Origin of the sequence: Gilliamella sp. B2889, from assembly GCF_026536885.1 — a bacterium.
Classification (GTDB): Bacteria; Pseudomonadota; Gammaproteobacteria; order Enterobacterales; family Orbaceae; genus Gilliamella; species Gilliamella apicola_E.
Window position 1 is genome coordinate 346029 of record NZ_JAFNNF010000001.1, and the last position, 57671, is coordinate 403699.

General features: G+C 34.3%; 60 protein-coding genes, 2 tRNA genes, 2 pseudogenes and 1 riboswitch (1 of these 65 only partly in view). Of the genes and pseudogenes, 22 read left to right on the top strand and 42 right to left on the bottom strand.

What is annotated here, in order from left to right:
* A protein-coding gene (locus tag J3U09_RS01605) for a DNA repair ATPase (RefSeq protein WP_267356849.1) crosses the window boundary here: on the top strand, window positions 1-874 show its 3' portion. Its footprint begins 4112 nt before the window's first position; only the last 874 of its 4986 coding nucleotides appear in the window; its start codon lies off the left edge, out of view; the stop codon is at window positions 872-874.
* A gap of 805 nt (window positions 875-1679) precedes the next feature.
* Here the strand turns inward: J3U09_RS01605 and J3U09_RS10945 are convergent.
* The 24 genes from J3U09_RS10945 to J3U09_RS01720 form a co-directional block, all read right to left on the bottom strand.
* Complete coding sequence (locus J3U09_RS10945) at window positions 1680-1844, bottom strand: DUF1799 domain-containing protein (protein ID WP_416380026.1); 165 nt, start codon at window positions 1842-1844, stop codon at window positions 1680-1682.
* 824 nt (window positions 1845-2668) lie between these two features.
* A complete protein-coding gene (locus tag J3U09_RS01610; protein ID WP_267356851.1) occupies window positions 2669-3013 on the bottom strand; it encodes a tail fiber assembly protein in 345 nt (114 codons plus the stop codon).
* A gap of 4 nt (window positions 3014-3017) precedes the next feature.
* Window positions 3018-4187 carry a pyocin knob domain-containing protein gene (locus J3U09_RS01615; RefSeq protein WP_267356853.1) on the bottom strand — a complete coding sequence of 390 codons (1170 nt, stop codon included), beginning with the start codon at window positions 4185-4187 and terminating at the stop codon, window positions 3018-3020.
* Window positions 4184-4840: a DUF2612 domain-containing protein gene (locus J3U09_RS01620; protein WP_267356855.1), complete on the bottom strand. Its 657-nt coding sequence runs from the start codon at window positions 4838-4840 to the stop codon at window positions 4184-4186. Before J3U09_RS01620 ends, J3U09_RS01615 begins: the two co-directional genes overlap by 4 nt.
* The gene (locus tag J3U09_RS01625) at window positions 4833-5951 is read right to left on the bottom strand and encodes a baseplate J/gp47 family protein (protein ID WP_065563031.1); all 1119 of its coding nucleotides are present in this window, start codon (window positions 5949-5951) and stop codon (window positions 4833-4835) included. Before J3U09_RS01625 ends, J3U09_RS01620 begins: the two co-directional genes overlap by 8 nt.
* Window positions 5932-6297: a hypothetical protein gene (locus J3U09_RS01630; protein ID WP_267356857.1), complete on the bottom strand. Its 366-nt coding sequence runs from the start codon at window positions 6295-6297 to the stop codon at window positions 5932-5934. Before J3U09_RS01630 ends, J3U09_RS01625 begins: the two co-directional genes overlap by 20 nt.
* Window positions 6294-6959, bottom strand: coding sequence for a Gp138 family membrane-puncturing spike protein (locus J3U09_RS01635; protein ID WP_267356859.1), 666 nt, complete (start codon window positions 6957-6959; stop codon window positions 6294-6296). Before J3U09_RS01635 ends, J3U09_RS01630 begins: the two co-directional genes overlap by 4 nt.
* Before the next feature lie 162 nt (window positions 6960-7121).
* The gene (locus J3U09_RS01640; RefSeq protein WP_267356861.1) at window positions 7122-7946 is read right to left on the bottom strand and encodes a phage protein; all 825 of its coding nucleotides are present in this window, start codon (window positions 7944-7946) and stop codon (window positions 7122-7124) included.
* Window positions 7915-8256, bottom strand: a complete 342-nt coding sequence (locus J3U09_RS01645) for a phage baseplate plug family protein (RefSeq protein ID WP_267356863.1) — start codon at window positions 8254-8256, stop codon at window positions 7915-7917. Before J3U09_RS01645 ends, J3U09_RS01640 begins: the two co-directional genes overlap by 32 nt.
* Window position 8257: 1 nt before the next feature.
* Window positions 8258-8986 (bottom strand): phage baseplate protein, encoded by a 729-nt coding sequence (locus J3U09_RS01650; protein WP_267356865.1) that lies wholly within the window; start codon window positions 8984-8986, stop codon window positions 8258-8260.
* On the bottom strand, window positions 8986-10761 hold the full coding sequence (locus J3U09_RS01655) for a phage tail protein (protein ID WP_267356867.1): 1776 nt from the start codon (window positions 10759-10761) through the stop codon (window positions 8986-8988). Before J3U09_RS01655 ends, J3U09_RS01650 begins: the two co-directional genes overlap by 1 nt.
* Complete coding sequence (locus J3U09_RS01660; RefSeq protein ID WP_176713955.1) at window positions 10761-10898, bottom strand: hypothetical protein; 138 nt, start codon at window positions 10896-10898, stop codon at window positions 10761-10763. Before J3U09_RS01660 ends, J3U09_RS01655 begins: the two co-directional genes overlap by 1 nt.
* Window positions 10899-10906: 8 nt before the next feature.
* Window positions 10907-11323, bottom strand: coding sequence for a phage tail assembly chaperone (locus tag J3U09_RS01665; protein WP_267356869.1), 417 nt, complete (start codon window positions 11321-11323; stop codon window positions 10907-10909).
* A complete protein-coding gene (locus J3U09_RS01670) occupies window positions 11323-11754 on the bottom strand; it encodes a phage protein (protein ID WP_267356871.1) in 432 nt (143 codons plus the stop codon). The genes J3U09_RS01665 and J3U09_RS01670 overlap by 1 nt, the downstream gene beginning before the upstream one ends.
* An 8-nt stretch (window positions 11755-11762) precedes the next feature.
* Window positions 11763-13274: a DUF3383 domain-containing protein gene (locus J3U09_RS01675; protein WP_267356873.1), complete on the bottom strand. Its 1512-nt coding sequence runs from the start codon at window positions 13272-13274 to the stop codon at window positions 11763-11765.
* Entirely contained in the window at window positions 13274-13954 is a 681-nt protein-coding gene (locus tag J3U09_RS01680; RefSeq protein ID WP_267356875.1) for an LIC_12616 family protein, read from the bottom strand. Before J3U09_RS01680 ends, J3U09_RS01675 begins: the two co-directional genes overlap by 1 nt.
* 102 nt (window positions 13955-14056) lie before the next feature.
* Entirely contained in the window at window positions 14057-14224 is a 168-nt protein-coding gene (locus J3U09_RS01685; protein ID WP_267356876.1) for a hypothetical protein, read from the bottom strand.
* The gene (locus tag J3U09_RS01690) at window positions 14218-14484 is read right to left on the bottom strand and encodes a terminase small subunit (protein ID WP_267356877.1); all 267 of its coding nucleotides are present in this window, start codon (window positions 14482-14484) and stop codon (window positions 14218-14220) included. Before J3U09_RS01690 ends, J3U09_RS01685 begins: the two co-directional genes overlap by 7 nt.
* Before the next feature lie 408 nt (window positions 14485-14892).
* A complete protein-coding gene (locus tag J3U09_RS01695; RefSeq protein ID WP_267356878.1) occupies window positions 14893-15246 on the bottom strand; it encodes a hypothetical protein in 354 nt (117 codons plus the stop codon).
* Window positions 15243-15683, bottom strand: coding sequence for a D-Ala-D-Ala carboxypeptidase family metallohydrolase (locus J3U09_RS01700; RefSeq protein ID WP_267356879.1), 441 nt, complete (start codon window positions 15681-15683; stop codon window positions 15243-15245). Before J3U09_RS01700 ends, J3U09_RS01695 begins: the two co-directional genes overlap by 4 nt.
* On the bottom strand, window positions 15683-15991 hold the full coding sequence (locus J3U09_RS01705) for a phage holin family protein (RefSeq protein WP_267330257.1): 309 nt from the start codon (window positions 15989-15991) through the stop codon (window positions 15683-15685). The genes J3U09_RS01700 and J3U09_RS01705 overlap by 1 nt, the downstream gene beginning before the upstream one ends.
* A gap of 362 nt (window positions 15992-16353) precedes the next feature.
* Window positions 16354-16764, bottom strand: coding sequence for an antiterminator Q family protein (locus J3U09_RS01710; protein WP_267356880.1), 411 nt, complete (start codon window positions 16762-16764; stop codon window positions 16354-16356).
* A gap of 162 nt (window positions 16765-16926) precedes the next feature.
* The gene (locus J3U09_RS01715) at window positions 16927-17580 is read right to left on the bottom strand and encodes a hypothetical protein (RefSeq protein ID WP_267331482.1); all 654 of its coding nucleotides are present in this window, start codon (window positions 17578-17580) and stop codon (window positions 16927-16929) included.
* A 2-nt stretch (window positions 17581-17582) separates the two neighbouring features.
* The gene (locus J3U09_RS01720) at window positions 17583-18332 is read right to left on the bottom strand and encodes a hypothetical protein (protein WP_267356881.1); all 750 of its coding nucleotides are present in this window, start codon (window positions 18330-18332) and stop codon (window positions 17583-17585) included.
* Window positions 18333-18755: 423 nt separating this feature from the next.
* Between J3U09_RS01720 and J3U09_RS01725 the strand changes: the two genes are divergently transcribed.
* Window positions 18756-19451, top strand: coding sequence for an XRE family transcriptional regulator (locus J3U09_RS01725; RefSeq protein ID WP_267353438.1), 696 nt, complete (start codon window positions 18756-18758; stop codon window positions 19449-19451).
* A 1181-nt stretch (window positions 19452-20632) separates the two neighbouring features.
* Window positions 20633-20905, top strand: coding sequence for a hypothetical protein (locus J3U09_RS01730; RefSeq protein WP_220226181.1), 273 nt, complete (start codon window positions 20633-20635; stop codon window positions 20903-20905).
* 210 nt (window positions 20906-21115) lie between these two features.
* On the opposite strand, the gene J3U09_RS01735 is transcribed toward J3U09_RS01730, so the two are convergent.
* From J3U09_RS01735 to dusA, 4 genes are all read right to left on the bottom strand, one after another.
* Window positions 21116-21571 (bottom strand): hypothetical protein, encoded by a 456-nt coding sequence (locus J3U09_RS01735; protein WP_267356882.1) that lies wholly within the window; start codon window positions 21569-21571, stop codon window positions 21116-21118.
* A gap of 233 nt (window positions 21572-21804) precedes the next feature.
* Window positions 21805-21881, bottom strand: a tRNA-Arg gene (locus J3U09_RS01740).
* Window positions 21882-22151: 270 nt separating this feature from the next.
* On the bottom strand, window positions 22152-24167 hold the full coding sequence (gene rep, locus J3U09_RS01745) for a DNA helicase Rep (RefSeq protein WP_267356883.1): 2016 nt from the start codon (window positions 24165-24167) through the stop codon (window positions 22152-22154).
* Between the two features lie 96 nt (window positions 24168-24263).
* Window positions 24264-25226, bottom strand: a complete 963-nt coding sequence (gene dusA, locus J3U09_RS01750; RefSeq protein WP_267356884.1) for a tRNA dihydrouridine(20/20a) synthase DusA — start codon at window positions 25224-25226, stop codon at window positions 24264-24266.
* A gap of 380 nt (window positions 25227-25606) precedes the next feature.
* On the opposite strand from dusA, the gene J3U09_RS01755 reads away from it, so the two are divergent.
* On the top strand, window positions 25607-25978 hold the full coding sequence (locus J3U09_RS01755) for a DUF5362 family protein (protein WP_065563232.1): 372 nt from the start codon (window positions 25607-25609) through the stop codon (window positions 25976-25978).
* An 86-nt stretch (window positions 25979-26064) separates the two neighbouring features.
* Here J3U09_RS01755 and bamE read toward each other — a convergent pair whose 3' ends face one another.
* A complete protein-coding gene (gene bamE / locus J3U09_RS01760; RefSeq protein WP_267356885.1) occupies window positions 26065-26508 on the bottom strand; it encodes an outer membrane protein assembly factor BamE in 444 nt (147 codons plus the stop codon).
* Window positions 26509-26715: 207 nt separating this feature from the next.
* On the opposite strand from bamE, the gene J3U09_RS01765 reads away from it, so the two are divergent.
* The 6 genes from J3U09_RS01765 (at window position 26716) to J3U09_RS01790 (ending at window position 35231) form a co-directional block, all read left to right on the top strand.
* Window positions 26716-27327, top strand: coding sequence for an FKBP-type peptidyl-prolyl cis-trans isomerase (locus tag J3U09_RS01765; RefSeq protein WP_220224823.1), 612 nt, complete (start codon window positions 26716-26718; stop codon window positions 27325-27327).
* 366 nt (window positions 27328-27693) lie between these two features.
* Window positions 27694-28515 (top strand): 4-hydroxy-tetrahydrodipicolinate reductase, encoded by an 822-nt coding sequence (gene dapB / locus J3U09_RS01770; protein ID WP_267353440.1) that lies wholly within the window; start codon window positions 27694-27696, stop codon window positions 28513-28515.
* Between the two features lie 8 nt (window positions 28516-28523).
* On the top strand, window positions 28524-29021 hold the full coding sequence (gene tadA / locus J3U09_RS01775; RefSeq protein WP_065563228.1) for a tRNA adenosine(34) deaminase TadA: 498 nt from the start codon (window positions 28524-28526) through the stop codon (window positions 29019-29021).
* Window positions 29022-29153: 132 nt separating this feature from the next.
* The gene (hpt, locus tag J3U09_RS01780) at window positions 29154-29693 is read left to right on the top strand and encodes a hypoxanthine phosphoribosyltransferase (protein WP_065563227.1); all 540 of its coding nucleotides are present in this window, start codon (window positions 29154-29156) and stop codon (window positions 29691-29693) included.
* Window positions 29694-29710: 17 nt separating this feature from the next.
* The gene (locus J3U09_RS01785) at window positions 29711-31429 is read left to right on the top strand and encodes an autotransporter assembly complex family protein (RefSeq protein WP_324170050.1); all 1719 of its coding nucleotides are present in this window, start codon (window positions 29711-29713) and stop codon (window positions 31427-31429) included.
* A gap of 1 nt (window position 31430) precedes the next feature.
* The gene (locus tag J3U09_RS01790) at window positions 31431-35231 is read left to right on the top strand and encodes a translocation/assembly module TamB domain-containing protein (protein WP_267356886.1); all 3801 of its coding nucleotides are present in this window, start codon (window positions 31431-31433) and stop codon (window positions 35229-35231) included.
* 42 nt (window positions 35232-35273) lie between these two features.
* On the opposite strand, the gene mnmD is transcribed toward J3U09_RS01790, so the two are convergent.
* A complete protein-coding gene (mnmD, locus tag J3U09_RS01795) occupies window positions 35274-35987 on the bottom strand; it encodes a tRNA (5-methylaminomethyl-2-thiouridine)(34)-methyltransferase MnmD (protein WP_065563225.1) in 714 nt (237 codons plus the stop codon).
* 86 nt (window positions 35988-36073) lie between these two features.
* Between mnmD and J3U09_RS01800 the strand changes: the two genes are divergently transcribed.
* From J3U09_RS01800 to J3U09_RS01825, 7 genes and pseudogenes are all read left to right on the top strand, one after another.
* The gene (locus tag J3U09_RS01800) at window positions 36074-36802 is read left to right on the top strand and encodes a 1-acylglycerol-3-phosphate O-acyltransferase (RefSeq protein WP_267356887.1); all 729 of its coding nucleotides are present in this window, start codon (window positions 36074-36076) and stop codon (window positions 36800-36802) included.
* A 5-nt stretch (window positions 36803-36807) separates the two neighbouring features.
* Window positions 36808-37575, top strand: coding sequence for a tRNA uridine 5-oxyacetic acid(34) methyltransferase CmoM (cmoM, locus tag J3U09_RS01805; protein ID WP_267330236.1), 768 nt, complete (start codon window positions 36808-36810; stop codon window positions 37573-37575).
* A gap of 31 nt (window positions 37576-37606) precedes the next feature.
* A pseudogene (locus J3U09_RS10950) lies at window positions 37607-37717 on the top strand (CBS domain-containing protein); the annotation flags it as partial.
* A gap of 118 nt (window positions 37718-37835) precedes the next feature.
* Window positions 37836-38762: an ADP-glyceromanno-heptose 6-epimerase gene (rfaD, locus tag J3U09_RS01810; RefSeq protein WP_267356888.1), complete on the top strand. Its 927-nt coding sequence runs from the start codon at window positions 37836-37838 to the stop codon at window positions 38760-38762.
* 11 nt (window positions 38763-38773) lie between these two features.
* Window positions 38774-39814 (top strand): ADP-heptose--LPS heptosyltransferase RfaF, encoded by a 1041-nt coding sequence (gene rfaF / locus J3U09_RS01815; protein WP_065563217.1) that lies wholly within the window; start codon window positions 38774-38776, stop codon window positions 39812-39814.
* Window positions 39815-39816: 2 nt separating this feature from the next.
* Complete coding sequence (rfaC, locus tag J3U09_RS01820; protein ID WP_267356889.1) at window positions 39817-40779, top strand: lipopolysaccharide heptosyltransferase RfaC; 963 nt, start codon at window positions 39817-39819, stop codon at window positions 40777-40779.
* 37 nt (window positions 40780-40816) lie between these two features.
* The gene (locus tag J3U09_RS01825) at window positions 40817-41017 is read left to right on the top strand and encodes a YaeP family protein (protein ID WP_065734473.1); all 201 of its coding nucleotides are present in this window, start codon (window positions 40817-40819) and stop codon (window positions 41015-41017) included.
* Here the strand turns inward: J3U09_RS01825 and J3U09_RS01830 are convergent.
* From J3U09_RS01830 to trmA, 3 genes are all read right to left on the bottom strand, one after another.
* Complete coding sequence (locus J3U09_RS01830) at window positions 41010-42422, bottom strand: heavy metal sensor histidine kinase (protein WP_081299540.1); 1413 nt, start codon at window positions 42420-42422, stop codon at window positions 41010-41012. The genes J3U09_RS01825 and J3U09_RS01830 overlap by 8 nt on opposite strands.
* Window positions 42400-43086 (bottom strand): heavy metal response regulator transcription factor, encoded by a 687-nt coding sequence (locus tag J3U09_RS01835; RefSeq protein WP_065563213.1) that lies wholly within the window; start codon window positions 43084-43086, stop codon window positions 42400-42402. Before J3U09_RS01835 ends, J3U09_RS01830 begins: the two co-directional genes overlap by 23 nt.
* A gap of 351 nt (window positions 43087-43437) precedes the next feature.
* Complete coding sequence (gene trmA, locus J3U09_RS01840) at window positions 43438-44538, bottom strand: tRNA (uridine(54)-C5)-methyltransferase TrmA (protein ID WP_267356890.1); 1101 nt, start codon at window positions 44536-44538, stop codon at window positions 43438-43440.
* Between the two features lie 243 nt (window positions 44539-44781).
* On the opposite strand from trmA, the gene srmB reads away from it, so the two are divergent.
* Both srmB and J3U09_RS01850 read left to right on the top strand, forming a co-directional pair.
* Entirely contained in the window at window positions 44782-46092 is a 1311-nt protein-coding gene (srmB, locus tag J3U09_RS01845) for an ATP-dependent RNA helicase SrmB (protein ID WP_267356891.1), read from the top strand.
* Window positions 46093-46217: 125 nt separating this feature from the next.
* Entirely contained in the window at window positions 46218-46820 is a 603-nt protein-coding gene (locus J3U09_RS01850; protein ID WP_065563210.1) for a peroxiredoxin C, read from the top strand.
* A 148-nt stretch (window positions 46821-46968) separates the two neighbouring features.
* Here the strand turns inward: J3U09_RS01850 and J3U09_RS01855 are convergent, their stop codons facing one another.
* The 4 genes from J3U09_RS01855 to J3U09_RS01870 all read right to left on the bottom strand — a co-directional run bounded on the left by J3U09_RS01855 (window position 46969) and on the right by J3U09_RS01870 (window position 49066).
* The gene (locus J3U09_RS01855; protein ID WP_065563209.1) at window positions 46969-47301 is read right to left on the bottom strand and encodes a DMT family transporter; all 333 of its coding nucleotides are present in this window, start codon (window positions 47299-47301) and stop codon (window positions 46969-46971) included.
* Window positions 47302-48231: 930 nt separating this feature from the next.
* Window positions 48232-48307, bottom strand: a tRNA-Lys gene (locus J3U09_RS01860).
* A gap of 97 nt (window positions 48308-48404) precedes the next feature.
* Complete coding sequence (locus tag J3U09_RS01865) at window positions 48405-48719, bottom strand: DMT family transporter (RefSeq protein WP_065563283.1); 315 nt, start codon at window positions 48717-48719, stop codon at window positions 48405-48407.
* Between the two features lie 23 nt (window positions 48720-48742).
* A complete protein-coding gene (locus J3U09_RS01870; RefSeq protein ID WP_065734479.1) occupies window positions 48743-49066 on the bottom strand; it encodes a DMT family transporter in 324 nt (107 codons plus the stop codon).
* 599 nt (window positions 49067-49665) lie between these two features.
* Here J3U09_RS01870 and J3U09_RS01875 point away from each other — a divergent pair.
* The 3 genes from J3U09_RS01875 to J3U09_RS01885 are packed head-to-tail and all read left to right on the top strand — an operon-like array spanning window position 49666 to window position 51903.
* Window positions 49666-50322, top strand: a complete 657-nt coding sequence (locus J3U09_RS01875) for a nucleoside recognition domain-containing protein (RefSeq protein ID WP_065734480.1) — start codon at window positions 49666-49668, stop codon at window positions 50320-50322.
* On the top strand, window positions 50315-50788 hold the full coding sequence (locus J3U09_RS01880) for a YjiG family protein (RefSeq protein WP_065563280.1): 474 nt from the start codon (window positions 50315-50317) through the stop codon (window positions 50786-50788). The genes J3U09_RS01875 and J3U09_RS01880 overlap by 8 nt, the downstream gene beginning before the upstream one ends.
* Window positions 50789-50802: 14 nt before the next feature.
* Window positions 50803-51903 carry a M20 peptidase aminoacylase family protein gene (locus J3U09_RS01885; protein ID WP_267356892.1) on the top strand — a complete coding sequence of 367 codons (1101 nt, stop codon included), beginning with the start codon at window positions 50803-50805 and terminating at the stop codon, window positions 51901-51903.
* Window positions 51904-51945: 42 nt separating this feature from the next.
* Here J3U09_RS01885 and ribB read toward each other — a convergent pair whose 3' ends face one another.
* From ribB to J3U09_RS01910, 5 genes and pseudogenes are all read right to left on the bottom strand, one after another.
* Window positions 51946-52584, bottom strand: a complete 639-nt coding sequence (ribB, locus tag J3U09_RS01890) for a 3,4-dihydroxy-2-butanone-4-phosphate synthase (RefSeq protein WP_267352628.1) — start codon at window positions 52582-52584, stop codon at window positions 51946-51948.
* Window positions 52585-52730: 146 nt separating this feature from the next.
* A riboswitch (FMN riboswitch) is annotated at window positions 52731-52869 on the bottom strand.
* A 109-nt stretch (window positions 52870-52978) separates the two neighbouring features.
* Complete coding sequence (locus tag J3U09_RS01895) at window positions 52979-53737, bottom strand: ABC transporter permease subunit (protein ID WP_370632617.1); 759 nt, start codon at window positions 53735-53737, stop codon at window positions 52979-52981.
* 243 nt (window positions 53738-53980) lie between these two features.
* Window positions 53981-54853 (bottom strand): annotated as a pseudogene (potH, locus tag J3U09_RS01900) (putrescine ABC transporter permease PotH); the annotation flags it as partial.
* A gap of 324 nt (window positions 54854-55177) precedes the next feature.
* Window positions 55178-56314, bottom strand: coding sequence for a putrescine ABC transporter ATP-binding subunit PotG (potG, locus tag J3U09_RS01905; RefSeq protein WP_081299544.1), 1137 nt, complete (start codon window positions 56312-56314; stop codon window positions 55178-55180).
* Between the two features lie 100 nt (window positions 56315-56414).
* The gene (locus tag J3U09_RS01910; protein WP_220226203.1) at window positions 56415-57524 is read right to left on the bottom strand and encodes an extracellular solute-binding protein; all 1110 of its coding nucleotides are present in this window, start codon (window positions 57522-57524) and stop codon (window positions 56415-56417) included.
* Window positions 57525-57671 lie beyond the last annotated feature (147 nt).

The window sequence follows — 57671 nt, forward strand, 5'->3', positions numbered from 1 at the left end:
GGAATTCTTACAAAAATTCATCTCCCTTTGTGATGGTTCACGCCGAATAGAAGGTGTTTGGAAAGAGAAAACTAAGACCTATGATCTCCGAGGTAAAAAATTCTGCGTTATTATGTCAGGTAACCCATATACTGAATCAGGAGAAGTATTCAAAATACCAGATATGTTGGCTAACCGTGCAGATATTTATAATTTAGGTGAAGTTCTTGGTGGTATGGATGAAGTTTTTGCTTCAAGTTATATTGAAAACTGCTTAACTTCAAATCCAATTTTAGCACCACTTGCGCTACGTGACTTAAATGATCTTTATCAACTCATTGACCATGCACAAGGTAAGCCACTTAATAGCAATGAATTAAGTTATGCTTACAGCCAAGCAGAAATCAGCGAAATTATTGCAGTACTTACTCACCTATTGAAAATTAGAGAAGTGGTATTCAAAGTTAACCAACAATACATCGTTAGTGCTGCTCAATCAGATAAATACCGTACAGAACCACCTTTCAAACTTCAAGGTAGTTATCGAAACATGAATAAACTTGCTGAGAAGGTTTCTTCTGTTATGAATGATGATGAACTAAATCAAATCATCAACGATCACTATTTGGGTGAAGCTCAACTATTAACTAATGGTGCTGAAGAAAATCTTCTTAAACTCGCTGAAATTCGTGGCGTATTAACTGATACACAAACTAAACGTTGGCAACAAATCAAAGCTGATTTTATACGCAATAAAACACTAGGTGGTGATGAAAGTGATACCGGAAACCAAATTGTTACGCAATTGGCTGACTTAGTGCAAAGTGTACAGGCTTTGCAGTTATCATCAAATAAAAAACCGAAAAAAGAGAAAAGGAATACAAAAGGTAAATAGCGAATTTTATTTATATTTTATTGTTAATAAAAAAGGCGGAAATAGACTTCCGCTTTTTTATTATTTAGGTAAAAAGGTAATTGAAATAGGTCAAATCCACATTAATGATAAAAAAACGTATAATAAATAGGCAAAAATATAACAACCTATTGGTGTGATTATCAACAAAATACCTAATCTTCGCATAATTTTGGTTTTAGCTAAGCATAAAATTATTAGACCAATTACGAAAACTAATAAATAAGCCCACCAAAAGATAAATAGTGACAATATAAAAAAACCTATTCCATTTAAATAAATCATTTAATTAACTCCATTAATTATTGTTTTTTCTATTTTATCCTTTTCTAGTTATTTATCATAATTGACTAATCCGACTTTTATTTCAGAAGCTAAAGAAGACAAAACGATACTGGGTATTAATTCATCAAGCCCAGACAAATTAAATCAGAATATCCTTTTTCATTTTAACACCCCCAACATTGCATAACTGGTTTATTGGGGAAGTTATTTGCCCAATCTGGGATAAAATATGGGGTAGTTTCTAATTGGGAAAGATTATGAACAATAAGTTCATCGGCATTATCACTCATAGTAATTTGTAATTAATATTCAGATGGTTACATTACTATTTCAAAATAACCTGTAGTATTGAAGTCAAATTTTTTACATTAAAATTCAATTATCGATAATCCTATTAAATTTTCGATTTTTATCATAATAATTTTTTCAAAAAATTCATTCCAGTGTATATGGAGAACACGAAAATGAGTTAATTTTACCAAATTGTATTAAAGAATATAATTCATATATTAAAAATGCGTTCATTTTCACAGATATCCTTGAGTTTCACTACCAACGAAAAGCAATTGTAATCAAGCCCTATTATGCTGCCCATGCTTGCATCCCATTGAGTAGAAATCACCTTGAATAATCTAAAAGCTTTTAAATTATCTTGCCATATTTCTATATACTTATCTTAATAATCAGCTTCTGTTAAACCGAAAACCGTTAATTCACCCTTTGACGGCTCTGGAGTATATAAAGCAATAGCAAGCTCAATTCTTTTTTCGCTTTGACCTAACATCGCTTTATGAAATGTAAATAAAAAAGCTTGATCTGCTACAGTACAACTTAAAAGAATTTGGTGGGTAAGAAACGTTAAAATGGTTGAAATAACATAATAACTTGAATGCTATCCATTTGCGCAAATTTTAGGTGTGATCACAATCTGCGTCGCAAAATGTAAATAAAGAAAATATTTAACATTAAACCTTTAGTTATATTTAATTTTAATGGCGTGCCCTACAGGATTCGAACCGGTGACCTGCGGCTTAGAAGTGTCTTGGCTTACTAAAATACATTAATTGAAAAACCTTAACAAACCTATAAATAACAAGAGTTAATCAAAATTTCAATTAGTAAATTTTGATAGATTTTAGTATATATTAATAGATTTTTTTGTCACAAATTGGTCACACTTATTTTCGCGATCTACTTCCCACAATTTCACTTCAATTCACGCTCCAGAAAAATATTAGTTTATGATGAATAAAACTAACTAATCTTTCATAACATTATCACAATAAACTACACAAAAACAATTTACATACTAACCGACCATGATAACGATTCAATTTTCGATTGAGACAATGATTCGTATTTAATTTTTCCGTCATACGATATACACAATGACTGGTGGTGCCTTTATCGGAACAACGGATTAAACAAAGTCGGAATATTTGAATCGTATCAAGATGCGGTAGAGTATGTGAAGTTGAAGATTGATAGCGTTTAGTTATTCGGCTTTTCAGGAAACAAGGCATTAACATCTGACGTATCAACACGAGTTAATGATACACGATATTTTTTCCATTGTTTTAGCTGCTCGTTCTCGTTTGATTCGCACATATCTAAATCTATAACATCCTGAAGCACCGCTATTTTTTCATTGGCTTCATTAATTAACGCTGTTTTTATTGATTGATTTTGGTATTGAATATCCGCTGGTTTTGGCTTAATTAATTTTAGAGCCTCTTTTTCTGTTATCGCAATTTGATCCCGAGAAATAAACTCGTCTTGAGAGCCGTCGTCGCAGTACGCATAAACTTGATTATTTGCATCCTTATAATATTTCATGATTTCACCTCAACTCATACCATGCTGTTAAATTGCCACCCCCGGTTACTCTATATGTACACCCCGCCGGGATCGGCATATACATTGTTACATTTTTTGTGCTACCGCTTCCAGAGCCCCCCGTTGTTGCATAAAATTCCATGCCATTGATGAATAGGCGCATGTCTATTGCAGTCCCGGACCAGCCGTGTTGAAACGAGATCATTACGAAAATAGTCTGTCCTGTTGTATTCGTATAAACTACATTTGCGGCACGTTGCGATATTTCGTTATGCCATACTTGAGGCGGTGGCGGAGGAGGTAAATAAGTGTTTAGATTTGCAGATGTAATCTGCTCAACCCACGGCGACCATATGTTTGGTGCGTCTCTGTAAGTTCTTACAAATTGCCGTACTGAGTAATAATCAGTGTAAATTTGCAAGCAACCTTTAATACCGTCGCCGCCTGTTTGAGTCACAATTAACGACCCTGCTGCGTTTATCGGATAATTATTCGATATCGTCGCAAATTCATTCATGTTTTGCAAATAAACCCCGTGCTGAGATGCAGTGATACTATTGAGATTGGTTTTATTCAAATAGCCATTGAAACGAAATGCATCGCCATCGACCAACACTCGTTTATTTTTAATCAACAACTCGCCAGCCATGTTGTCACCAGATCGTTTAACTGCTGCGTTTGCTGTATTGTTTGCCGTGGTTGCTGTTGTATTGGCAATAGTTGCTAGATCATACGTTTTTTTTACTGCACGCGGTGTAGCAGCGTCGGTTTCTGATTCGCTATTAATTTCTGAATTTAGTTTGACGAGACCTTTTTGATCAAGTCTGGCAATTGGTATTTCAGCCTGTGTTTTTTTCCATTTTGTTGTATTCGTGGAGGGTTTAGCATTATCATTTTCAACTATAGCGGTATACAACACCCCGTTATATTTGATAATTGCATTTACTGGGTAAGTAACCAACTCACTCCATTCTGGCACGCCCTGCTGGAGCAAATAAATCATATTTTTATCAATGCGGTTAAATGCACCATTCATCCATTCAAGAGGTGGTTTTGATGCGGTTTGATCGATGGTGATTCCCCAGCCCCTACTCACATCAGGAAAATCTATATTTTCACCTTTTTTTGCTGAGTCAGCGAAAATTAAATAATCTGGTTTATTCTGTACTTTCATTGAGAAGTTCCTATTTCTTGTAGTCGAACAAATTTACCTAAATTAAAACCGAATGAGACATTGTCATGCGAGAATCCAAACGGCTCGTTATTAATTAGAACAATAAATTGGTACATAACACCAACAGGTCGGGCTAAAATATCCATTTTACTAATTGCATAAAAAGTAAGTGAACTTAGTTGATCACTGTTAACTAATACGTTCATTGTCATATTTTGTGAATCAATAATATTTCCATGTTTGCCAATCACGAATTTAATTGAATTAACAATATTTGATATTTCGCCAGTTTGATAGTTTTTTGTTATGCGAGCCTTAATAAAAAAACGATAGTCATTGTCATTTAAAACGACTGATGCATGCAATGCATCACCATTTCTATAAAACTCACCAACATTGAATGAAAGCGCGGTGTCGTCTTCTAACCAACCAAAATACTTTTTGGCAATAGCTGTTGGTAAAACTCTTGACACGCCAACATGTTTACCGACTAAGTCAAGCGCATAACCTTTTGCATCGTCAATATTGAGAATATCTGCTAATTGAACAACATTTTTAAACGTGTTATCGGTTTCTGCGTAGATAGCTCTAATCGTGCCCAAAGCCTTTGGCTTTGTTCGATATTGCCAAATAATAAATTTTTCTCTATTCAATTATCACCTCAACATTGTTTATCTGTGCATATTCTCGATGATCAATATTTGCTATATTTGAGCCATTAACCGTGAGTTCTTTAATATAAAACCCGTCAACTAGGTTAATGCTTGAGATAATGCGTGATGAATAAACATTTTCGCCGATGTCAAAATCAAGATTTTTAAGGTTGCTTTTGATTTGCTCAGTATTGATATCGTTAAATGATTTATAACGACCAATAACCATTGAGACGTTGATATCGACCTTTTTTGGTCTATCGAAATAAACTCTACGCGGTATACCATCTAATAAATAAGAGGATTCAATTTGACCATATAACCCACATCCACCAATTTTCTTTTTAGTAATAACTTCCGCTATTTTTTCATCAGCTCCACCTAAAATAACAGCGTTAAATGAGTGAGCAGGCACACCTTTTTCATCGGTTTTATTCGTATAATTTTCATATACAACGCATTTAGTCACACCTGTTATATTCATTAATGAAGACTGTATACCTTGCCGATCATCGTAGTTATTAATTGAGTGCGATAACATAAACCTTTTTAATAATTGATCATCCGTTTCTTCATCAACGCCACCATAACTTTTAGTATTCGCAGTGACTTTATCTACGCCTATGATTATTGTACTTGGCGTGAACTCGTCCATTGCATTAACAGTGTAATTACCGAGTTCTAACGACCTGAATTTGACGCGAGCGCTACCTAAATTGTTCAATGTTATTGATTCTGTCGTAACCCATTTATTTTTGTTTTTATCTATGTAAATAGAATTATTTGGTATTGTCGTTTTTGCTGAGCCCGTGAAAATTACTTCATCAATATAAGAATATGACGCAGTAATTCGGGTTATTCCTGCGTACATTGCTCGCTGTTCCAGCCAATGCCCAGTTGCTTGGTACGGGTCTAACATTTGCACCATAAAAGAAACAGCTTGATGTATGTTTGCAAGCTCTTGTGAAAATAACCCTAATAATTGACCGTCAGGCGTATCGCTATCGAGATTGACATCATCACCGTATATCGATTTAAATGCGGAAACTAATCGATTTTGAATAGTGTATAAGTCATCAATTTCGATACCTTTATCTGTTATCTGTAACATTAAATGATGCCTCGTTAGTTTTATTGAATTTATCGGTGTATGTGATTTGAATTAGAAATTTGCGGTTATCGGTATCTAATAAAATGTCGAAACTATCGATATTTACAACTCCATCAACTTTAAAAACTTCTGTTCTTACATCAATTTCTAATTGTTTTGTGTTAGGATTTTTAGTTAGATAATCAAACCATGCGATGCCGTCCTCACGATTTAAAAACCAGTCTCTTTTTAGTGCTAATAATTTGGTTTTCAGGCATTGCGCTATCGCATCAGAACAATCTAAATAGTTACCCAGACCATGACCAAAAGTCCAATCGTGATTGTTATCTAAACCTCTGACTATCATGTCGGTGCTCCTGTTTTTTCATTGCCGCTTTTTACATCTGTGTGCGTATGCGTATTCAAATCAATACCTTTATTGGTTTTAACATCCTGAGCCGTTATCGTGCCAGAGCTATTTGTATTACCATCTGTTTGATTGTAGCTTCCGATTTGATTCATATTGCCCTCATGCTCAATGTTCCCTTTTATATAGATTGTTCCATTTGTAAGCCTTATATGTGTCGATCCGTCGTCAGTTTGCATCGAAAGGCCATCATGATAAAAATCAGGTATTTTATTTGGCACACTATTGCAACCGACAATAAAAAAACCGTCGCTTAAGTCATTAATTCGGTTATCCAATGGTTTAGATACATTACCCGATGCAAACCAACCATCTATGCAACGACTCGAAAAGATAACAAGCCCCTCATCACCCGCTGTTATAGGTACCGTAATGCAAAATCCGCCTGCATGAGGAAACTGCGCAGGAACATCAACCAGAGGAGGGATTGAAACTTCTTGTCCATTTGCTAGTACTCTATTAATCATTGGTTGACATTGAACTGTATGACCGTCAAATGAAATAACCTTTGCAGGCAAAGCAGTATATATATTTGATTGAGCGCGTTTTATTTGATTTTCAATCGCTTCAAATAGTGAATCTGTCATCTTTTCCCCGAGCAATAAAAACCCGCCGAAGCGGGTTAAGATCAATGTTAAGCATTGATATAAGATTAATTTATTGATAAATGATATCTTTAAGTGCGATGTGTTTTTATATTTTTGATTAATGTTTTATTAACCAAATTGTTATAATTGTGATCAACTTTGGATTGATGATTCGTTTTATACTTTCTCAAACTTTCCGGCCGTGCAAACTAATTTACTGTGCCAGTTTGTACCGTATAAATCGCCGTTATGCTCAATCGATTTGACTTTATAATCGCCGTTATACTCGGTGAGTTTTGACTCAACACGAACAAGCGAACCAATTCTATAATGCGGATTGCATAGCGTTGTAACTTCTAGCCCGTCGTTGCTTTTTTTAGGACTTCCAATCATTCCCGTGTTTCTAGAAATGACCCAACCCTCGTTATTTGCTAGCGCTTTATTTTTGGGGATAACAACTAGCTGATCATCTTGTATAGACCAGTCCGCATTATTGTTAATAGCGATTTTATGCATAGCCTCGCGTGTGTCGCACATAAGCACCTTGCCACGAGGCAGAGCCCTATCATTTGGCAAATTAATAGCGCCCTTTTGAACACCAAAACTGCTCACAGCTTCATTTAAAAAGTCGCTATCTTTTTGCCCTTTTTGCATCGTTTTAATAATGGTTTTTTCGTTATAAGCTCGATGTCCGTCACCGCATCGCATCGTTGTGATGATGTCCTGTCCTGTCAGTTTATTTTCAACTGTCAAAATATCACCACAAAATATCAATCTTAATACATCTTCTTTATAGCAGACTGATAACTCTAAAAAATGATATTGTTTACTCGTAATGAGGTTACGATTTGACGCATTGAGATTATAGACTGATATTTCGGCAGTATTTGGCTCTGAAGATAGTGTTTTTTTGATAGAAAACGTAACTCTAAGATTATTAATAACAATGCTTTCTTTACGATTACCTATTTTAAGCTCTAAAACCCTGCCGAATTGACGCACGATATTCTTCCTTTGTCATGATTAATAATTGCATACGATTTTCTAAATCGTCTTTAGATATCGCATTAATACCAAATCCCGATTTATCATCTAATACCAGCACAAAAGGTAAATTAAACTCAATTAATGACGGGCTACCGACAGATAACCCTTTGTTTTTCGTAATGTATTCATCTTTATCAATATCAAATAAATCAAATTGATATCCTGTTGATATTGCATTATATCTCAACGTTAATCGCAAATTCATATCGTATAGTGAAAATGATTGCTCTAATACATCATCTATTGTTGTTTGTATAATGTGCATTCTATCCTTTCCTACCTGTAAGTATTCCCTTTCCAGTTCTCAGAACTGATTTATCAACCTCTTTCGGTTGAGTTTTACCAAGGTTTCTTGTTTTTGGTTTTGGCACATTTAGGCCGCTCGCTGTCTGAGTATCTACAATGAAAATTTCGCGAAACATTAATACAAATTCCCCACTGGTGTCTTGCTTTTGAGTAAGCCCAACAGATGTCAAAATCATGTTTTTATACTGCCGTGTATTTGTTTGTAGCGTTACAGGCTCACCACTTCGTTGTACAGCTAACAATTTTTCATGAGCATCAGCGATACGGTCAGATGATAAACTATTTAAAAGTGGTGATTGATAATCTGGTAAAAAATCAGCTATAACTTGGTTCACAGCTTTAGCGCCAGCTCTAAAGTGTGATGCAAAACGATTTACCATACTCTCCGCCTGAGCTGTTATGGTTTTAATCGGCATTGGTAGCGGATAATCTGAAAAATTAAAACCTAATACATTATCAAATGAAAATGTATTAGTTTCATATCCAACAACTAAACCATATACCGTCACTTCCTTAGGGTCTAATACCGCATGGTCTGCAATGTTAGCCCCGTTTTCAATCGGGTTTTCAGTTACCTTCAGCTTTGATGCGTGTTGTTCAACAGTATTAATATCGAGACTAAATACCGTGTTCTCGGTAATTATCAAACCGCTGTCTTTTGATGATTTATTTAATATAGATTGAAACATTAGTTAGACCCCAAAGCTGTTTTTGTGTTATCTGCTAAATTGCGTACCTCTTTATTAGAAATGTTATTCAAGCTATCATATCCCTCTTGTGGGGTCGTAACGTTCATTGTATTATTAATAGTTACTGCATTGTTATTATTTATTTTTTTGCTTGGTGTAAGACGTCCTGCTTTCGCAATATCAGTAACACCGTTCGCTAGAATTTCTCGTTTTGACGTAACTTCTAACTCGTTATCATCGTCACCACCTATCCCTAGCCACGATAATGCGCCTTTTATTTTGCTTTTAATTGAATCAATAAATCCATAAAATTTATCCTCTATCCACTTCATCGCATTTTTGAACGGCGCTGTAATTGACTCATGAATTTCTAAAAATTTTTTAGCAAAGTTTTGTGTAGTTTCGTTCGTATCATCCATCCATGAGTCAAACAACCCTTTAACAAAATCCCACGCGGCCTTAAATGGCCAAGTAATGAAATCCCATATTGCCCATAACGTTTTACCTATCTTATCAGTTGTCGATGTTGTATCATCTTCCCAGATGTCAAATAAATCATTTATTAATTTCAAAGCCGCTTCGAATGGCGCGGTAACATAGTTTATGATAGCCTCAAATATTTTTCCGATCGCGTTAACAACATCACCAGCATCAATGCCAAGCCAATCCATTATCGCGTAGATAGCCTGATACGCCATTCGAAACGGGAAAGTAAGCACATCAATAATAAAATTGAAAATTTTACCAATTCTATCAACCGTTTTACTTGCTTCACCTTCGGACATACCGAAAAACATTAGTATGTTTTGGAGTGCAGTTGACAATAAGGACTTAATACCCGATATTAGCGATTTAAAACCGCTTACTATTGAATCAAACAAGCCTTCTGATAATGATTTTATTTTTTTTGTATCGCCAGACCATAACGCCTTGAGAAATTCCCAAAATGTTTTTGCAAATTCCCACGCCGCTTTTGCTCCGTCAATAAATGGTTGCCAGTATTTACCGAATAGGCTTTTACCGCCATTCATATAGACAATAAGATCATCAATTAACAGCATTAACGCAGTTAATAAGCCTAAAATTATACCAATAGGACTAAACAATAAAGCTCGATTGAATAATGCCCACGCAACACCAAGTGCTATTAGTGCGTTTTCCCAACCTAATGTCCCAGATACAATTTTATCAATAAATTCGATAAAATTAGAAACAACCTGAATTGCCATTCCAACAAATTTAATTACTTTTGTGATTCCATTGGCAATCAACTCCTTATTAACTGTTAACCAGTTTCTAAATCCAGCAATTAAATTAGTCAGTGCAGGCGCGACATTTAGCGCAATCTTAGTTTTGATACTATCAAGCGCTACACCTGTTTTGCTCATTTCTCGTTTATAAAGTTCAGCTTGCTGAAGCTCATTTTTCGATATTTTGAACAGCGTATCTTTTTTTGTAGCTAACTCTTTAGCTTTGTCGATTGCATTATGAAAAGCATCGATTAATTTTTTTCCATACAGCACTGCGGTATCCGCCAACGCAACTGAAACCAATTTCAATGAATCTAATTTCGACCCAGTTTTATTTACCGCGTTACCTGTCTCCGATGTTGATTTATTAGTCTCTTGAATTGCTTTGTTTGCATCTTCTTGTATGCTATTTGCCGCATCAGAAAGCCGATTAGCGCCTGATTGCAAATTATTAACCACTTTTGCAATATCGCCAGCTTTTGAGGCGTCAACGCCAATTTTTATCAAAAATTCTTCTAAAACCATTATTGCGCCTCTTGCTGTTGCTTTTCTGCTAATTTAGTTTCTGCTATCACATTATGCATATCGATAACATCATCGAGTGAATAAACTGTTCTGAGTTCGTGGAGTGTGGCGTATTTGTTTACGATTACACCCCACACAAACCAATCTACATCGCTTTCTTGGCTATCTCCTCCAAGCTGAGCGTACTTAGATTGGATAATATGCCATTTGGTAAAAAACCCAAAAAATGCAATTTTAAACCCTCAACTATCACTTGATAGTAATGGCTTCGATGTGTATTGAAAAATTCACCTGTTTCTTGCGGCTTCTGAAACAGTACTTTTTTACCGTTTTCATCTATCGCAGTAACATAATCAAGAATGAATTTTTCTATTTCAGCAAATTGGTCAGAACCGATATTGGAGGCAAGTTGTCCGATATCAAAACCTGATTTATTCCCTTCAAATGAAAAACAGCCCTGAAGTAGAGCTGTTAATTTTTTTAGATATTTATTTGATTTAAAAAAATCTGCTTGCGTGAATGTGTAAACCACATCATCAATAGTAAAATCTGTGCTTTGCATTATAAACCGCCTTTAATGTCAAATTCTGCTTTAGTTGCTTTAAATGTCCATGTTACGCCGTTGTGTGCTGTGCCACGTGCGTACGTTGGTGGTGTTGTAAACCAGCAACCAGTAAGTAAAAACTCATCGCCATTACGTAAATCTTTGTATGTAATTAATTTACCCGTCGCCGTTGTCGAATTGTTAATTTGAGCATTGCGCAATTGATTTAATTTTTGATTAGTTTCAGAATGCTGTAACGTTTTGATTGTTACTGTTGCACCACGATTACAAGAGTGAACAAATACCCCCTTGCCATTAACGCCATACGTAATATCGCCATCATCGCCAATTGGCGCAATACTGATAGCGTCCTGCGCATTCTCGTAGCCAGTAATTTCTGTGCCGTCGATAGTCAAAACGGCATCTTCTAAAGAAAATGATTTAGTCATGTAAACCTCTATCGATTAAATTGAATAATGATATCGACGCTGTGACCCGCACCAGCTAATTTAAGTGCGCAGTTAATTGGCATCATCTTGCGGGCTTCGCGATCTGCTGTATCTTGCATATCGAATGAATCAGAATGGAAGTAATAGCCATTGATTTGGTCACCATATGATAGTTCGCCTAAGTCACCCAATGTCCATTTACCCAGCCCCAAGAAGCCATTATTAATAAACTGCTCACCGATAACTTTGATAGAACTAATTAAAATTTGCTGACCACGATCGGTTTGAGGTATTTTTGTAGGTTGCCCTTGTAGTGTATTAAAAGCTTGAACCTGAACTGCATTAATAAAAGCATCCAAGCCTATAGTCTCATCAATAAACGTACCACCAAGCATAACACCCTCAGCAAGCATATTTACACCCGCATAATCGGTATAATAATTGATACCAATACGGCGGCATTTTGTGGCTTCGTTGATTGTGATTTTATCATCAGAGGTAACACTAACTTCCTGCTTAAACTTAACTGTTTTCGCTGTATTAATGCCAGTCCAAACAGTGGTTAATGCAATTCCTATTAATTCAGCCGCGGCATGTGTATTACCTTTGTTGTTATACTGCACCATTAAGCGACCACTATTGCGTTTGGATAGTGTTTTTAAGATGTTGGTATCGGTATACTCGATATTGCTTGGTCGGGTTTCGGTATAAGCTAATACTTTCGCATTTTCAACACCTTGAGCAACAACCCAGTCATGCGCCTCTAATAATTCAGCATCCGTGATTGTATTAGCGAAATAGACTCCATACCAGTTTTGGTATTGATTTTGTAATTTACTCAGCGCTTCGGCGGGTGTTTCCTTGTTATAAGTGATTGCATCTTCACCGTTAATTAACGTGCCTCTACCGTCAATTAAATTAGTTAACTGACCAATATAACTGCCATCTGATTGCGAATCAAACACATAACCGAAATTGGCACCTTTACCCTCTGTATTAGATGACAAAATAAAACGACTTCCGACCAAATCGTAAATGAATTTAACACCAATATCAGCTAGTTTTGCATTAACGACATTTGCTACATCTTGCATACTTGAAACAGTAGAGAAATCAAGCTCTTTAACATCGATTTTTGCATCACCAAAATAAAATGACAGATAACCATCTGTGATATTTTTAAACTGAATATATGAAACAGTTAACGCGGAACCATTTATTTTCGAACTAGTTGCTGATGTCGTTAAATCATCTTTTATATATTTAGCAATTAACGCGGTTTTTGGTTTAGGTCGTGCTGAAAATAACGCAGATGCCGCACGATACACATCTGAATTAGTGCCGAACAATGATGCTACAGAGTTAGAATCTGTTACAACAATGTATCGTGTGTCTGGATTAGTAAACTCTTCGCACATTTCGTGAGTGAAAATAGCAACAACGCTTAAATCACGTTTTTGTGCTCCACGAGGTGATTGTTGCAGAGTGACATCTACAACTTGACTGATTGGTAAACTCATTATAACCCCTTCTCTAAATTAAATTTTACTGTATCGCCACGATTCAATGGAGACTTGACGATTGGATTAATTGAAAATATAAGATCGACTTGCGCACGCTGTTCTTTACCGCCAGCAATCGCAGTTGGTAGACTACGAATTTTCGAGCACCTTAGATAACCCATTCTTAAACGCTTTAACAGTTGCCAAACTACGGTAAATCGCATTGATTCAGTGAGTTGGCATAACATATCGTAAGCATTTTTACCATAGGCATTGACTGAAATTGTGACCTCGCATAATGTTGATGCGATTTCTACTTCGTCAGCACCTTTGAATTTAATTTCAGTACCGATATCCGATTGGGATACATTTAAGACTGTGATGAATTTATCTAGTTTTGAAACATCCTGCATATTATTAGCATCAAATACCAATGATTCAGGTAACTTCAAAACCTCCGCTATGATGCACCTGACTTCCGTCATATCGAGTTGCGAGACAGTCGTAACAATTTGTTTTTGAAGTTCAATGGTTTTAGCTTTTGATTTCTCATCTTCTTTACCTTGAACTTCCTCAAGTTGTTTTGTGAGTTCATAAACCATTTTATTGATTTCCTCTTTTGACAACTCCCCCTCGGCATCATTTAGACGTTTACGAAACGAATCTATCAATGCGAGTAATTTATTTTTTTTAAGCATTAAATTTGCTCCTATTTTGTTTTACTATCGTTTAATCTACAATCTGAGCCAACCCTACCATCAGCAACGATTGCAATTTAGATAACTGGATTTGTGCTGTTGTCATAGTATTGACTCGAGTGTGACTAACTTTAACCACGTTGGTTTTGGTGACATAGTACCGTCATATGATTGGTGATAGATTTCTTGTTTTTCGCTATAGCCATGATTAGATAGCATTGGCTTTGTGATAGGGACGTTGAAATCACCAATTAAACCTTTATTTACCACAAACATTCTTGTAGTGATTGAATAGTCTCTAACGTGTCCTTAAATTCTTCATTTAATTTTTTGTATTCGTATACTCTCGATCTAGCCTTACCATGATAGCTAGCCAAGCCAGCAATACTTGGCACAACTTCTTCAACATTTTTGAAGCCCCCAAGCAAATCTTCCTTAGCCTTGACTAAACAATTGGCTAACTCACTTGGGCAATTTATTTTTTCTTTTCGCCCTTTGTCATATGTTCCCTTCAGAAATAAAAAAACCACACTAGGTGGCTATTGATTAAATATGCAGTTATTTTTTATAACTGTTCGTGAATTTTTAGGGTTAATGCAATAGAAGTGAATAGGAGTTCAAATTACATTTATTATTAACATTTCTGTATTGGATTGTTTTATATTCAAGCAAAATGTCTCTAATTTGCTCGAAGTGTTGCTTTATAGAATCATTAAACAACCCTAAGGAAAAAACCGCCGTTTTAACAGGTCCATAAAAATTAAACTCAGACTCAACTTGTTTCAACATTTCTTTAAAAGATTCACTATAATTCATTACCAATCCTTTTTATTGCCCTTTTATCTGCATTACACTTCTCAATGACATTTAATAAATACTCGTTATATCGTAAGCTATCACCAAAAGTCATGGGATTAGGTGGTAAATTTGGTAAACAGTTACTTAATAGATTGGCTGGTATCGGTCGATTCACGTAAATTTTTTGCTCGGTTGTACAAGCTTGCAGAAACAGGCATAGGCACAAACTGCTTAGCACAATCATTATCTTTGAGTTGCTCATTAATTTGCTCCTGCCGTTCTAATGATTGATTTTCAAGTTCACGTTTTGATAATTCGTTATCTGCGATGATTTGGTTGTTTCTAGATATGGTTTGCTCTAACTTATTTATTTGATTAGTTAGCTCAGCATTAGCATCTTTTAATCGTTTTTTTTCTTCAAAATTGTTATAACAAAAATAAATAGCAAAAGTGATAATGATTAATGATATGCTCAATATCTTTTCATTATTCATAGCAAACCGCTCCTATAAATAGTTTTACCACCTTGCTTTACGGCTGTTAATACTATTTGCCGGTTATTGCTAGGACTAAATCCTATGTGTACCCATTGATTATGCTCTTGGATAAGTTTGTCGAATGGAACACCAGCATCAATCAATCTTTGACATATTTCTTTAGGGGTACCATATGATGAACGAAAATCAACCGCTAAGCCCTTAGTATGAGCGCTTGTTGATATTCCTCCTACTCTTGCATTTAATGCAGGACAGCGATATCCAGATGTGATAATAATTGGTTTATCTAATGCTTTTCTAACAAGTTCTAGCTTTATGGCTGTTAACTGCACATTTGGCATTAAATTTTGGGGTACTGAATTATCAATTTTTAAACGACTAGCAGTTAATGAACGTGTAAATTCTTCTAGCGTGAAATGTTCAGTTAATTTCATTAATCATCTCCTTTGGCTTTTCTTATTAATCGTTCTTCTAACGCCTTGATTAACGCTGCACCTGACCATCCAGCTAAGCCAGCTATACCTCCTGCTAACTCAAAGTCCCAATTAAAATAACTTGCAGCTAATACAACAAGCGTTCCAGCAAATATCGATATAAATATTTGCGCAAATAGCACCCCAATATTAAATTTATTACCATTTAGGAACTGATAGCAATAACTTGATAGAGAACCAAGCAAAGTAACAAAAAATAAATACACAACAACAGTCCAATTGACGTTGTTAGGGTCTTTTATCGGCATATTTAAATCTTCTTATTAATTATGAGTGGCAGCATACTAGCTGAATGTGAGTTATGGGTGAGTCTAGCATTGCTATCGATTCAGTGATGAGCAAATAGTCAAAATATTGATATAAAAAAAATAGTAAACAAAAATAAATTGAAATAGCTACAACAGAAATAAAATCACATTGAGTATTTCATCAAATGAGGTTGGCAAAAAAAGAATTAAGCTAGTAGCTAGCGTGTTGATTATTATTTTTCTAGAAAAAACAGAATAATATAGATATAAAAAAACCCAACTAATTAGCTGGGTTTAACTATATGCGTTCTAAACCGCATTTTTACCTTATTATATATGCGCATTTGCGCAAAGTCAAGCGGTTAAGCAACTTTTTTAAAATATTGATAAATATTTCCTCTTATAAACATCTCGGCTTGATTCAATAAATTAATGATATCGTGTGGACGCTTCCCAATTGCTTTTGCCTGCGAGTTACACGAAACACCTCGCAGATAATATGCGGTCAATACAATCCATTGAGAATAATTGTCATTTTTTAAAATCAGTACCGCATTATCAACAATTTCAGCTTCATCTTCTGTTAAATATTGGCGATAATCAACATCTGTTGGTGCTCCCAAAAAAACAGCCGATTTTGAAGGATATTCAGTTCCAATTCTTTTCAATATACGCGTATTTTTCCAGGCAGTTAAAATATCTTTAGTTTCTCTCATTACTCTCTCCCTACTTTGCCAATCTTCGTTCACTTTTGCCGTTGTTTTGTAATTCATTTCAGTATTAATCCCTTCGATTTGCTTACTTTGTTCAGAATATTTCTTTTATTGACTTGCTTTACAGATTTATATTTATTTTTTGCTACATTTGTTGTTAATCCTAATACACAACCTATTACTATTTTGTTGAACATCTAATAGAGTCGCTATTAACAAAGGCTAATTAGCTTTAATACAAGTTCTGCTTTTTTTTAACATCTCTTTAATGTTAGCGATATGCTCCATACTCTTTGCTGAAACTTGATCATCTTTAAACTCAAGCATTGCGATCGTGTTTTCTGGTTTTGGCAAATAGCAATTAGCTTTTTCTGGTGTTAATAAACCAATGAAAACAGCACGATTAATTGCATCAGCACGTTTTGTTTTATCGCTACCAAGTGATACAAATACCTCTACATTTTTACCATTCATCATTGATGAGTTAACTAAACGTCCATAAGCTTCGATAAAAGTTCTTCTTGCTCCAATTTTGTCGCCATTACGATAAACAAGTTCAGCTTGTGCCCATGCCTTTGCTATTTCCTTAGTCCAAACCAAAGTATTAGTTTCATCACTAGCAAGTATTGCTATTGCCCATGCCTCATCGGGTGATAAATGGTTATTAGGACCACCCATTAAATTAATTAAATCAGCAGGCTTCGGCATAAATTCACTTTTACGCACCCATACATTGGCTGCTCTGCGCAATGAATCAATTGGGTATTGACTAAGTGTTGACCAATAAATATTGATTTTAGTTGTACTCGCTTGCTGTCCGTAGAGTTCAAGAAGTCCACCAATAATTGCTAAAAAACCATCTGAGATTTTTGCCATAATCAACTCCTCATACTCTCTAAGACAGCTCGATTACGTTCTGCAAGAGTCATAAATCTTGATTGAGAGTGATTCGATTTTTTATAGTTCCCAGCATTACGTAGCCAATTATTAAATGCAGCGTTCCAATCAATATATTTTTTCCCATTAGCCAAGCAATAATCTTTAAACTTAATAAATTCAGTATCCAAATTGACATTTTCATTTAGTGCTATGTTTCGATGATGATCGTTGGGTTTAAAATCATTAGGCAACTCTCGTTTTTGGGGTTGAGGTTTATCCGCAATAATATTTGTAGTATTCTCTGTAATAGTCTTTGTTGTAATCTCTTGAAATAACGAACTCGACTTTGTAGTCTCCCCGGAATCTACGATGTCTACTTCGGGGTGATTACTTTCTTCATTTCGCGATAAATGATTAATAGATTTGGCGAAATTAGCTAAAACTTCATTGACCTTTTTATTGTCAATTTTGTAAAAAGTTTTATGTTCTAATCGCTTTTCAGTAATTATCAAAACGCCCTTATCTTGTAATTTTTTTATAGCAGTTCTTTGTTCGTTGTGAGATAAACCAGTTTCTTCCTCTAGTTCATCGCGCGTTTTATACACCCCTAAATCAGATATAGCTTTATCTTGCCAATAAAATAATTGAGAAAATAAAACAGCTGCATTAACACCACCTAACGGCTTAGCCATTTTTGGATAATAGGCATTTGGTCTTCCTTTCAATTTCAATATTTCAACTATATTCATTGTTTTACCTCAAAAAACATTCAGCAAAATTGCTATCATTTTTATAAATAATTTCAGTCACTATTTGGTAATTTATTAAATAGTGGATACATGCCTTTAATCTAACAATCGGGTAAATTTTATGTTTGTGCTAAATTGATTGTTTTATCACTTGCAAGTGTTGTAAGGTTTCGAACGCATTGACTTTAGTTTTTAATGTGTCCATCCCCCCTTTTGTGTAATCTAATAGTGATTTTTTATCTCCTTTAACTTCCTAAAATATGGATAGCTTTTGCAGCAGTCTCAATTATTATTCTTAAACTTATTGATAATATTTATTATCAATAATAACCAAAGTTATTGAATAAATCAATAACTATTGTTATTTGATGAGTGATAACTTGAGTTATATAATTAAAAAATTAACAACCCCGAGAAAAAAGCATGACTACATTTACAGATAGATTAAATTTGGCATTAAAAGAATCTGGGATGTCTCAGCATCAACTAGCCGAAAAAGTAAAAATTAGCCAACCAGCTATTCAAAAATTGCTTTCAGGAAAATCCAGTACATCACGAAAAATATTAGAAATCGCTAACGCATTAAACGTTGATCCTATATGGCTAACAAAAGGTGTTGGTAAAGCCAAAGTAAACAAAAATAAATCTAATGCGACAGTATTAGGATCTATCGAAGATTGGGATAGTAAAACACCGCTAGATGATGATGAGATTGAAGTGCCATTTTATAAGGATGTACGGCTAGCAGCTGGTGATGGTTTCACTGATGATATTGAGGATTATAACGGATATAAATTACGCTTATCCAAATCCACTATGCGGAAATATGGCATTGATAAAGAATGCACTGTATGTCTAACTGTCTATGGAGACAGTATGGAACCTGTATTTAGAGATGGTTCTACAGTAGCAATCGATCAAGCTGATACATATGTTAGAGATGGCAAAATCTATGCAATCAATCACGATGGATTATTAAGAATAAAAATTTTAGAAAAAGTGCCTGGCAATCAAATAAAAATCAAAAGTTATAACATTGGCTATGATGATGAAATAGTGCCTCAAGATGAAATAACTATTTTAGGCCGTGTTTGGTGGCAATCGTCTATATTGGATTGATAATAAAGATATAACAATAACCGCTTCGGCGGTTTTTTTCATACCTAAGACTAGCATTAACCTATCAAGATCCCCTCACCCAACAACCTTTGATAACTTTATTTTAAATTTGATAACTTTTATTATTGACATAATTAATAACCTAAGTTATCATTATCACATCAAAACCAATCAACTTAACAACAAAGTTAAACAAGACTACGAGTTATTTAACTAGTTAACGAGATTCAAGTAGCTAGCTGGGGCATATGAAAGTACAGCGGTTTTGATTTGATAGTCGAACGGCGCGACTTTAAACTATGCGTCGGGACTGTGGCGGTGACTCAATACAGGCGGTATACAATCAAACTAAATGCCTTTCAGTGAGAGATATCTAGTTTGAAAAGAATTGATGGTGGCCACTTCTCCTCAAGTGGTGACCTAATAATTAGGGAACTTATTGTAATTGCCTGCTTAGATTAATAGTGCTTTAGTGTGCATTTAAATTTTAATAAATACCGGTATAAAGGGTTTCAGACTACTGCGTAACTAAATGTAATATGTCGCTACTATCATCATACACTGAATATACAGTAGCGCATAACCAGACAACAAAAGCTATCACTCTCCAATACGTAACTCCACTATTTTTTAATAGATTAAATATACCAATGAGAACCATAATCGAATTTAAAAAATTAATTGAATAAATAAATGAGATTACGCTAATTCTGAACAATGTTGAAACATGATATGTGTCGAGTATAAAAGTAGTTGCAATGTAAATTACAATTAAAATCACACTAAATAAAACACCGAACACCCAAAAAGTTACTGCTAGGCTTAATTCGCCTTTAACTAATCTCTTAAATATATTCATATCTGTTTCTCGTGTATAAATAAAACACACTATACAACCAAATACTTTATTCACAAAATTTTACTAGCGAGTTTATGAATACTGACAGCTCGGAAAGACGGCGCAATGCTACATCCTATTTGCCCTCCAAGCGAGGTCTTTTTTCGAGGTGATTATGACTAATAAAGATTTTGTGAATATGAAAATCAAAGATAGATTTCACAAGGATTATGAGTTAACAGACAGCGAAATAAAGTTTGCCCTCTTTTGCACATACTTTGTGATTTTAGGTGGATTATTTTGCTTGTTCTACTGGATGCTACAGATTGCTACGAGGTGAGTTATGCAGTTACATAAATTGGTTGAAAATGGTTACGAAAGCGCTTACTGCAATATGTTAAACAATATTGAAATGCAAGATGCTAAGGATGAATGGATTGAAAGCCGAGCCGAAGAACTAATTAAAAACTTTGGTAATGACAATGACTGGCAAATCATCGAACTACTCAAAATCAAACTGGAAAGTAAAAGTATTGATGATGATATTTATAACCAATTTATTGTTGACATCTGTTATTCGCAAGCTCGCTTTGAATATAATAATCAATCATATTAATAAATTTAATAAAGATTAATTATCCCATATAAAAAAGTTAAAGCTCCTAAATATTATGCTAATAATTCTGTCGTTAATGAATTGAATTTGCAATATTTAAATATTAAATAGGGTTAATAAAAAGCGTAAAAAAAACGAACCAAAATTAGTAACCAGGCAAATTCAGAACGACGATTTTATAGATGACGGACGTTCATATTAGATTCTTTTTTATTTTGTTGTATCAATAGGTTTTACGCCTGAACAATCACTTTCTTTTAAGGTAATCATAAACAAATATTTATTCTCCTCGGTGGAATATAAATATTGAAAAATTGCGCCTTTTTTTAATAATTGTTTTATTTGATCATTAGTACAACCATCATTTTTTATTTGAGAAAACAAAAAATCACGTAATTTATCAAATTCACTTTTATCTATCTCATTAAAATTAATTTTCTCAATAATATATCTATAAGTTAAGGTATTGTTTTCTGCATAAGATGTGGTCAACATAGTAAATTGATCTAGACGAATTGGAGTGCGTTCATTCAGTGACTGAGAAATCTTAAAGAGTTGGCCACTAATAGACCTTTTATTAAATAGATCAAACTGGTTAACAAAAAAATAGCAAACAACTGAAACAATAATACTTAAGATAATGTTTCGAATTTTTTTAATACTCAATTAATACTCGCTTATAAATTCTAATAATTTTGAAAATGATAATATGGATAAACGAATATTATAGAATTATCAATACCGTTTATAACATTCATTTTATAATATTGATTTAATTTAATTAATGCAATTATTAATTATTAAAATTTATTATGACGTAAACACTTTAAATAGTGTGATAGAGTATATAAAGATATTAAGGGTTAAACTTAAAACTCGTTGATTATATATAGCTTTAATGGCGTCCCCTACAGGATTCGAACCTGTGACCTACGGCTTAGAAGGCCGTTGCTCTATCCAGCTGAGCTAAGGAGACATTGATTGGATTTAGTGATTAAACGCTGAGTATTATATAAAGCTATTTTGATCCGTCAATGCTTTTTAATTGATTATCAATCTATATAGACAAAATATCGTCAATTTTGACGTTATCGGCAATAAATTCAATACTAATAATCAGAAAAAATAAAAAAATATTCATTTATTCGATCTCAAAAACCCCGTTCCTCAACTTTTTTTTCAATTATTGCGATAAATTACTTTAATAATTTGAGCAGTAGTTAATTGTTTTTGATATATAGATAATTTATTTTGCGCTAGCTATTTGCGCTTTTAGCATCGCTAACCGGCTTTGACCTTGTTGCATTTTCTTTTCTGGTGATAGTTCATTACGCTGATCTTGCCAAGCTAAATCGTCTTGTGGAAGTTCGAGTAAAAAGCGACTTGGTTCAACATAAACTGTTTCACCAAATTGTTTTCTCTGTCGGCTGAATGAAAAGGTTAGCTCTTTTTGGGCTCGAGTTATGCCTACATAAGCAAGTCGTCTCTCTTCTTCGATATTGTCTTCATCAATACTTGTTTGATGAGGTAATACCCCTTCAGACATACCAACTAAATAAACATAAGGAAATTCGAGGCCTTTTGAAGCGTGTAATGTCATTAACTGTACTTGATCTAGCTCTTCTTCAGTTTCATTTCGCTCTAACATATCACGTAACGTAAATCTTGCTACTGCTTGTTCTAGCGTTAATGCTTCGTCTATTTCATCACCCTGTAACATTTCATTTAGCCAGCTAACTAATTGTTCAACATTACGCATTCGCATCTGCCCTGCTGTTGGTGAGGTAGACGTTTCATAGATCCAACTTTCGTAGTGAATCCCATGTAATAATTCATGAATCGCGGCCATTGGTTCGGAATGTGATTTTTCTATTAGAGAATCGAACCAATGGATAAAGGCATGTAGGGTTTCCATCCTTTTGCCTGATAATAATTCGGTTAGCCCCATATCATGACTTGCATGATATAAGCTTACACCACGTTGATTTGCCCACTCACCCAGTTTTTGGATAGTTGCTGGCCCTATTTCTCGTTTTGGTGTATTAATAATGCGGACAAAAGCATTATCATCATCAGGGTTGGTTAATAGGCGTAGGTATGCCATTAAGTCTTTAATTTCAATGCGAGCGAAGAAAGATGTCCCACCAGAAATTCGGTAAGGTATTCGATACTGCATTAGCATTTTTTCAATTAAGCGAGACTGGTGATTTCCGCGATATAAAATAGCATATTCACCGTATTGGCTATTATTAGCAAAACGATGACCAATTAAGTCATTAACAACTTTTTCCGCTTCGTGTTCTTCATTGTCGGCGGAGATCACTTTTAAATGTTCACCATAACTGAGTTCTGAAAATAATTTTTTTTCAAAGATATGCGGATTGTTTTCAATTAAGATGTTAGCAACTTTTAGAATTCTTCCTGATGATCGGTAATTTTGTTCTAATTTAATCACTTCTAACTTAGGAAAGTCTTGTTTTAGTAAAATTAAATTTTTAGGACGAGCCCCCCGCCATGAGTAAATCGACTGATCATCATCACCAACAACCGTAAATTTAGCTCGGCTACCTACTAATAATTTGATAAATTCATATTGGCTGGTATTAGTATCTTGATATTCATCAATAAGCAGGTAGCGGATACGGTTTTGCCATTTTTCTCTAACTTCTTCATTTGTTTTTAGTAACAATGTAGGTAGTAAGATTAGATCATCGAAATCTAATATACTGCAAGACTTAAGTTGTTTTTCGTAAAGTTGATAGCAGTGAGCAAATAATTTTTCTTTGTTGGTTTGTGCTCTAGCCATTGCAACTGTCGAATCAACGATATCATTCTTCCAATTTGAGATGGTAGAGCGTAATTGGTTGATGAGATCTTTGTCTCCATCGAACCATTGTTGTGTTAGTTCTTTGAGTAGAGCAATTTGGTCGTGGTCGTCAAATAATGAAAAATTAGATTTTATACCGAGGTGTTTATGTTCTCGTCGAACAATATCTAAGCCTAAAGTATGAAAAGTTGAAATTTTCAGACCTCTTGCCTCTTGCTTACTTAGCGATTGAGCAATACGTTCTTTCATTTCTCGTGCAGCTTTATTAGTAAAAGTCACGGCAACGATATGACGAGGTAAATACTCTTTGACTCGAATTAGATAAGCTATTTTATTAATGATTACCCGAGTTTTGCCCGAACCCGCACCAGCCAATACAAGGCATGGCCCCGAAACATATTCCACAGCTTGTTGTTGACTTGGATTTAAACGCACAGAAGAAAAGCCCTAAGTAAAATTGTTCGTTAGTATATACTGATTTATCAATCATGCGCAATCAGACGCATGACCAATTAAGCTAGACAAAATTCTTTAATGAATGAAAGTTAACGCGTGTTCAACAACTTCAATTCCCGCTCCTGGTTTATGCGCATTTTCGCTAAGGTAACGTCGCCACTGTTTTGCACCTTTTCTACCATTAAATATTCCTAGGGTGTGTCGCATAATATGATTGAGTTGTCCGCCTTGACTAAGTTGTGTTTCAATATATGGATAAAGAGTTTGTATTGCGACAATAGGATCGATAATTGGCGTATCATCTCCAAAAATTTGCTGATCAATCTGAGTTAATAGCATTGGATTTTGGTAAGCTTCTCGCCCAACCATGACACCATCAACATAGTTTAGATGATGTTTGATTTCTTCAATGGTTTTAATCCCACCATTTATGGCGATAGTTAACTGCGGATAGTCACGCTTTAGCTGATAAACTCGCTCATAATCAAGTGGTGGTACTTCTCGATTCTCTTTTGGGCTTAGCCCAGAAAGCCATGCTTTGCGAGCATGAACAATAAATGTATCGGTATATGGCATCACTTTTTCAATAAATTCACATAAAAATGAATAACTATCTTGGTTATCAATACCTATGCGTGTTTTTACCGTGACAGGTATATTTACCTCTTTTTGCATGGCATCAATACAATTTGCGACTAAATCAGGTTTTCCCATTAAACAAGCACCAAACATACCATTTTGAACGCGATCTGATGGGCAACCTACATTAAGGTTAATCTCATTATATCCTCGTTCCTCTGCCAACTTAGCGCATTTAGCCAGAGCTATGGGAGCACTTCCACCTAATTGTAAACTTACTGGCTGTTCCTGCTCATTAAAAGCAAGATAGTCTCCTTTACCATATAAAATTGCGCCAGTGGTTACCATTTCGGTATAAAGTAATGTTTGTTTAGTTAATATTCGATGAAAATATCGACAATGTTTGTCAGTCCAATCGAGCATTGGAGCTATAGAAAATTTATTTAAGGTTGATTTCATTGATATACCGGTGTTTAAAACTGTCTTTGTTGGTTATATTAAAATATTATTATACTTGGAACAACTTCATCTACATTCTTTAAACCTTCATTGTAATACACTTTAGCCTTAATCAGGCATTGAGCAGCTAATTTTAAGATGTGTGAAGTCTTTTTTAATATCATTCCCAGTGGTACTAATTTCCCATTTAATTGTCTTACTCAAATGCACGTTAGAGCTAGTCTTATCGTTATTTCAGGGGTTTACCTTAGAATGATGTGATTAATATAAAAGTTAACCATGTACAATTCTTAAACAAATTTACTTCGACATAGGTAAAGAACGTGTTATTCTTACTTGCATTTTTTTAAATATAATAATTGGTAGTGATAGGAATGGAAATGTTAACAGATAATACAGATACTATTTTAATTAAATCAACAGAATTGTTAAAAAGCCAATTGAGATTTATTGGGACTATGCAACAAATCTTTGGCGTAGTAAATATTGTTATAGGTGCAATTAGCTGTTTAGGTATAATTACAGCTATTGTTGGTATTCCAGTAATAATCAACGGAGTTAAACTTTTTCAATCCGGTAGTGCATTTAGTCTAGCAGCAGCCCTCGGTAGAGGAGAAGACTTTACTGAAGCTATCAGAAATTTACATGGGTATTGGAAATATGTATTAATTGGAATTATATGTGCAGTTATTCTTTTCTTTATCTACCTTTTAATCATCTTTTCAATCATTGCTTCTATAGCTAATCACTAATAATTTCCACAGTAATAATTGATCGAATTAAATAAATAAAAACCTCGCAGAATGACGAGGTTTTTTTGAAAATTTTATTCCGATTATTACTCTTCAGGGGCTTGTGGCGGACGTGAACTATTCGGTTGATCATCATCAGATTTTATATTAATTGGGTCTGAAATACCCTGTTGGTTCATCTCTTCTAAAGATAAAGAACCTTCTAAAGACGAAGTTTTAATATCAGTAACTATACCCATTTCATTAAAGTAAATAGCATAATTAATTTGGCTTAATTTTGCATGTTGAGGTTGTTGACGGAAAACATAGTACCAAACATTACCACCAAAAGCTGAAGTTAACATTGGCGAGCCCATAATAAATACGACCTGATCTTTGGATTGACCAACTTGTAATAATTCAATCGCTTCTGGAGAGATATAATTACCTTGATTGATATCAGGTCTATAAACTAAACGGTCAACAAGTGAACAACCAGTTATCGATATACTAGTCACAATTGCAAGCGGAATAAGTTTGAAAAACGACATCTAAATTAATCCATTCAAATATATAATGTCGCTTATTATCGCTGATATTTTGACTAAGCGCTAGATAAAATAAAAAAAACTTAGGTAATATGATATAAAATGTTTGCTTATATTGATGATAATTAACAACTGTTAATATTTTACTTTTTATCTCGAATGTTAATGCTCTATAATAAAAAACTATTCTCAACAAATGACAGGTAAAAAATGAAATTAGATACAATTGAGCAAAAAGCAAGTTATGCAATTGGACTTCAAATTGGCCAACAGCTAAAAGAATCTGGCTTACATAATTTAGAGTTAAATGCATTAAAACTTGCTATGGAAGATGTGCTAAGCGGAAATCAACCGGCTTTACCTTTACAAGAATTGCATGATGCCCTTCGTCATGTTCATGAAGAAGCAGCTAAAGAAAAAGCTAAACAAGCTGAAAAAATTGCCCAAGCAGGTAAAGACTTTTTAGCGGAAAATCTAAAAAAAGATGGCATCAAATCGACTGAATCTGGTTTACAATACGAAATTATTAAACAAGGTGATGGCGCATTCCCTAAAGCAACTGACCGTGTTCGAGTCCATTATACTGGACAGTTAATTGATGGTACAGTATTCGATAGCTCAGTTGAAAGAGGACAGCCAGCTGAATTCCCTGTTAATGGTGTGATTCGCGGTTGGGTTGAAGCATTACAATTAATGCCAGAAGGTTCAAAATGGCGTTTATATATTCCTCAAGAATTAGCCTATGGCTCGCAAGGGGCTGGAGCTTCAATTCCTCCTTATAGTGCACTAATTTTCGATGTGGAATTATTAAAAGTGCTATAAGTTTATATGGGCGCATTCGCGTCCATGCTATCAAGTTCAATAGCAAATCAATTGCTTTATTTGATCACTCAATATTCCGCAATAAAAATGGGTAGACCGAGGAAGTATTATCTATAATGTAAAACAACGCTTTTTTGAATAAAGTGTAAGTTATCAACAATAAGCAAAAGTGCCTAACCTTCAGATTATTCCTCTTAAAAATATAGTTAAAATTGCCGTCAAATGACATCAGTTATTGCTATTTAGTTTCAACGTAGTCTCAATAAAGCATGAAATGTATATCATTTTGTTTAAGTATATAACTTGAAAGTTTTCCGCTATAATAATTTGTTATAAATATCTGATAAAAAAGTTAAGGAAAGTTATATGGCTACAAGTATGATTCGTATCGCTATTGCTGGCGCTGGTGGAAAAATGGGGCGACAGCTTATTCAATCTGTGTCACAAATAGAAGGGGTTACATTAGGTGCAGCATTTGAAAGAGAAGGATCATCATTGATCGGTAGCGATGCTGGTGAACTTGCCGGAATTGGGGCCTGTGGAATTAAAGTGACTGATAATCTACTACAGGCAAAAGACCAATTTGATGTATTAATCGATTTTACTCGTCCTGAAGGCACACTGGCTCATTTAGCTTTTTGTACAGACAATAAAAAAATGATGATTATCGGTACAACAGGATTTGATGAAGCAGGCAAAAAAGCTATTGCAACAGCCGCTAAGCAAATTGCTATTGTATTTGCTGCAAATTTCAGCGTTGGCGTGAATTTAGTGCTCAAGTTACTTGAAAAAGCGACTAAAATTATGGGTAGTTATACTGATATCGAAATTATAGAAGCACATCATCGTCATAAAGTTGACGCACCTTCTGGCACCGCACTAGCTATGGGCGAAGCAATTGCTGATACTTTAGGCTGCGATTTGAACGACCGCGCAGTTTATTGCCGTGAAGGACATACCGGAGAAAGACCAAAAGGTGCTATTGGATTTGCAACTATTCGTGCTGGTGATATTGTTGGTGAGCATACGGCTATTTTTGCCGATATTGGCGAAAGAGTCGAAATTAGCCATAAAGCCTCAAGCCGAATGACGTTCGCCAATGGTGCAGTCCGTGCTGCATTATGGCTTGCTGAGCAACCTGAAGGACTTTATGATATGCGCGATGTGCTTAATTTAAACAATCTATAATATTGAGTATGTTAGATGAAATTTGGATGCGACGAGCATTAGAATTAGCAAAACACGCAGAATCACTAGGCGAAATTCCTGTTGGAGCGGTTATTGTTGATGAACATAACCAAATCATTGGTGAAGGTTATAACCAATCAATAATTAATCATAATCCAACTGCTCATGCGGAAATTATGGCAATAGAACAAGCCGGTCAGTATAAAAAGAATTACCGATTAGTAAATACAACTTTATATGTCACCCTTGAACCTTGTATTATGTGTGCGGGGGCAATCATTCATAGTCGCATCAAGCGTGTGGTCTATGGAGCAAGTGATTTTAAAACTGGTGCGGCAGGTTCTTACATTGATATTCTTTCTCGAACAGGAATTAATCATTATGCTCAAATCATTGGTGGCGTATTGGCTGATGAGTGTAGTTCTATGTTAAGCGCTTTTTTTCAGAAGCGCCGCCAACAAAAAAAGCAAAATAAACAATCAATCCTCAAAACAATTGAAGATTAATTTAATATTTAAAAGAAAATTCTTTTAATCATTTCTTAATTATTTGATAAAAAATTAGTTTAGTTATTCTTTTTACCTATGAAAATTGTTAAAATCTGTTCTGATTTTTTTAAAGTACACTGAGCATTATTGATGAAAAAGCACACATTAGAAACGATGATATCGGCTGAAGATATCCAAACACGAGTAAGTAAATTAGGACAACAAATTAGCCAAGATTATGCTCAAAGTCAAAACGAGCTTATATTAGTTGGTTTGTTAAGAGGTTCGTTTATTTTTATGGCTGATTTAAGCCGTGCTATTACTGTCGGGCATGAAGTTGATTTTATGACGGCTTCGAGTTACGGCAATGCGGTGGTAAGTAATAGAGATGTTAAAATATTAAAAGATTTAGATGAAGATATTCGTGATAAAGATGTGTTAATTGTCGAAGATATTATTGATACAGGTAATACGCTTAGCAAAGTGATGGCAATACTTAAGTTGCGTCATCCGCGTAGTATTGAAATTTGTACATTACTAGACAAACCATCTCGGCGTGAAGTAGCAGTACCTGTTAAATATATTGGATTTTCCATCCCTGATGAGTTTGTGGTTGGTTATGGTATCGATTATGCACAACATTACCGCCACTTACCTTATATTGGACATGTGAAATTACTTGAATCTTAAACATTATCGAGGTGTATGTGTTACGATTTTCTCGCTCATTATGCTTACTTTTAATGGTTACGACAGCATCAACTTATGCAGATATGAAGTTATCCATTAAAGGATTGTCTGGAGAGCTTGAAGAAAATGTCGACGCACGCCTTTCTTTAATTACTCCAGATAAGATTAATAATACGCCAAATTTCAAACGTTATTTTGAGAGTGAAACGCAAAAGGCACTACGTGCTTTAGGTTATTATTCCCCTACTTTTGAATATGATGAAACCGATCCTAAAGTATTATCAGTAAAAATAACTCCTGGACAACCTGTTAGAATAAAACAATTAAATATCAATCTGAATGGTGAAGGGAAACAAGATAAAGATTTTCAAGAATTAATGGCGACACAATTACCTAAAATTGGTGATGTGTTGAACCATGGCACTTATGAGAATTTCAAGAAAGGATTACAAAGCATATCGTTAAAAAAAGGGTACTTTGACGCAGATATGCTTACTCATCAATTGGCGATAGCTCAATTTGATCATCAAGCTTTTTGGAATATCGACTTTAATACAGGTAAGCGTTACAAATTTAGTAAAGTCAATTTTCCTAATGCAAAAATCCGTCAGGATTATCTTCAAAATATTGTACCGTTTAAAGAAGGTGATGAATACTCTGCTGAAGATTTATCTTTATTAAATCGCCGTCTTAGTTCAACTAACTGGTTTAATTCTGTTGTGGTTACACCAGATTTTCCTCATCTTACAGCAGATAAAGCATTACCCATTGAAGTTGCAACAACACCTAGAAAAAGAAATGCAATGGACTTAGGTTTGGGCTTTTCAACCGATAATGGTGTGCATGGTAAAATTGGTTGGAATAAACCTTGGATTAATAGCCAAGGACAGAGTTTTCAAAGTAGTTTATCCCTCTCATCGCCTGAACAGATTATTACGATGAGCTATAAAATTCCACTGAAAAAAAATCCGATTGAACAATATTATACTATTCAAGGTGGTTATAAAAAAATCGATAATAACGATACCTATTCTCGATCTTATACATTTGGCGTGCTTCGTAATTGGGATAACTTTGATGGTTGGCAAACAGCATTAGGCTTAAATATGTTGCGAGACAACTTCACCCAAGGTGATGACAGTTACAAAACTAACTTATATTATCCATCAGTTAGTATTTCGCGTGTTCGTAATGATGGTAAGTTATTGCCTATGTGGGGGGATTCTCAACGTTTTTCAATTGAAGGCGGTGCTGATGCGTTAGGATCTGATATCAATTTAGTGCGTTTTCAAACGCAACAAACTTGGATTCGTTCAATAAATCAATCTCATCGATTCATTGCTAGAGGTAATTTCGGCATTATCCAAGCCAGTAACTTTGAACGAGTTCCGCCCTCTTTCAGATTTTTTGCTGGTGGTGACCGAAGCATCCGCGGGTATAGTTACCAATCCATATCACCTAAAGATAAAAAAGGTAAATTAAAAGGCGCGTCAAAACTGATAACCGGTTCTGCTGAATATCAATACAATGTTACTGGTTCTTGGTGGGGAGCGGCATTTATTGACACGGGTGAAGCGATAGATAAAGTCGATAAAGCTAAGTTTTATACAGGTACAGGCTTAGGTGTTCGCTGGGCTTCACCGGTAGGTCCAATTAAGTTCGATTTAGCAACACCTCTAAACAAAAAAGATAAAGGCTCAATACATCTATATATTGGTTTGGGAAGCGAATTATAAAATGGCAAAAAATCCAAATAGAGTAAAAAAAGCTGAAAAAATAAAGCGAATCCGAAAATGGAAAAAACGCAGTATTGTCGTGTTATCCATTTTTGTTTTTCTCATCACCTTTATTATTTTGATGATCTATACCAGTTTAGGTGTAAAACTAACAACTTACGTACTTAATAAATTTTTACCAGAATTAAAAATTGAACAAGTAGATGGCACTTTTCATAATTTACACCTTCAAGGGCTGTCATTAGAACTTCCGGGCATTGATGTTAAAGTAAAAGATGCTAAATTCAAATTGAATGGTTCATGTTTGATTCAAACCAAAATTTGTATCAAACAGTTTGATGCTGATGATGTAAGCGTTATTATTGATACTGACAAAATCAATCGTTCACCAGATGAACCTATTCCCGAAAAACGAGAAACAATTAGTACACCACTACCAATTGATCTTAAGCAGACCCATATCACTAATGTCAATGTAAAAGTCAATGATATGCAATTTGGCATGTCAGACTTTACAGGTAAAGCTAGATGGGTGAATGAAAAAATTTATGTTTATCCATCAGTTGCTATGGATTTATCAGCTATCTTTGCCGATACTGATGATAATAAATCAATTACTACTTCAAATGATGATTTACCATTAAATCAAAAAATTAACCAAATATTTAATCAACCTCTAATTACGTCACTACCACAAGTTAATATTCCATTAGATTTTGATGTTACTAGTTTAACCGGTAACAATTGGTTGCTACATATTGGTGGTCAAGATTACCATTTCAACCAGGTTAGTATTAAAACGGATATGATTAATAATCATATTATTGTAAAACAAGTTGAAACTGATGCTATAACACCATATGCCAATGGGCATGCTTTTGTATCAGGGCAGATTACCTTAGGCGATGATTGGCCTATTTTTGCTTTAGTGAAAGTGGATACTGAAAGTAATCATCTTAATGGACAGTTTTCAGGAAAATTATTAGGTCAATTGTCCACTTACACCAATATTAACGGATTGAATCAAATTACTATTGATGGGCAAATTAACTTTATTGAGAAATATTTACCATTAATGGCTAAAATCAATGGTAAACATATCCAATGGCCAATTGAAGGTAAGCCACAATATCAGTTAGATAATTTTGATATCGCATTAGATGGAAATACCGAAAAATATAATATGCTAGCCAAAGGCGATATTAAAGGTGAAGGTTTACCTGATACCAGTTTCGACGTTATTGGTAATGGAACAAATCAATCAGCATCCTTTGATCATGCTAATATTAAATTACCTCAAGGTAGCATTAATATTACAGGTCATTTAGATTGGCAAAAAGCTTTAAAATGGGATACTAATATAAAATTAGATAATGTTGATCTTACTAAAGAATTACCTGCCTACCCTATTCGTTTAGTCGGACAATTAAAAACCACAGGGGCATTTGATAAGGATTCATGGCAATTAAATATACCGGATATGCAGTTAAAAGGTAATATAAAACAAGCAAACTTTTTAGCAAATGGTAATTTGTTTGCCGATTCTAACCACTCTATATCAGCCAATAACCTTGAAATGGTTTGGGGTAAAAACCAAATTAACATCAATGGTTCTACAGATAAGGGAAATTTGAATGCGCAACTTAATTTAAGTGCTTTATCATTACTGGTTAATAATCTTAATGGTGCTGTTGTAGGAAATGTTAAAATGACAGGAAATAGTGCTTCTCCTGTTATTAACACGAACTTAAATATTAATGCATTAAGTTATGAAACTATTTCGATAGCCAAGGCAAACCTAGCTGGCAAAGTTCAATATACCAATCAATTTAGTGGTCAATTGAATCTAGTTGGTCAAAATATCGATATTACAAGTGAAAGTATCAAAAAAGCTAACATAGAACTTTCAGGTAATGAAACTCATCACACTTTAACCATCAATCTTGATGGTAGCCCTCTTTCCATGACAACTTCTTTAACAGGTGAACTTGATAAAGAACATACTATATGGACTGGAAATATACCACGTAGTTTAATAACATTAGGTGATAAGAGCCGTTGGCAATTAACCAAGCCAATCAGTCTTTCTTATGATATCACTAAAGAAATTCCAACTATTGGCGCTCATTGTTGGCGTGATAATATTTCAAGTATCTGTTTAGATAAATCATTTTCTATTGCACCACATAATGAAACATCAATTACATTAAAAGATATTGATCTGGCTAAGTTACCTATTCCAAATGATGGTGAAACTAAAATTGATGGTTTCATAAATGGAAAGGCAAATATTAAATTTGATAACTCAAGCAAAATTCCAAGTATCAAAGCAAATATAACTAGTAATAAAGTTTATGTTAAACAAATGATCACCAATCAAGCTTTGCCGATTCCATTTGATTTATTCAATATCAATGCAGAATTTAATGAGCAACAAGCTAAGCTAGATTGGCGTTTTAGTTTAAATAAATTAGGAAAGATCACTGGTGATTTATTAATTAAAGATCCTACCGCCAAAAAAGAGTTAAGTGGCCAATTGAATATTGACAATTTGGCATTAGCGATTGTGAATCCGTTATTAAGTAAACATGAATATGCCAAAGGCGCTATCAATGGTAATATCAAATTCTCTGGCTCTTTAATGGACCCAATCTTAAATGGTGGTATCAATTTAAGACATAGTGATATTAAGACTTATCAATTACCAATTGATGTAAAATCCGCTATGGTTGATATTAAATTTAATGGTAAATCATCAACATTAAAAGGTGTATTAGTTACTAAATCTGGAAATATCAATATTAATGGCCAAGCTAGTTGGAATAACTTTGAAAAATGGCAAGCTAATATAACTGTAAATGGTGCCGCTATGGAGGTTACTGTACCGCCAATGATTGTTATGTCTGTCATTCCAGACATTAAGATCGAGGCAACGCAAGATGAACTAACGGTACTTGGTAAAGTTTCAATTCCAAAAGGTAAAATTACGGTTGATTCACTTCCGCCTTCAAGTATTGATGTTTCTCCTGATGAAGTAATGTTGGATAGGAACTATAAACAAATTCAACCACAAAACTTTGGTATGAAAATTAATAGTCATATCGAAATCAATATTGGTGATAACGTCACGGTCGATGCATTTGGATTAAAAGCATCATTAAAAGGGAAATTGATCGCTACACAGACGAATAAAGGGTTAGATTTACATGGTGAAATTCTTATTCCTAATGGTCGATTCCATGCCTATGGACAGGATTTAATTATCCACAAAGGAGTTGTCACTTTTTCAGGACCAACCGATCAAGCTATCTTAGACATAGAAGCAATAAGAAATCCTGACTCAATGGATAATAGCAATATTACAGCAGGAATTCGAGTTAAAGGATCTACAGAAGATCCTAAGATCGAAATATTTTCTGATCCAGCTATGTCACAACAAGAAGCACTTTCTTATTTAATTCGAGGTCAAGGTCTTGATAGCTCCGATCAGAGTGACAACGATATGATGACGGCATTTTTAGTCGGTGTTGGGACAGCAAAAACAGGTAAATTCATCGGTGATATAGGTAATGCTTTTGGAATTAAAAATCTTACTTTAGATACTCAAGGAGCAGGTAATAATTCAAAAGTGGTAGTAAGTGGCTATATTTTACCTAATCTACAATTAAAATACGGTGTAGGTATTTTTGACTCATTAGCAACATTTACCTTACGATATAGACTTTTACCAAATTTATACGTGGAAGCTGCTTCTGGTCTAGCACAAACTTTAGATCTTATTTATCAATTTGAATTTAATTAATTTCAAACATCTAATTTAGTTTGCCAAAATTGGCAAACTAAATTAAGATTTACTACCAATAAGCATTTCTCGCTTAACCCCAAATCCCTTATGTTTTTTGACATTAAAACCTGCATTGATTAAATTACGTCGAACAAATCCTGCCGCAGTAAAAGTAGCAAAAGAACCTCCTTCATTCGTTAAGTCATAGCACTTTTTAAAAAGCGATTCCGACCACATTTCAGGATTCTTTGCAGGTGAAAAACCATCAAAAAACCAAACATCAATCAAACAATTTTGTTGTTTTAAAAACTTTGGATAGTGAGTGATATCGTCATAGCAAATAACTAAATGAGTATCATCTAAAACGATACTTTGAGACTCGTTTAAAGAATCTCTTAATTGTTTGGCTAGTAAACTCAAAGAATCATTACTGTTGATTATTTTACTATGAACTTTTGACATTTCTTTTTCAGATAAAGGATATTTTTCAACACTAAAAAAATCCAATCTTTTAAGAGGACTATTAGGTTTATTCTCTCTAAATTGTTTGAACATTTGCCAAGCAATTAAAAAACTTAGACCTGTACCAAAACCTGTTTCTGCTATAGTGAAGCTTTCGCGCTGATGTAGCAAAAAACGCTCATATAAACTATTTCCTTCAATGAACACATAACGAGTTTCATCGATTGCGCCGTTGGTATTAAAATAGATATCATCAAAATAACGAGAAATTGGGGTTTGATTTTCATCCCAAATGATTGTTGATTCGTGCATAAACATCCTTCAAAGCGATATTTAACAAACTGTATATTCTTATAGATTACGTATATAATACGCCAAGTTAACTTATGAGGTAAATTATGGTTTTTCTTTTTCGCTTAATCATCGTGTTATTTATTGGTATTTTAACTTGTGTACTAGGCGTTATTTTTTGCTTATTCAATCCTCGCAACCCCAAAAATGTGGCTCGATTTGCCCATCTTTTCAGCTTTTTCTTTAAACCAATATTAGGAGTAAAAGTCGATACTCGTAAATACCCCGAAATTGAAAATTTAGGTAGCTGTGTATTTATTGCTAATCACCAAAATAATTATGATATGGTTGTCGCTGCTGATATTGTACAGCCTAAAACAGTTACAGTAGGCAAAAAAAGTCTTGCTTTGATTCCATTCTTTGGTCAACTTTATTACCTTACAGGAAATATTTTGATTGACCGTAACAATAAATCAAAAGCTCGTGATACGATTAATTTGGTCGTTAAAGAAATAAAAAAACGTGGTATATCAATTTGGATGTTTCCTGAAGGAACCCGTAGTAAAGGGCGAGGTTTGTTACCCTTTAAAACAGGCGCATTTAAAGCAGCTATTGCAGCTGGAGTCCCTATTGTGCCAATTTGTGTATCGGATACGAATAACATTAAGCTAAATCGCCTCAATAATGGTCATATGATTGTCGAAATGCTATCACCTATTGAAACAAAAAATTTACGTAAAGAAGATGCAAGAACTTTGATGGAACAATGTTATCAACAAATGTCAGAAAAAATTGCTCAAATTAATTTAGAAGTAACTAAATTAAATAATAAATAACCACTATGACTGTTAACGATCGTAATTTTGATGATATTAGCCATAAATTTGCTAAAAATATTTATGGTACAACTAAAGGCAAAATCCGAGAAGCTATTGTTTGGCAAGAACTTGAAAACATATTAGCCAAATATCCTAAACCTATCAACATCCTTGACGCTGGTGGTGGTCAAGGACAAATAGCGTGTAGACTTGCCAAATTAGGACACAATATAACTGTTTGTGATATTTCCAAACAAATGCTGGATTTAGCTAGCCATCAAGCGCAGCAAGAAAATTTAACCTTAAACTTTATTCATTGTTCAATTCAAAATCTTGATAAGTTTATCGATCAACCTTTTGATCTTGTGATTTGCCATGCTGTATTAGAGTGGGTAGCTGATCCTGTACAGATAATCCAATCTTTAAAAAGACATCTAAAAAAAGAGGGTTATTTATCTTTAATGTTTTATAACTATCATGGACTATTATTTAAAACGGTGACATTAGGTAACTTTGGATATACTCAATCAGGACTTGCTAAACGCAAAAAGAAAACCTTATCGCCTGATTATCCTCGTGATCCAAATCAAGTGTATCAATGGCTAATTGAACAAAGTTTTGAGATTACGAATAAAACAGGAATCCGAGTCTTTCATGACTATTTAACTAATAAGTCAAAAGCAGAAACTCATTTTGATCAGTTATTAGAAATTGAAAAACAATACTGCCAAAGCGAACCTTATATTAACTTAGCTAGATATATTTTAGTAACTGCAAAATTATTAAATTAAGATTTTGAGATAGCGTAATCCCTTATCAGATGCTTTAAATATAATGGAACAACACAAGCCAAGACCAATAACAGTTTTACCGGTACTTGATGTTAATGAAAAATTCATAGGTATGATTCACATAACTGATATATACCATTAAATCGTGTCATTTTTTATCATAAATTCATTAGCAACAAAACTAAGATGTAGAAATGAATACTCGAAAATTTGCCAATAAATCGTTATTATATTATTTTTACTAGTTAAAGGTTGTGATTATGATTGTTGTTACTGGCGGTGCTGGGTTTATTGGAAGTAATATCGTTAAAGGATTAAATGATCTAGGGCACAAAGATATTTTAGTGGTAGATGATTTAACTGATGGTACTAAATTTTCGAATTTAGCTGATTTAGATATTGCTGATTATAAGGATAAAGATGAATTTATAGCAGAAATAATATCTGGCGAAAATCTTGATATTGAAGTTATTTTCCATCAAGGTGCTTGTTCATCCACAACAGAATGGGATGGCAAATTTATGATGGAAAATAATTATAATTATTCTAAGGATTTGCTCCATTATTGTTTAGATTTTGATATTCCTTTTTTATATGCATCCTCAGCTGCCACTTATGGTGGTCGGAGCGATAATTTTATTGAAGAGCGTTCCTATGAAAAACCATTAAATGTTTATGGTTATTCAAAATTCTTATTCGACCAATATGTCCGTGAAATATTACCACAAGCAAATTCACAAATTTGTGGATTTCGTTATTTTAATGTTTATGGTCCACGGGAAAACCATAAAGGTAGCATGGCTAGCGTCGCATTCCATTTAAATGAACAAATCAATAAAGGGGAAAAACCTAAATTATTTACTGGAAGTGATAATTTTAGACGTGATTTTATTTATGTTGGAGATGTCGTTGAGGTAAACTTATGGTTCTGGAAAAATAATGTTTCTGGCATCTTTAATTGTGGAACTGGACGAGCTGAATCTTTCCAATCAGTAGCTGATGCAGTTTTAAATTATCATCAAAAAGGTGAAATTGATTATATTCCTTTCCCAGAACACCTGAAAGGACGTTACCAAAGCTTTACTCAAGCTGATTTGACTAAATTTAGAAAAACAGGATGTCCAATTGAGTTTAAAACAGTTGCACAAGGTACAACTGAATATATGAAATGGTTAAACGAGCAATAAGAGGAACAACAATGAAAACCCTGATTATTGGTCCATCTTGGGTTGGTGACATGATGATGTCCCAAAGTTTATATCGCACTTTAAAGCATCTAGAGCCAACTATTGAAATTGATGTAATGGCACCAGCTTGGTGCCGTGCTTTATTGAATAAAATGCCTGAAGTCAATCAATCAATTGCTATGCCAATTAATCATGGGGAGTTTGCATTAACTAAACGTTACCAACTAGGAAAAGAATTACGTCAATACGACCAAGCAATCATTTTACCTAACTCATTTAAATCAGCACTGATTCCTTTCTTTGCTAAAATTCCTAAACGCACTGGCTGGAAGGGTGAGATGCGTTATGGTTTATTAAATGATATGCGTATACTTGATAAAAAAGCTTTTCCATTAATGGTCGAACGTTATGTCGCCCTTGCCTACCCTAAACAAGATATCCATTCAGCAAAAGATATTCCTCAACCAATTTTATGGCCAAAACTGAGTGTTGAAAAGGATGAGGTTGAGCAAGCATTATCAAACTTTAATATTCCTACAGATGTTCCTTTAATTGGATTTTGTCCTGGCGCTGAATTTGGCCCTGCTAAACGTTGGCCTGATTATCACTATGCTGCATTGGCTGATTTGATAGTAAAACAACATGCTAAAATTATTATCTTTGGTTCAGAAAAAGATAAAGCTGTTGGAGAACAGATTATTGCCAAAATGGCGCATGGTGATCAGTGTATTAATCTTGCTGGCCAAACAAAATTAGAACAAGCGATCAACTTGATTGCGGCATGTAAAGCAATTGTCACTAATGATTCAGGCTTAATGCATGTTGCAGCTGCACTTGATAAGCCTTTAGTTGCACTTTATGGACCAAGTAGCCCTGATTTTACTCCCCCATTATCAAATAAAGCAGAAGTCATTAGACTCATTACTGGCTACCACCGAGTTCGTAAAGGTGATAGTGAGCAAGGTTATCATCAAAGTCTAATTGATATAAAACCCGATCATGTTTTTGAAACATTGATGAAACTTATCGTTCGCTGTGAAAAGAGTAATTAATTATGCGTGTATTGGTTGTTAAAACTTCATCAATGGGTGATGTGTTGCATACTTTACCGGCTTTAACAGATGCCGCCAACAATCTACCAAATATTACATTTGATTGGGTAGTTGAAGAAAACTTTTCACAGATTCCAAGTTGGCATTTTGCTGTAGATGAAGTTATCCCAGTTGCAATAAGGCGTTGGCGAAAAAACTGGTTTGCTAAAACGGTTCGTCAAGAACGCCACCAATTTATAGAACATTTAAGACGACAACAGTATGATTGCATCATTGATGCTCAAGGTTTAATAAAAAGCGCATTTTTAATTACTCGTAAAGCGCGAGGTATTAAGCATGGCTTAGATCGACAAAGCATCAAAGAACCCATCGCTAGTTGGTTTTATGATGTTAAACATCATGTCCCTAAACAGATGCATGCCATAGAGCGTGTTCGGATGCTGTTTGCTAAAAGTCTTAATTACTTGCAACCTGATTCAATCGGTGATTATGCTATTGCTCGTCATTTCTTAACTGCATTACCTAATGATAACCAGAAATATTTAGTATTCCTTCATGCTACTACTCGCGACGAAAAGCACTGGACAGAAGAAGCATGGCGAGAATTAATTAAATTAATTCAACCAACAGGACTAAGGATTAAACTACCATGGGGAGCTCCTCATGAGCAAGAACGGGCTTTACGCTTAGCACAAGGATTTAATCACGTTGAAGTATTACCAAAGCTTTCTCTTAACGAAATCGCAACGGTTATTGCGGGTTCAAAAGCTGTAGTGTCAGTAGATACAGGATTAAGCCATTTAACAGCGGCACTAGATCGTCCTAATATAACTTTATTTGGAAAAACCGATCCAAACCTAATTGGAGGATATGGCAAAAACCAACACAGCATCATTTCAAAAGATAAAACGATGCAATCAATCACATCCAATGAAGTTTATCAAATGTTAACTGCGTTTATTTAAATTGTATTTGAGTTTCAATAAATAGGAAGATAATAATATGAACAAATATCATGAGCTAATTCGTGAAAGATATGCTCAAATTGGCAGTAATGATTTAGGTTATATTGAAGATGCGTTAGGTGCGGTAATGATGGTACTTAATGAAGTAGTCGATAATCAACTAGTACCGCAAGATCTAAGAGAAAAAGCCGCATACGCTGCAGCTAATCTCTTAATAAGTGATTATGATGTTAAATAACGGTCGGAAGATTGATTATAAAACGTGTAGACAGATCATCTGATTCAACATAAATATGACCCTTATGTGTATCGATAATCGATTTTACAATAGCCAAACCAATTCCGGTACCTGAGCTATCTTTGTTATTTCGATGACGCGATTCATCAACTCGATAAAAGCGGTCAAAAAGATGAGGTAAATGACGACTTTCAATCTTTTTTCCAGGGTTAGAGATGATAATTTGAATTCGTTTTTGTGTAAGTTGACCCAATTTAATCTTAATTGTTTGATTTTCAGGGGTATAACGAATCGCATTGGAGATGATATTACTTATCGCCCGCCCTAACATCATTTTATCACCTTGAATATGAGAACAATTACCTTCAAGTTCAAAAGTAATATTTTTCTCATCAGTCAAAGGTTCAAAATATTCACACATTAAACTAATCATCGAATGTAAATCTATATCGATAAGATTAGGTACTAGCTGATGATTATCGGCTTGTGCTAAAAAAAGCATATCCGATATCATCTGAGACATTTTTTCATACTCTTCTAAATTAGAATATAAAATTTCTCGGTACTCTTCTGTAGAGCGCGCATTATTTAAAACAATTTGCGTTTGTGTCGTTAGATTTGTGATTGGTGTTCGCATTTCATGGGCAATATCTGCGGTAAAATTGCGTTGTCGTTCAAAGACATCTTCCATTCGATGAAGCATATTATTAAACGCCTTAACCAAACTCACATATTTTACAGGAACCGAAGCTGTTGAAATACGATAATTTAAGCTTTTCATATTAATTCGTTCAATTTTTTTAATTAAACGATTAATTGGTTTTTGTGTGTAATAAATGGAAATTAACGATCCAATCAATGCTAACACACAAGAAATAGCAATTAGTAAACCTAATCCATTTCTCAATCGATTTATAAATTCAAGCTGTAAATTGCGCGCTACTGCAACTATTGTCGTATATTGACGCCCTTCATCCAGTAGAACTCTGGAAGCACCGATACGATAAGATGATTTATCGATATTCCAAATCGCGGTACTATTTTCGGTAATCAATCGTTCAAAATCTTCTTGTGATAAAGCAATAGATAAATTAGGACCACGAGTGCGATACACAATTTTTCCTGAATCATCAATGATATAAACAAATAGATGATGATGACCGGTCAAGATGAGTAGTAGATTTTGAAAGAATTCATCTCGATTTTCATCGGGTGAATAATAGGTAAGTTCACGTTCAATAGAGGTGATAACTGAATTCAATTCCGAAACATTTTGCTGAATTGAAATTTTTTCAAACGTATGTTCAATAAGATAACTGAAACAATAAAGTAGCCCGCAGGTTAGCAGGCATACGATAAGTGGTATACGAAACGATATGAAGTTACTCTGCTTCATCCAAGACATCTAATTTATATCCCATTCCACGGACTGTATGAATTAATTTAGGTTCAAAATCGGCATCGATTTTGTTCCTCAATCGCCTAATTGCTACATCAATTACATTGGTATCGCTGTCAAAATTCATATCCCATACTTGTGAAGCAATAAGGGATCTTGGTAAAACTTCTCCGGGATAACGTAAAAAATATTCTAGTAATAAAAATTCTTTATTCGTTAAATCAATTCTTTTATCACCTCGGGTTACTGTTCGTTTAGGTAAGTCCATAATTAAATCAGCAATGCTTAATTGATAATTATTTACTTGTGGAACGTTTCGTCTTAATAAGGATTTAATTCTTGCTAACAATTCAGCGAAAGAAAAAGGTTTAACTAAATAGTCGTCTGCGCCTAAATTGAGTCCTTTCACTTTATCTTCAACACTTCCCATTGCAGTAAGTAAAATAATTTGAGTATCTTTACCTGCTTCACGCAAAGACTGTACAATTTTCCAACCCACAATATCAGGTAGCATTACATCAAGAATAATCAGATCATAATCTTCAGTCATTGCTCGATGATAACCATCGAGTCCGTTATCAGTAAGATCTACAATAAATCCTGATTCAACTAAACCTTGACGAAGATATTCACCGGTTTTTTGTTCATCTTCAACAACTAACAATTTCATATTGAATATTCCTTAATGTTTTATCAGGTTATCGAAATTGCATAATGCAGTTATAGGATATATTAGGAAGTCAAATGACATCATGACATTTCAGTGACTATTTTGTAATTTTGCAGTCATTAAAACGTCTGTTTAGGTTTGCTATAGTAGCACCACAATGATTCATGAGGCTAGACAGTATTGTTTCATTGTTTTATTTCCTTTCATCCATTCCTTGCAATTTAATGCAGCCCTAGTTTATCTAGGGTTTTTTTTTGCTTTTTAAACCACTTAATATGAAATAATTGGAATAAAACAGTTAATTTGGCATAAAATTTATCTTATTTAACCCAGATTAACCGTTTTTGAATATTATTGATATTCCTTTTTACGTAATACAATACCTGTTTCAATATGATCAGTATAAGGAAATTGGTCAAACATAGCAAAATGTTCTATATAATGCGTTTGAGTAAGTCGTTGCAAATTATCTTTTAAAGTATAAGGATTACATGAAATATAGACAATTCGATCATAACTTTGAATGATATTAATCGTTTTATCGTCTAATCCCGCTCGAGGAGGATCTACCAACACAGTTTGACAATGATAATCATTTAAATTAATACCATTTAATCGATTAAAATCCCTCTCTTTCCTAATGGCAGAAGTAAACTCCTCAGCAGATAATCTCACAATAATTAAATTATCAATATTATTGATTTTGATATTATGTTGTGCTGAATAGACGGAAGCTTTTGCAATCTCAGTTGCTAAGACTTTATTAAAATTTTGAGCCAATGCAATAGAGAAATTACCGTTACCACAATAAAACTCTAGAAGATCACCTTTAGACTCTTTAGTTACCGAAACAGCCCATTCCAACATTTTTATATTGATAGCCGCATTAGGTTGAGTAAAACTGTTTTCAACTTGTCGATATTTAAAAGTCTTATCAAATATTGGTAAAACCTCATCAACATAATCGGCATCAATGGCAATTTTTTGATTACTTGCTCGACCAACCAGATTAGTATTAATCCCTAGTTCAGCTAATTGTTGTTTTAAACGCTCAGCAGCAATTATCCATTCGTCACCTAATTTTTTATGATACAAAAGTGTTATTAATAACTGCCCACTAAGTGTAGAGAAATAATCAATTTGAAAAAGCTTATGACGTAAATTATCGTTGTATTGAATTAAAGGTAAAATTGACTGCATTGCCTTGTTAATCAGTTTTGAGGCAATAGGAAAACTATCTATTCTGACTCTTTTCTTCTTATCATACATTATATGATAAAGCTCATCACCATTATGCCAAATTCTAAATTCAGCACGCATTCGATAATGACTAATAGGTGAAGAATAAGTCACTAACTCGGGTAATTGAAAATCAGATAATATCGTTTTTAAATTGATTATTTTATTTTGTAACTGCTGGTTATATTTATCGTTCGAAAAAGATTCTGTCATATTTATAATTCGACCATCAATTTTGATAAAGAGTGAATAGTATTTTATAATTTCTAAAAATCATAATTCTATCATAATCCCCAGCTTATGATAAGCTCATACGCCAGTAGTTGCCTATCAAATAAAGCGTCTGCAATTAAAACAATTTTTACTTTCATATAATATGATTGGTTGCTGATAAAGATTGTAGTTATAGCGATTGCCGTTATAATGTGGGGCAAAATGATAGATTAGAAGAGCACTATGACAACGCAAACTTTCTCTGATTTACAGTTAGATGATATTTTAATTGAAAATCTGCAAGCGCAAAACATTAACGAACCCACAGTAATACAAGCACAAACTGTCCCTGTAGCCCTAGACGGTAAAGATGTTCTAGGATCAGCCCCGACAGGAACCGGTAAAACATTGGCATTTTTAATTCCAGCGGTACAACATCTGCTTGATTTTCCACGTCGAAAACCTGGACCTCCAAGAATATTAATCTTAACCCCCACTCGAGAATTAGCTATGCAAATAGCTGAACAGGCAAAACTACTTACCAAGTCAACACACTTGAGTATAGCCACGATTACAGGTGGAGTTGCTTATATGAATCATGCCGAAGTTTTCAGCAAAAATCAGGATATAGTCATTGCAACAACCGGACGTCTATTACAATACATTAAAGAAGAAAACTTTGATTGTCGTGCAGTTGAAATGCTAATTTTGGATGAAGCCGATCGCATGTTAGATATGGGGTTTGCTCAAGACGTTGAAACCATTTCAGCTGAAACGCGCTGGCGTAAACAAACATTATTATTTTCAGCAACGTTAGAAGGTGAAGGTTTACATAGTTTTGCTAATCGAATTCTTAACGAACCTGTTGAAATCAATGCTGATCCTTCCCGAAAAGAACGAAAGAAGATTTTACAATTTTATTATCGTGCTGATGATTTAACACATAAAGTCGCATTGCTAACTCACTTATTAAAGCAGAAAGAAGTTAAAAAAACTATCGTCTTTGTTCGTAAACGTGAACGTGTACATGAATTGGTTTCACTGCTGCATCAAGCTGGAATTCATAGTTGTTATTTAGAAGGAGAAATGGTTCAAGCCAAACGTAACGAAGCCATTAAACGGATGAATAACAATACGGTCAACGTACTGGTAGCAACTGATGTTGCTGCTAGAGGGATAGATATTAACGATATTACCCATGTTATCAATTTTGATGCACCTAAAACGGCTGATGTTTATTTACATCGAATTGGTCGAACCGCTAGAGCAGGGAAAAAAGGTACAGCAATTATGTTGATTGAGGCACACGATAATGAGTTATTACAAAAAATTGAACGTTATATTCGTGAGCCTATCAAATTAAGAACAATTGATGAACTACGCCCAAAAACCAAAGCACCTAAACCAGTAACAAAAAAGAAACCCTCGCAAAAAGCTAAACAAAAAAATGCGGCTAAAAAGCAAGAAGAGACTAAAAAGAAAAAGTTAAAACAACGTCATCGAGATATTAAAAATAAGGGAAAACCCAATAAAATGATAACTAAAACCGAATAATAGTTTATTTACCATAGGTTAAACTTATGAAATCAATTGCTGATAACAACTTGGCGTATTGGCTAAGATTGATATAATAAAACGCATATTCAGTATATACATTAGCTACACAAGGAAAAAATTTTATGACATTAGTCACTCGTAAAGCGCCAGATTTTACTTCAGCGGCAGTACTAGGTACTGGCGAAATTGTAAATAATTTTAATTTAGCTGAGCATATTAAAGGTAAATATGCCGTAGTATTTTTCTGGCCTATGGACTTCACTTTTGTATGCCCATCAGAAATTATTGCATTCGATCACCGTTTAGAAGAGTTCAAAAAACGTGGTGTTGAAGTAATTGGTGTCTCAATGGACTCAGAATATGTTCATAATGCATGGCGTAATACACCACAAGATAAAGGTGGTATCGGAGAAGTGAAATTCCCTATCGTTGCCGATATAAAACATAGCATTATGCAATCTTATGGTGTTGAACATCCTGAAGCAGGTGTTGCTCTTCGTGCATCATTTTTTATCGATAAATCAGGCGTTGTTCGTCATGAAACAATTAATGATTTACCAATCGGTCGTAATATTGATGAAATGCTGCGTATTGTTGATGCTTTCCAATTCCATGAAGAACATGGCGAAGTTTGTCCTGCACAATGGACAAAAGGAAAGCAAGGAATGCAAGCAAATCCAAATGGCGTTGCTAGCTACTTAAAACAACACGCTAATGAAATCTAAGTTGAGAAACATGCTATTATAATTAGCTTAGAAATATTTTAAAAACGCAAACCGGAGTACAACTCCGGTTTTTTTATGTTCAAACGCGAACTACAGTCAGATAACGTTCAAATAGTATTTAAGTTATTATCAACGCAATATGTTTATATTAATGCCCGCTAACATTTGAAAATAGGTTAATAATAACCACACCAAATATAATAAAGCCCATACCAATTAATGCTGCTAGATCTAAAGATTGCTTCATAAAAATCCAAGCTATCAAACTGATAATAATAATCCCGATCCCCGACCAAATCGCATAAGCAATACCGACAGGAATAGTTTTTAAGGCCAATGAAAGAACATAAAATGACGCGCTATAACCAATAATAGTAATTATTGAATACATTAAATGCGTAAAACCGTTAGAAAGTTTTAATGAAGAAGTTGCAATCACTTCACAAATAATTGCAATAAAAAGTAATAGATATGAATTCATATTATGACTCATAAGTTAGTTGAAATAAAAAATGAAGACTCGCCATAAATCTTAGTGTGATCTATACAAACTCAGTAAACACACAATTCAGGAAAAAATAGAATAAATGCAGGGGTATGAGGGATCAGAAAAGAGCTATTAAAAAAATACTTATTAAACATATAACGTTTATTATCCACTCAACACCTTGATGTAATATACCACTCCTCAATAATAAAGTAAAAAGTTAAAAGAAAACGGATTACTTTTTAGTATATTACTTTTCGAGTGATGAGTCCCTTAAAGTCATTATCAATTTTCATTGATTTATACATTTGATTCAGAACTTTTTATAAATTACGCTAAACGATTAAATATGTTAATCAGCACGACAATTGCTCACTATTTTTGATAAAATAAAAAATACCCTATTAAAAGATTTCGGTAGTCGATTCAATCTCAAACATTGAAAAAATTGTTCAAGTTCGATTAAATACCGCACTTCAATTAGCATTCAATACTCTTATCTTATCAGCATCATCTCAAAAAATATTCAGCTATTAAGTAAACACAAAATGCTTAATAATGAAATAATTAAGCTAACAATGATAAATCCAATTAAAAATTTACCAACTTTATAATAAAACCTATTTGTCTCATTTTCTCGCTTCTTTCTATTGAAACAAAGCAAAAGAATACCTATGAGAAGAATTGGTAAATAGATATACCAAAAATAAAACGGTGCAACTATTAACAGAATTAGAATTACTTGGCCTGTAGTTAGTGAAAACATTTGGAATTTCTATACTTAAATAATTATAACGTGCTATTAAGAATCATAACAAATCTATGATTCAACTTCATAGAAGAGAAATAGTATATGTAACGCCTTAATAAATCAATAATTATTTTCCAAGATGTGGGATAATAGTATTGGATGAATCTGGTGAATGGTGGGTTGTGAGGGGATCGAACCCGCGACCAATTGATTAAGAGTCAACTGCTCTACCGACTGAGCTAACAACCCATTTAGTTAGTTGGGATATTCTATATAACTTTATATTCTAATGCAAATCCTCTATTCTCAAATTAATATAATTGTCAGAATGAAAACTCATTTACAACTAAACGGTAACATGTAAACCAACGATACCGATAATAATCACACTCAGACCAAATATTCGAGTGAAATTCTTCGGTTCATTGAAGATAAGCATATTAGCCAAAACCGCACCTGAAGTACCTAGCCCTACCCACACTGGATAAACTATACTTAAATCCAGATACTTGAGTGAAAAATAAAATAGTATAAATGAAACAAAAAAACCGCCCCAATAAAACATTAATCGCAACAAGCTTTTTTGTTGCGAGTATAGCTTAAGACCTATAGCGCCAATAACTTCGAAAATTGCAGCAGTTAAAATAAATAACCATCCCATATCTCAATCCAAATTTTAGTTAATTAGCTATCAGCTCGTTTTAATTGCACAACACCAATGATAATTAAAGCTACAAAAAATATTTCAATCAGTTTAATTTGTTTGCCAAATACAACCATATCAATCAGTAATGAGCCAATCGCGCCAACACCAGAAAATATTGCATAGACAGTACCTGTAGGAATAGTCTTACATGCATTAGTTAAAAACGTAAAATCAACAATAATGACTAATACAACAATCACCCAATGCCACCACTGGCTCGCAGTAGTAAAACCAAATACCCAACACAATTCAAAAAAGCAGGTGAGAACAACAAATACCCACTCTTTATTCCTGCTGTACATAATGACCTCATTATTTTTTTATTTTTTGTTTATATTGCTTAATTTTATTATTTCATTAATGTGCTTAATGAAAACAAAAGACGGTTCGCAAACTAAAACATTTGCCACCTAAAGATTATGATGTTTATGCAGAGAAACAGTTCAACCTTATATATAATATCGATAGTTTCTGAAACACTTTAATGCTATTTCTTACTATTTATTAACAATTCTATAATGACGGATGAAAAATGGCAAGCCTAGAATTATTGATAATTGTATGCTTTTAAATAACTTTCTCAAAAATTGAGAGAAAATCCGAAATAAAATTAATCCATTTAACTTAAATCAATTACCAAAAATGATAACTTAATATAGCTTAGATCCTATCCTTAATCCCAGCAAATGATCAATCTTACTCAACGCGTAATTGACGAATAAAATCTATCTAATTTTAAAAAAAAGTTGAGGAAAGGGGTTTTTTTTCAATTAAATCAATATAGAATACGTCGCTTAGTATTTTAATTCATTTTAAATCAAAATAATTCAAGTACTTTAAGTGTAACTTATTTAATATTTATATTAGAAAATAAGTCAGATAAATCAAAAAGGAATAGACAATGTCAAATAAATCGGACAATGAGTTTAAAGTCGGAATAAAGGCCTATGTGTCACTAGTTGTTGCCATACTGTTTTTTTCCGGGCTATTTTATAACGTGGATGGAAAAGCTTGGTTAGGTGCATTTGATTTTACCAGCTTAAGTGGTAAATTTGGTACGATGCTTCACCCTGAAAAAAATACTTTTGTTGGTGAAGGTGGAAATAGCGCCAGAGCCGGCTTTATTTTTGCCTTATCACTAATACCGACAGTTATGCTTGCGTTAGGTGTTTTAGAAATTTTTACCCATTACGGTACAATTCGTGCAGCTCACAAACTATTAACTCCCCTTCTTAAACCTATTTTAGGGGTTCCTGGTAAAACGGGCCTTGCGTTAATTACTGATTTACAAAGTACTGACGCTGGAGCCGTATTAACTAAAGAGTTGTATGATGAAAAACAGATCAGTAAAAAAGATCTTATCATTATCAGCGCCTGGCAATATTCAGGAGCGGGCTTAATTAATAACTACTTTTCTATTGGTTCTGCGCTTTTTGCTTCAATGACTGTCGCAATATTTACACCATTGGTCATTATGATTGTATTGAAATTCGTTGGTGCAATTTTAGTACGCATGATTTTAAATTCAGTTTATAAAAAGGATTTTATCAATGAATAACTCAACCAATCAAAAACAGACTAACAATCCATTAGATATTTTCGTTATTGGTGCTCGCAAAGGCTTCAATATTGCAATAAACAATTTAATGCCTAACATTATTATGGCATTTGTTATCACGGAAATATTAAAAAGATTAGGTTTGATGCAATTAATCGGTGAAGTATTTGCACCCGTTATGGGGCTATTTGGTTTGCCGGGTGAAGCTATAACGGTATTGTTGACCGCTTGGTTATCAGCTTCAGCAGGAACGGGTGTTGCTGTAAATTTAATTTCTGGCGGTATTTTAAGTGGTGTTGATATCACGATCTTAGCACCAGCTATTTTCTTAATGGGCTCACAATTACAATATATGGGACGTTTATTGGGTGTTGCTGATGTACCTAAAAAATATTGGCCACTATTAATGCTTAACAGTATAGTTAATGCTTTAATTGCGATGATCATCATGCGATTTATAGTGTGATAAAGGAGATATCTATGTCTAATGTACTTGAACATTACCACTATTTACATCAAATTCCTGAGTTGGGTTTTGAAGAATTTAAAACCTCAGCCTATATCGCGGATAAACTTGAAGCTGCTGGCTATAAAGTAGCACGAAACATTAACAATACCACAGGAATTGTTGCTGAATATGACAGTGGAAAACCCGGTCCAGTGTTAGCATTACGAGCTGATATGGATGCTCTAGGTCATATCATTGAAGGTGAACACTGTGCGAGACACACTTGTGGACATGACGGTCACTCATCAATGTTATTAACTGCAGCCCAAGAACTCATTAAAGAAGGTAATATAAAAAAAGGAAAATTAAAGCTAATTTTTCAACCTGCTGAAGAGTTAGGTTCAGGTGCTTTAGCCATGATAGAAGGCGGTGCTATTGACGATGTTGATATGATCATTGGCTTACATGTACGTCCTAAAGATGAATGCCCAAAAGGCTGTGCATCAGCTGCCATGTTTTATTCAGCCTCAACGACAGTTGAAGTAAATATCCATGGTATTCCTGCTCATGGTGCAAGACCACATTTAGGCGTAAATGCATTAGATGCTGCAACTATGGCAATTCAAGCTGTGAATACTATTCACCTAGCGCCCAGCTTAACTTATAGCGTGAAAGCCACGCGTTGTATATGTGATGCGGGTGTAACGAATGCTATTCCATCAGAGGCCTATGTTTGTTGGGATTTAAGAGCCCCAACTAATCCTGCTATGGATGATTTAAAAGCAAAAACACTTAAAGCAATCGAACTCAGCGTTGCATCAATTGGTGCTAAAGCTGATATCAAAGTATCAAAAGAGATACCAGCAGCTGAAATTGATGATGAAGTCACAAAAATTATTGCTGAATCTATTATAGATGTGCTTGGCAAAGATGGATTAAAAGATCCTATTTTTACCCCAGGTGGAGAAGATTTCTTCAATTATCCTCGTGAAAGAGATGTAAAATCAGGTTTTTGGGGATTGGGTGTTGATTTAACACCAGGTCTACATCATCCAGATATGACTTTTGATACATCAGCATTAGAAAATGGTGTAAAAATCACTAAAACTTGTGCTTTAAAAGTTTTGGGTTAAGTAAATTATTCCGCCGAATATTTCGGCGGTTTCTTGAAAGACTTATAATGATTTACGATAGGCCACAATATCATCAATTGTAACTACTGGTAACTGATGCTTTTTAGCAAATTCGACAACTTGTGGTGCTCTAGCCATTGTTCCATCATCATTCGTTAATTCACAAATTACAGCGGCTGGTTTAAAGCCTGCTAATGAAACTAAATCTACAGAGGCTTCTGTATGACCTCGACGACTCAAGACGCCATTCTCTTTTGCGACTAATGGAAAGACATGGCCTGGATGATTTAAATCACTTGGTTTTGCATTATCTGCAATCGCAGCTTTTACCGTAGTGACTCTGTCCGCAGCCGATACGCCAGTTGTTACGCCTTTCGCAGCTTCAATAGTAATAGTAAAAGCGGTCTGGTTTTTACTGGTGTTGTTAGCAACCATCATTGGTAACTCTAATTTATCGCAATAGGATTGTGGCATACATAGGCAAACTATACCACTTCCATATCGAATCGTTAGCGCCATTTGTTGTGTTGTAATTGTTTGTGCTGCCCAAATAATATCGCCTTCGTTTTCGCGATCTTCATCATCTAGCACTAATACGCCAGATCCAGCTTTGATTGAAGCGATTGCTTTTTTGACACGCTCGATGGGTGTTCCGAATTCATTTAAGTTAAACTGATTCATGGTAAATACCTATCCTGTTTTATTAAACTAATTATATTTATTCTTAATTAATTTGAATTCATTAAGTTATAAATATATTAAATACCAGAATCAGGGCAAGTGCTTGACCATAGTGATTTTGCTATAGCGCAAATATAGAAAAGATAAGCTACTCTCTTTCATCCAGACTTTAACTGTCGGCTTTGGAATCTCACCAAATCTGCTTGTCCTTAATAAAATCTATTTTATTAAGCGCTCGTGGGCTATACCACCGGTGGGGAATTACGCCCCGCCCTGAGAATTTTTTGTCAGTGAACTGACATCAAACACTATAATATAAATTAATAAAAAAAACACGTATATTTTAGGTGGATAAATAAATTGCCGCATAAAGCGGCAATTTTTGATGAGGCAATTAATGCATTCGAATTTCACGCAAATGCCGTTTCTCAGCGCGACGCATCCAAAGCCATGAAATGAAGCCAATAATACCAACAATTAATAAAATAATTGTCGCTAAGGCATTAACTTGAGGATCAACCCCTAATCGGACTTTAGAAAATACCAGTTTTGGTAACGTCATCGCACCTGGCCCTGTCACGAAATTAGCGATAACCACATCATCAAGTGATAAAGTAAATGCCAATAACCAACCAGATACAAGAGCTGGAGCAATCATAGGTAACGTTATAATGAAAAATACCTTTAATGGATTAGCACCCAAATCTAATGCCGCCTCTTCAATTGACCTATCTAACTCTCGTAATCTTGCGCTAATAACGACTGTCACATAAGCGGTACAAAATGTTGCATGAGCGAGCCAAATAGTAATTGCACCTCTTTGTGTTGGCCAACCAAGTACTTGTCCCATTCCAACAAATAACAATAGTAATGCCAAGCCGGTTATTACATCTGGCATAACTAGTGGTGCCGTTGTCATAAACGAAAACAAATTAGAACCTCGGAATCGTCTATATCGTATTATGGCATAAGCAGCTAAGGTACCAAGTACGATTGCTAATGATGCAGCACCCGCAGCAATAGAAAGGCTCAATCCTACCGCTTTAAGTAAGGCTTCATTATGGATCAATTCAAAATACCATTTAGTTGAAAATTCAGACCAAACAGTTACAAGTCTTGAACTATTGAAAGAATAAACAATCAAGATGATCATCGGTATATATAAAAAGGAAAACACTAATAATAGAATTAATCCTTTTAAAAATTTACCTAGCAATGATATCGTTACAATAATTGTCAAAATAAGACTGAAGACAAAACATCCCACATATAAGCTACTACTACTTAATAAAGTAAAACCAGATGCTGAAATCAAAACCGATAGCACCAATGAACCTAAGAATGCGGAGATAAAAACAATCAATGCTGATCGCACGATTAATGGTAAATTATTCATTTATTTACCCCCCATTTGTCGGTTTTGGAATTTGTTAAAGTAATAGATAGGGACAATTAATATCAATAACATCACTGTTGCGACAGCTGATGCGGCTGGCCAATCGTGATTATTAAAGAATTCAGCCCATAGCTGAGTACCAATCATTAGACTATCTGAAGGCCCTAACAGTTCAGGGATTACATATTCCCCAACCGCCGGAATGAATACCAACATGGCTCCAGCAATAACACCATTTTTAGTTAATGGTACGATAATCCTAAAGAAGGTTTTGATTGGCTTACAGCCTAAATCTAATGCTGCTTCAATTAGGGTTGAATCGACTTTACTTAATGATGTGTAAATTGGTAACACAACAAATGGTAAGTAAGAATATACAATACCGATATAAACAGCTAGATAAGTTTTCATAATGATTAGCGGTTGATCAATAACACCTAACCACATTAAGAAATGATTTAACAAACCATTAGGATTCAATATTCCAATCCACGCATAAACACGAATTAAAAATGATGTCCATGATGGTAATATAATCAACAATAATAAAATATTTCGAGTAGATGGTTTGCATTGCGATATAGCCCATGCTAATGGATAACCAATCAAAATACATAATAATGTCGAAATTGCAGCCACTTTCAATGACTGTAAATAGGAGTCTAGATAAATAGTATCAGCTAATAAATTAAGATAATTACCAAAATTTAAAACAATATTTACCAGCCCATCTTCATAACTAAAAAGTTCAGTATAAGGAGGAACGGCTATCGCCACTTCCGAAAAGCTGATTCTAAATACGATTAAAAATGGTAATAAAAAGAGTAACAGCATCCAAAAGTAAGGAATCGCGATAACTAACAAACGACCATATAATGTCATTAAGTCGGAATCATCACGTTGTTGTCGCATCTTTTTATAAGCATAATAGATAGCAACCAAACCGACTAATTCAAGTATATATAAAATACTACCAGCTATTATCAACCGATAAGCAAATTTAGATGGTTTATAATGCGCTAAATATGCACCTAAACATGATAATAAAAAGCTTAATACCATTGATGTAAATAACGCATCTAAAAAAAGATTGTCAAATGCATTTGTTGTTACAAAACGTAAATAAATACCGAGTAACACCAAGGCATTTAATAACAAACCCCATAAAATGGATCGCATCAATATATCCTCTTGTGTTTATTCAGTAAGTACAACACAACTATCGATTTCCCAACTAAGGTTGACAATATCACCCCAAGTAGGCATACCTTTACGATAGCGATGTTCGTTTTGTAGCTGTGCAATAATTATCTGACCACTTTGCAATTTTACGTGATAAATTGAAAGATCGCCTAAATAAGCAATTTCAACAACTTCACCTGTTGCAACGTTATAGGCATCTTCAGCAATTTCATCACAAAGTTTGATTTTTTCAGGTCTTAAGGCAACTTGAATTGGAACACCTTCGACAGCGGGTGAATCATAATCAACTTTTAAAGAGTGCTTAATCATAGGACAACTAATAATTAATCCATCTTCTAATGTTTCTTGTAAAATGCCATCAAATACATTTACTGAACCGATGAACTCAGCGCTATAACGACTATTTGGGTGCTCGTAAATCTCTTCAGGCTCACCAATTTGCACAAATTGACCTTTGTTCATAATCGCAATGCGCCCTGCCATTGTCATCGCTTCTTCCTGATCATGGGTTACCATTACACAGGTCGCACCAACTTGTTCTAAAATGCTAACCACTTCAAGTTGCATACGATCACGAAGTTGTTTATCCAAAGCGCCCATTGGTTCATCTAATAATAGAAGTTTTGGTCTTTTGGCTAGACTTCTTGCTAAAGCAACTCGTTGTCTTTGACCACCAGATAATTGATGAGGTTTACGTTTACCAAATTGCTCCATATGCACAAGCGCTAACATCTCTTCAACACGCTGTTTAATGTCGCTTTTAGCTAATCTATCTTGTTTAAGACCAAAAGCAATATTTTGCTCAACCGTCATGTGAGGAAAAAGAGCATACGATTGAAACATCATATTAATTGGACGATTGTAAGGAGGAACTTGCGATAAATCCTTACCATCTAAAATAATTTGTCCGGATGTTGGTTGTTCAAACCCTGCAAGCATACGCAATAAGGTCGATTTACCACTACCTGATGCACCTAATAAGGCGAAAATTTCCCCATCATAAATGGTTAAATTTACATCATCGACGGCATAATAGTCGTCATTAAAAACTTTAGTTAGATTTTTGATCTCCAATAATGGAGTTATCATCTTTTTTTTAGGCTGTACCTGATTTGTTGTTTTATCGTTCACACTTTTTTCCTCATAACAACAAGCCAAAAAAAACGAGACGGAAAGGTTATTAAACCTCTCCGCCTAGAATATATAAGTCAATAATTTGACGTTCAAACGGTTATTTACCCGTTTTAAGTTTTGTCCATGTGCGAGTAATCACACGTTCGAGCTTAGGATCTTTTACTGTAAGGGTAAATAATTTTTCCATAACTTCTGGTTTTGGATAAACTGCAGGATCATTTTTCACTGCTGGTCTTACAAACTGATCGTTAGCCGCTTTATTTGCACTAGCAAAGTTAACATCATTAGTTACCTGTGCAGCAATTTCTGGAATCATAACGAAGTTTAAAAACTCATGAGCTTCATCAGGATTAGCTGAATCTTTAGGAATAGCAAATGTATCAAAGAATACTAATGCACCTTCTTTAGGAATATGGTAGCCAATATGCACACCATTATTTGCTTCGTTAGCTCTGTCACGAGATTGTAGTATATCGCCTGACCAACCTAAAATTACACAAATATCACCGTTAGCTAAATCAGTTATATATTGTGATGAATGGAAATAACGAATATTTGGTCTTACTTTCTCTAACAATTCGTAAGCGGCACCTGTATAATCTTTCGCATCAGTACTGTTCGGATCTTTACCTAAATATTTAAGTGCACTCGCAAAGATTTCAGTTGGCGCATCTAAGTAAGCAACACCACAATCTTTAAGTTTTTCCATATTTTCAGGTTTAAAGACTAGATCCCAACTATCAACTGGAGCATTATCGCCAAGACGTTCTTTAACTTTATCAATGTTGTAACCAATACCTGTTGTCATCCATACATAAGGAATTGCATATTTATTATCCGGATCATGGTTTGCCATTAATTTCATCAAATTAGGATCAAGATTTTTCCAATTTGGTAATTTACTTTTATCTAATGGCAGATAGATATCAGCTTTGATCTGTCTTGCTAAAAAACTATCAGAAGGTGAAACGACGTCAAAACCAGAATGACCGGCCATTAATTTACCTTCGAGTGCTTCATTAGAGTCATACACATCATAAACTAATTTGATACCAGTCGATTCTTGAAAATCAGTGATAGTATCGTTACCAATTTGACCTGCCCAATTATAAAAATGCACAACGCGATCTTTAGCTATAGCAGATTGAGATAATGCTAGTGAAACACCAGCTATGATTGAAAGAATTGTTTTACGTTGAGTAAACATGCTCACCACTTCTCCTCTAGTTAGGGATATTACATGTTAGACACAAGCCCATTGTGAAACACAACGGACCCCCAAATTTTACCATTATCTTAATTAACGGCGAAACCGAGGTAATCAGGCAATTACGAGTCATTAATTGAATTAATG

Bases quoted from the DNA above. Each gene is read 5' to 3' on its own strand.
- J3U09_RS01835 (WP_065563213.1), bottom strand. From the start codon at position 43,086: ATGAAATTGTTAGTTGTTGAAGATGAACAAAAAACCGGTGAATATCTT.
- J3U09_RS01630 (WP_267356857.1), bottom strand. From the start codon at position 6,297: ATGATAGTCAGAGGTTTAGATAACAATCACGATTGGACTTTTGGTCAT.
- J3U09_RS01730 (WP_220226181.1), top strand. From the start codon at position 20,633: ATGCAGTTACATAAATTGGTTGAAAATGGTTACGAAAGCGCTTACTGC.
- J3U09_RS01710 (WP_267356880.1), bottom strand. From the start codon at position 16,764: ATGAATTACAAAACAACGGCAAAAGTGAACGAAGATTGGCAAAGTAGG.
- J3U09_RS01910 (WP_220226203.1), bottom strand. From the start codon at position 57,524: ATGTTTACTCAACGTAAAACAATTCTTTCAATCATAGCTGGTGTTTCA.
- J3U09_RS01885 (WP_267356892.1), top strand. From the start codon at position 50,803: ATGTCTAATGTACTTGAACATTACCACTATTTACATCAAATTCCTGAG.
- J3U09_RS01705 (WP_267330257.1), bottom strand. From the start codon at position 15,991: ATGCCGATAAAAGACCCTAACAACGTCAATTGGACTGTTGTTGTGTAT.
- dapB (WP_267353440.1), top strand. From the start codon at position 27,694: ATGGCTACAAGTATGATTCGTATCGCTATTGCTGGCGCTGGTGGAAAA.
- tadA (WP_065563228.1), top strand. From the start codon at position 28,524: ATGTTAGATGAAATTTGGATGCGACGAGCATTAGAATTAGCAAAACAC.
- J3U09_RS01625 (WP_065563031.1), bottom strand. From the start codon at position 5,951: ATGTTACAGATAACAGATAAAGGTATCGAAATTGATGACTTATACACT.
- J3U09_RS01610 (WP_267356851.1), bottom strand. From the start codon at position 3,013: ATGAAATATTATAAGGATGCAAATAATCAAGTTTATGCGTACTGCGAC.
- J3U09_RS01715 (WP_267331482.1), bottom strand. From the start codon at position 17,580: ATGGCAAAAATCTCAGATGGTTTTTTAGCAATTATTGGTGGACTTCTT.
- J3U09_RS01720 (WP_267356881.1), bottom strand. From the start codon at position 18,332: ATGAATATAGTTGAAATATTGAAATTGAAAGGAAGACCAAATGCCTAT.
- J3U09_RS01655 (WP_267356867.1), bottom strand. From the start codon at position 10,761: ATGGTTTTAGAAGAATTTTTGATAAAAATTGGCGTTGACGCCTCAAAA.
- hpt (WP_065563227.1), top strand. From the start codon at position 29,154: ATGAAAAAGCACACATTAGAAACGATGATATCGGCTGAAGATATCCAA.
- trmA (WP_267356890.1), bottom strand. From the start codon at position 44,538: ATGACAGAATCTTTTTCGAACGATAAATATAACCAGCAGTTACAAAAT.
- cmoM (WP_267330236.1), top strand. From the start codon at position 36,808: ATGACTGTTAACGATCGTAATTTTGATGATATTAGCCATAAATTTGCT.
- J3U09_RS01855 (WP_065563209.1), bottom strand. From the start codon at position 47,301: ATGAATTCATATCTATTACTTTTTATTGCAATTATTTGTGAAGTGATT.
- J3U09_RS01825 (WP_065734473.1), top strand. From the start codon at position 40,817: ATGAACAAATATCATGAGCTAATTCGTGAAAGATATGCTCAAATTGGC.
- J3U09_RS01695 (WP_267356878.1), bottom strand. From the start codon at position 15,246: ATGAATAATGAAAAGATATTGAGCATATCATTAATCATTATCACTTTT.
- J3U09_RS01680 (WP_267356875.1), bottom strand. From the start codon at position 13,954: ATGCTTAAAAAAAATAAATTACTCGCATTGATAGATTCGTTTCGTAAA.
- J3U09_RS01700 (WP_267356879.1), bottom strand. From the start codon at position 15,683: ATGAAATTAACTGAACATTTCACGCTAGAAGAATTTACACGTTCATTA.
- mnmD (WP_065563225.1), bottom strand. From the start codon at position 35,987: ATGCACGAATCAACAATCATTTGGGATGAAAATCAAACCCCAATTTCT.
- rfaF (WP_065563217.1), top strand. From the start codon at position 38,774: ATGAAAACCCTGATTATTGGTCCATCTTGGGTTGGTGACATGATGATG.
- J3U09_RS01880 (WP_065563280.1), top strand. From the start codon at position 50,315: ATGAATAACTCAACCAATCAAAAACAGACTAACAATCCATTAGATATT.
- J3U09_RS01650 (WP_267356865.1), bottom strand. From the start codon at position 8,986: ATGTTTCAATCTATATTAAATAAATCATCAAAAGACAGCGGTTTGATA.
- J3U09_RS01830 (WP_081299540.1), bottom strand. From the start codon at position 42,422: ATGTCTTGGATGAAGCAGAGTAACTTCATATCGTTTCGTATACCACTT.
- J3U09_RS01870 (WP_065734479.1), bottom strand. From the start codon at position 49,066: ATGTACAGCAGGAATAAAGAGTGGGTATTTGTTGTTCTCACCTGCTTT.
- J3U09_RS01850 (WP_065563210.1), top strand. From the start codon at position 46,218: ATGACATTAGTCACTCGTAAAGCGCCAGATTTTACTTCAGCGGCAGTA.
- dusA (WP_267356884.1), bottom strand. From the start codon at position 25,226: ATGAAATCAACCTTAAATAAATTTTCTATAGCTCCAATGCTCGATTGG.
- srmB (WP_267356891.1), top strand. From the start codon at position 44,782: ATGACAACGCAAACTTTCTCTGATTTACAGTTAGATGATATTTTAATT.
- J3U09_RS01665 (WP_267356869.1), bottom strand. From the start codon at position 11,323: ATGCAAAGCACAGATTTTACTATTGATGATGTGGTTTACACATTCACG.
- J3U09_RS01765 (WP_220224823.1), top strand. From the start codon at position 26,716: ATGAAATTAGATACAATTGAGCAAAAAGCAAGTTATGCAATTGGACTT.
- J3U09_RS01895 (WP_370632617.1), bottom strand. From the start codon at position 53,737: ATGATCATCTTGATTGTTTATTCTTTCAATAGTTCAAGACTTGTAACT.
- J3U09_RS01790 (WP_267356886.1), top strand. From the start codon at position 31,431: ATGGCAAAAAATCCAAATAGAGTAAAAAAAGCTGAAAAAATAAAGCGA.
- J3U09_RS01865 (WP_065563283.1), bottom strand. From the start codon at position 48,719: ATGGGATGGTTATTTATTTTAACTGCTGCAATTTTCGAAGTTATTGGC.
- rfaD (WP_267356888.1), top strand. From the start codon at position 37,836: ATGATTGTTGTTACTGGCGGTGCTGGGTTTATTGGAAGTAATATCGTT.
- J3U09_RS01725 (WP_267353438.1), top strand. From the start codon at position 18,756: ATGACTACATTTACAGATAGATTAAATTTGGCATTAAAAGAATCTGGG.
- ribB (WP_267352628.1), bottom strand. From the start codon at position 52,584: ATGAATCAGTTTAACTTAAATGAATTCGGAACACCCATCGAGCGTGTC.
- J3U09_RS01675 (WP_267356873.1), bottom strand. From the start codon at position 13,274: ATGAGTTTACCAATCAGTCAAGTTGTAGATGTCACTCTGCAACAATCA.
- rfaC (WP_267356889.1), top strand. From the start codon at position 39,817: ATGCGTGTATTGGTTGTTAAAACTTCATCAATGGGTGATGTGTTGCAT.
- J3U09_RS01875 (WP_065734480.1), top strand. From the start codon at position 49,666: ATGTCAAATAAATCGGACAATGAGTTTAAAGTCGGAATAAAGGCCTAT.
- J3U09_RS01615 (WP_267356853.1), bottom strand. From the start codon at position 4,187: ATGAAAGTACAGAATAAACCAGATTATTTAATTTTCGCTGACTCAGCA.
- bamE (WP_267356885.1), bottom strand. From the start codon at position 26,508: ATGTCGTTTTTCAAACTTATTCCGCTTGCAATTGTGACTAGTATATCG.
- J3U09_RS01755 (WP_065563232.1), top strand. From the start codon at position 25,607: ATGTTAACAGATAATACAGATACTATTTTAATTAAATCAACAGAATTG.
- J3U09_RS01645 (WP_267356863.1), bottom strand. From the start codon at position 8,256: ATGCACATTATACAAACAACAATAGATGATGTATTAGAGCAATCATTT.
- J3U09_RS01670 (WP_267356871.1), bottom strand. From the start codon at position 11,754: ATGACTAAATCATTTTCTTTAGAAGATGCCGTTTTGACTATCGACGGC.
- J3U09_RS01800 (WP_267356887.1), top strand. From the start codon at position 36,074: ATGGTTTTTCTTTTTCGCTTAATCATCGTGTTATTTATTGGTATTTTA.